56 protein-coding genes (2 of these 56 running past the window's edge) are annotated in these 56,503 nt (G+C 64.9%); 33 read left to right on the top strand and 23 right to left on the bottom strand.

The features are described from left to right. On the top strand, positions 1-819 hold the 3' portion of the coding sequence (locus BLU88_RS17525; RefSeq protein WP_231939491.1) for an ABC transporter ATP-binding protein. Its footprint begins 153 nt before the window's first position; the window shows 819 of its 972 coding nt (coding positions 154-972); the start codon falls outside the window, past its left edge; its stop codon occupies positions 817-819. 45 nt (positions 820-864) lie between these two features. Here BLU88_RS17525 and BLU88_RS17520 read toward each other — a convergent pair whose 3' ends face one another. After that, positions 865-1,785, bottom strand: coding sequence for a LysR family transcriptional regulator (locus tag BLU88_RS17520; protein WP_167356917.1), 921 nt, complete (start codon positions 1,783-1,785; stop codon positions 865-867). A 146-nt stretch (positions 1,786-1,931) separates the two neighbouring features. Between BLU88_RS17520 and BLU88_RS17515 the strand changes: the two genes are divergently transcribed. Continuing rightward, positions 1,932-2,996 (top strand): tartrate dehydrogenase, encoded by a 1,065-nt coding sequence (locus BLU88_RS17515; RefSeq protein ID WP_092016770.1) that lies wholly within the window; start codon positions 1,932-1,934, stop codon positions 2,994-2,996. A 19-nt stretch (positions 2,997-3,015) separates the two neighbouring features. Here the strand turns inward: BLU88_RS17515 and BLU88_RS17510 are convergent, their stop codons facing one another. From BLU88_RS17510 to BLU88_RS17490, 5 genes are all read right to left on the bottom strand, one after another. Beyond that, the gene (locus tag BLU88_RS17510) at positions 3,016-3,702 is read right to left on the bottom strand and encodes an N-acetylmannosamine-6-phosphate 2-epimerase (protein WP_092016768.1); all 687 of its coding nucleotides are present in this window, start codon (positions 3,700-3,702) and stop codon (positions 3,016-3,018) included. Further along, entirely contained in the window at positions 3,702-4,733 is a 1,032-nt protein-coding gene (locus BLU88_RS17505) for an ROK family protein (protein ID WP_092016766.1), read from the bottom strand. Before BLU88_RS17505 ends, BLU88_RS17510 begins: the two co-directional genes overlap by 1 nt. Beyond that, on the bottom strand, positions 4,730-5,647 hold the full coding sequence (locus tag BLU88_RS17500) for a dihydrodipicolinate synthase family protein (RefSeq protein WP_092016764.1): 918 nt from the start codon (positions 5,645-5,647) through the stop codon (positions 4,730-4,732). Before BLU88_RS17500 ends, BLU88_RS17505 begins: the two co-directional genes overlap by 4 nt. 13 nt (positions 5,648-5,660) lie before the next feature. Further along, positions 5,661-7,247, bottom strand: coding sequence for a sodium:solute symporter (locus BLU88_RS17495; protein WP_092016762.1), 1,587 nt, complete (start codon positions 7,245-7,247; stop codon positions 5,661-5,663). 205 nt (positions 7,248-7,452) lie between these two features. Next, on the bottom strand, positions 7,453-8,091 hold the full coding sequence (locus BLU88_RS17490; RefSeq protein ID WP_231939490.1) for a TetR/AcrR family transcriptional regulator: 639 nt from the start codon (positions 8,089-8,091) through the stop codon (positions 7,453-7,455). Positions 8,092-8,288: 197 nt separating this feature from the next. Here BLU88_RS17490 and BLU88_RS17485 point away from each other — a divergent pair, with 197 nt between their 5' ends. The 6 genes from BLU88_RS17485 to BLU88_RS17460 all read left to right on the top strand — a co-directional run bounded on the left by BLU88_RS17485 (position 8,289) and on the right by BLU88_RS17460 (position 14,538). After that, on the top strand, positions 8,289-9,161 hold the full coding sequence (locus tag BLU88_RS17485) for a CoA transferase (RefSeq protein ID WP_092016760.1): 873 nt from the start codon (positions 8,289-8,291) through the stop codon (positions 9,159-9,161). Between the two features lie 97 nt (positions 9,162-9,258). Beyond that, positions 9,259-10,413, top strand: coding sequence for an acyl-CoA dehydrogenase family protein (locus BLU88_RS17480; RefSeq protein ID WP_092016758.1), 1,155 nt, complete (start codon positions 9,259-9,261; stop codon positions 10,411-10,413). A 74-nt stretch (positions 10,414-10,487) separates the two neighbouring features. Beyond that, a complete protein-coding gene (locus tag BLU88_RS17475; protein ID WP_092016756.1) occupies positions 10,488-11,567 on the top strand; it encodes a glycosyltransferase family 2 protein in 1,080 nt (359 codons plus the stop codon). Further along, entirely contained in the window at positions 11,564-12,481 is a 918-nt protein-coding gene (locus BLU88_RS17470) for a hypothetical protein (protein WP_231939489.1), read from the top strand. Before BLU88_RS17475 ends, BLU88_RS17470 begins: the two co-directional genes overlap by 4 nt. Before the next feature lie 22 nt (positions 12,482-12,503). Continuing rightward, positions 12,504-12,965: a DUF3151 domain-containing protein gene (locus BLU88_RS17465; RefSeq protein ID WP_092016755.1), complete on the top strand. Its 462-nt coding sequence runs from the start codon at positions 12,504-12,506 to the stop codon at positions 12,963-12,965. Positions 12,966-13,092: 127 nt separating this feature from the next. Beyond that, the gene (locus BLU88_RS17460) at positions 13,093-14,538 is read left to right on the top strand and encodes an MFS transporter (RefSeq protein WP_231939488.1); all 1,446 of its coding nucleotides are present in this window, start codon (positions 13,093-13,095) and stop codon (positions 14,536-14,538) included. Here BLU88_RS17460 and BLU88_RS18220 read toward each other — a convergent pair. Then, positions 14,528-14,701: a hypothetical protein gene (locus BLU88_RS18220; RefSeq protein ID WP_157689190.1), complete on the bottom strand. Its 174-nt coding sequence runs from the start codon at positions 14,699-14,701 to the stop codon at positions 14,528-14,530. The genes BLU88_RS17460 and BLU88_RS18220 overlap by 11 nt on opposite strands. 32 nt (positions 14,702-14,733) lie before the next feature. Further along, positions 14,734-15,165, bottom strand: a complete 432-nt coding sequence (locus BLU88_RS17455; RefSeq protein ID WP_092016752.1) for an ArsR/SmtB family transcription factor — start codon at positions 15,163-15,165, stop codon at positions 14,734-14,736. Between the two features lie 199 nt (positions 15,166-15,364). Between BLU88_RS17455 and BLU88_RS17450 the strand changes: the two genes are divergently transcribed. Next, positions 15,365-16,441 carry an NADH:flavin oxidoreductase/NADH oxidase gene (locus BLU88_RS17450; RefSeq protein WP_092016750.1) on the top strand — a complete coding sequence of 359 codons (1,077 nt, stop codon included), beginning with the start codon at positions 15,365-15,367 and terminating at the stop codon, positions 16,439-16,441. Between the two features lie 58 nt (positions 16,442-16,499). Here BLU88_RS17450 and crcB read toward each other — a convergent pair whose 3' ends face one another. From crcB to BLU88_RS17425, 5 genes are all read right to left on the bottom strand, one after another. After that, entirely contained in the window at positions 16,500-16,877 is a 378-nt protein-coding gene (crcB, locus tag BLU88_RS17445; protein ID WP_092016748.1) for a fluoride efflux transporter CrcB, read from the bottom strand. Continuing rightward, positions 16,874-17,416, bottom strand: coding sequence for a fluoride efflux transporter FluC (locus BLU88_RS17440; protein WP_167356916.1), 543 nt, complete (start codon positions 17,414-17,416; stop codon positions 16,874-16,876). Before BLU88_RS17440 ends, crcB begins: the two co-directional genes overlap by 4 nt. Next, positions 17,413-17,670, bottom strand: a complete 258-nt coding sequence (locus BLU88_RS17435; protein WP_157689188.1) for a hypothetical protein — start codon at positions 17,668-17,670, stop codon at positions 17,413-17,415. Before BLU88_RS17435 ends, BLU88_RS17440 begins: the two co-directional genes overlap by 4 nt. Positions 17,671-17,887: 217 nt before the next feature. Continuing rightward, positions 17,888-18,217: a nuclear transport factor 2 family protein gene (locus BLU88_RS17430; protein ID WP_092016744.1), complete on the bottom strand. Its 330-nt coding sequence runs from the start codon at positions 18,215-18,217 to the stop codon at positions 17,888-17,890. A 70-nt stretch (positions 18,218-18,287) separates the two neighbouring features. Continuing rightward, on the bottom strand, positions 18,288-19,043 hold the full coding sequence (locus BLU88_RS17425) for an SDR family oxidoreductase (protein WP_092016742.1): 756 nt from the start codon (positions 19,041-19,043) through the stop codon (positions 18,288-18,290). 63 nt (positions 19,044-19,106) lie between these two features. Here BLU88_RS17425 and BLU88_RS17420 point away from each other — a divergent pair, with 63 nt between their 5' ends. Then, a complete protein-coding gene (locus BLU88_RS17420) occupies positions 19,107-19,793 on the top strand; it encodes a TetR/AcrR family transcriptional regulator (RefSeq protein WP_092016740.1) in 687 nt (228 codons plus the stop codon). Between the two features lie 43 nt (positions 19,794-19,836). On the opposite strand, the gene BLU88_RS17415 is transcribed toward BLU88_RS17420, so the two are convergent. After that, entirely contained in the window at positions 19,837-21,117 is a 1,281-nt protein-coding gene (locus BLU88_RS17415) for an aminotransferase-like domain-containing protein (RefSeq protein ID WP_231939487.1), read from the bottom strand. Between the two features lie 204 nt (positions 21,118-21,321). Between BLU88_RS17415 and BLU88_RS17410 the strand changes: the two genes are divergently transcribed. The 5 genes from BLU88_RS17410 (at position 21,322) to BLU88_RS17390 (ending at position 28,195) form a co-directional block, all read left to right on the top strand. Continuing rightward, on the top strand, positions 21,322-21,861 hold the full coding sequence (locus tag BLU88_RS17410; RefSeq protein ID WP_407922837.1) for a DinB family protein: 540 nt from the start codon (positions 21,322-21,324) through the stop codon (positions 21,859-21,861). A gap of 135 nt (positions 21,862-21,996) precedes the next feature. Then, positions 21,997-23,643: a sensor histidine kinase gene (locus BLU88_RS17405; protein WP_157689186.1), complete on the top strand. Its 1,647-nt coding sequence runs from the start codon at positions 21,997-21,999 to the stop codon at positions 23,641-23,643. Continuing rightward, on the top strand, positions 23,640-24,560 hold the full coding sequence (locus tag BLU88_RS17400) for a response regulator transcription factor (RefSeq protein ID WP_092016736.1): 921 nt from the start codon (positions 23,640-23,642) through the stop codon (positions 24,558-24,560). Before BLU88_RS17405 ends, BLU88_RS17400 begins: the two co-directional genes overlap by 4 nt. Positions 24,561-24,752: 192 nt before the next feature. After that, entirely contained in the window at positions 24,753-25,661 is a 909-nt protein-coding gene (locus tag BLU88_RS17395) for an ABC transporter ATP-binding protein (RefSeq protein ID WP_092016734.1), read from the top strand. Beyond that, positions 25,658-28,195: an ABC transporter permease gene (locus tag BLU88_RS17390; RefSeq protein ID WP_092016732.1), complete on the top strand. Its 2,538-nt coding sequence runs from the start codon at positions 25,658-25,660 to the stop codon at positions 28,193-28,195. Before BLU88_RS17395 ends, BLU88_RS17390 begins: the two co-directional genes overlap by 4 nt. Positions 28,196-28,273: 78 nt before the next feature. On the opposite strand, the gene BLU88_RS17385 is transcribed toward BLU88_RS17390, so the two are convergent. After that, positions 28,274-28,801 (bottom strand): hypothetical protein, encoded by a 528-nt coding sequence (locus BLU88_RS17385; protein WP_092016730.1) that lies wholly within the window; start codon positions 28,799-28,801, stop codon positions 28,274-28,276. A 216-nt stretch (positions 28,802-29,017) separates the two neighbouring features. Here BLU88_RS17385 and BLU88_RS17380 point away from each other — a divergent pair, with 216 nt between their 5' ends. Continuing rightward, on the top strand, positions 29,018-30,304 hold the full coding sequence (locus BLU88_RS17380; RefSeq protein WP_092016728.1) for an adenylosuccinate synthase: 1,287 nt from the start codon (positions 29,018-29,020) through the stop codon (positions 30,302-30,304). Between the two features lie 86 nt (positions 30,305-30,390). Here BLU88_RS17380 and BLU88_RS17375 read toward each other — a convergent pair whose 3' ends face one another. Next, positions 30,391-30,669 carry a hypothetical protein gene (locus BLU88_RS17375; protein WP_092016726.1) on the bottom strand — a complete coding sequence of 93 codons (279 nt, stop codon included), beginning with the start codon at positions 30,667-30,669 and terminating at the stop codon, positions 30,391-30,393. 169 nt (positions 30,670-30,838) lie between these two features. Between BLU88_RS17375 and BLU88_RS17370 the strand changes: the two genes are divergently transcribed. Beyond that, positions 30,839-31,612: an urea carboxylase-associated family protein gene (locus BLU88_RS17370; protein ID WP_092016723.1), complete on the top strand. Its 774-nt coding sequence runs from the start codon at positions 30,839-30,841 to the stop codon at positions 31,610-31,612. Beyond that, complete coding sequence (locus BLU88_RS17365; protein WP_092016721.1) at positions 31,591-32,505, top strand: arylamine N-acetyltransferase family protein; 915 nt, start codon at positions 31,591-31,593, stop codon at positions 32,503-32,505. The genes BLU88_RS17370 and BLU88_RS17365 overlap by 22 nt, the downstream gene beginning before the upstream one ends. Positions 32,506-32,549: 44 nt before the next feature. Here the strand turns inward: BLU88_RS17365 and BLU88_RS17360 are convergent, their stop codons facing one another. Then, a complete protein-coding gene (locus tag BLU88_RS17360; protein ID WP_092016719.1) occupies positions 32,550-33,302 on the bottom strand; it encodes a helix-turn-helix transcriptional regulator in 753 nt (250 codons plus the stop codon). Between the two features lie 84 nt (positions 33,303-33,386). Between BLU88_RS17360 and BLU88_RS17355 the strand changes: the two genes are divergently transcribed. From BLU88_RS17355 to BLU88_RS17345, 3 genes are all read left to right on the top strand, one after another. Beyond that, positions 33,387-34,751 (top strand): CynX/NimT family MFS transporter, encoded by a 1,365-nt coding sequence (locus BLU88_RS17355; RefSeq protein WP_092016717.1) that lies wholly within the window; start codon positions 33,387-33,389, stop codon positions 34,749-34,751. 83 nt (positions 34,752-34,834) lie between these two features. Continuing rightward, positions 34,835-35,686, top strand: coding sequence for a helix-turn-helix domain-containing protein (locus tag BLU88_RS17350; protein ID WP_092016715.1), 852 nt, complete (start codon positions 34,835-34,837; stop codon positions 35,684-35,686). Positions 35,687-35,756: 70 nt separating this feature from the next. Beyond that, a complete protein-coding gene (locus BLU88_RS17345; RefSeq protein ID WP_092016713.1) occupies positions 35,757-36,179 on the top strand; it encodes a VOC family protein in 423 nt (140 codons plus the stop codon). Between the two features lie 57 nt (positions 36,180-36,236). Here BLU88_RS17345 and BLU88_RS17340 read toward each other — a convergent pair whose 3' ends face one another. Continuing rightward, positions 36,237-37,397 (bottom strand): GAF domain-containing protein, encoded by a 1,161-nt coding sequence (locus tag BLU88_RS17340; RefSeq protein ID WP_167356915.1) that lies wholly within the window; start codon positions 37,395-37,397, stop codon positions 36,237-36,239. A 154-nt stretch (positions 37,398-37,551) separates the two neighbouring features. Here BLU88_RS17340 and BLU88_RS17335 point away from each other — a divergent pair, with 154 nt between their 5' ends. Continuing rightward, positions 37,552-39,372, top strand: coding sequence for a flavin-containing monooxygenase (locus BLU88_RS17335; protein WP_092016709.1), 1,821 nt, complete (start codon positions 37,552-37,554; stop codon positions 39,370-39,372). 171 nt (positions 39,373-39,543) lie between these two features. Here the strand turns inward: BLU88_RS17335 and BLU88_RS18870 are convergent, their stop codons facing one another. Beyond that, complete coding sequence (locus BLU88_RS18870; RefSeq protein ID WP_231939486.1) at positions 39,544-40,506, bottom strand: endonuclease domain-containing protein; 963 nt, start codon at positions 40,504-40,506, stop codon at positions 39,544-39,546. Positions 40,507-40,706: 200 nt separating this feature from the next. Then, a complete protein-coding gene (locus BLU88_RS17325; RefSeq protein WP_092016707.1) occupies positions 40,707-41,228 on the bottom strand; it encodes a TetR/AcrR family transcriptional regulator in 522 nt (173 codons plus the stop codon). Between the two features lie 189 nt (positions 41,229-41,417). Here BLU88_RS17325 and BLU88_RS17320 point away from each other — a divergent pair, with 189 nt between their 5' ends. Next, positions 41,418-42,956 carry an MFS transporter gene (locus BLU88_RS17320; protein WP_092016705.1) on the top strand — a complete coding sequence of 513 codons (1,539 nt, stop codon included), beginning with the start codon at positions 41,418-41,420 and terminating at the stop codon, positions 42,954-42,956. 167 nt (positions 42,957-43,123) lie between these two features. On the opposite strand, the gene BLU88_RS17315 is transcribed toward BLU88_RS17320, so the two are convergent. From BLU88_RS17315 to BLU88_RS17305, 3 genes are read right to left on the bottom strand one after another with little or no spacing between them, the layout of a single operon-like run. Further along, positions 43,124-44,671: a tripartite tricarboxylate transporter permease gene (locus tag BLU88_RS17315; protein ID WP_092016702.1), complete on the bottom strand. Its 1,548-nt coding sequence runs from the start codon at positions 44,669-44,671 to the stop codon at positions 43,124-43,126. A gap of 1 nt (position 44,672) precedes the next feature. Further along, entirely contained in the window at positions 44,673-45,347 is a 675-nt protein-coding gene (locus BLU88_RS17310; protein WP_231939485.1) for a tripartite tricarboxylate transporter TctB family protein, read from the bottom strand. Next, entirely contained in the window at positions 45,344-46,381 is a 1,038-nt protein-coding gene (locus BLU88_RS17305) for a Bug family tripartite tricarboxylate transporter substrate binding protein (protein ID WP_231939484.1), read from the bottom strand. Before BLU88_RS17305 ends, BLU88_RS17310 begins: the two co-directional genes overlap by 4 nt. Positions 46,382-46,571: 190 nt before the next feature. Between BLU88_RS17305 and BLU88_RS17300 the strand changes: the two genes are divergently transcribed. The 10 genes from BLU88_RS17300 to betC all read left to right on the top strand — a co-directional run. Then, complete coding sequence (locus BLU88_RS17300) at positions 46,572-48,875, top strand: S9 family peptidase (protein ID WP_092016698.1); 2,304 nt, start codon at positions 46,572-46,574, stop codon at positions 48,873-48,875. A 264-nt stretch (positions 48,876-49,139) separates the two neighbouring features. Beyond that, entirely contained in the window at positions 49,140-50,117 is a 978-nt protein-coding gene (locus tag BLU88_RS17295) for an ABC transporter substrate-binding protein (RefSeq protein WP_092016695.1), read from the top strand. 146 nt (positions 50,118-50,263) lie between these two features. Continuing rightward, entirely contained in the window at positions 50,264-51,247 is a 984-nt protein-coding gene (locus BLU88_RS17290) for an ABC transporter permease (protein ID WP_092016693.1), read from the top strand. A gap of 5 nt (positions 51,248-51,252) precedes the next feature. Next, positions 51,253-52,044 carry an ABC transporter ATP-binding protein gene (locus BLU88_RS17285; protein ID WP_092016691.1) on the top strand — a complete coding sequence of 264 codons (792 nt, stop codon included), beginning with the start codon at positions 51,253-51,255 and terminating at the stop codon, positions 52,042-52,044. Between the two features lie 94 nt (positions 52,045-52,138). Further along, complete coding sequence (locus BLU88_RS17280) at positions 52,139-52,717, top strand: TetR/AcrR family transcriptional regulator (protein ID WP_092016689.1); 579 nt, start codon at positions 52,139-52,141, stop codon at positions 52,715-52,717. Continuing rightward, positions 52,714-53,073, top strand: coding sequence for an SMR family transporter (locus BLU88_RS17275; protein ID WP_092016686.1), 360 nt, complete (start codon positions 52,714-52,716; stop codon positions 53,071-53,073). Before BLU88_RS17280 ends, BLU88_RS17275 begins: the two co-directional genes overlap by 4 nt. Beyond that, complete coding sequence (locus BLU88_RS17270; RefSeq protein ID WP_092016684.1) at positions 53,070-53,384, top strand: DMT family transporter; 315 nt, start codon at positions 53,070-53,072, stop codon at positions 53,382-53,384. The genes BLU88_RS17275 and BLU88_RS17270 overlap by 4 nt, the downstream gene beginning before the upstream one ends. Positions 53,385-53,513: 129 nt before the next feature. Next, a complete protein-coding gene (locus tag BLU88_RS18985; RefSeq protein WP_269457649.1) occupies positions 53,514-53,645 on the top strand; it encodes a hypothetical protein in 132 nt (43 codons plus the stop codon). A gap of 180 nt (positions 53,646-53,825) precedes the next feature. Next, positions 53,826-56,000: a BCCT family transporter gene (locus tag BLU88_RS17265; RefSeq protein ID WP_231939483.1), complete on the top strand. Its 2,175-nt coding sequence runs from the start codon at positions 53,826-53,828 to the stop codon at positions 55,998-56,000. After that, a protein-coding gene (betC, locus tag BLU88_RS17260) for a choline-sulfatase (RefSeq protein ID WP_092016682.1) crosses the window boundary here: on the top strand, positions 55,997-56,503 show its 5' portion. It continues 1,083 nt past the right edge of the window; 507 of the gene's 1,590 nt are visible here — the first part of the coding sequence; the start codon lies at positions 55,997-55,999; its stop codon lies off the right edge, out of view. Before BLU88_RS17265 ends, betC begins: the two co-directional genes overlap by 4 nt.

The raw sequence follows: 56,503 nt of genomic DNA, 5'->3' as shown, positions 1-56,503 counted from the left end.
AGCGGAAAGAGCACCTTGGGGCGCTCGATCGTGCGCCTGCACGGCATCGACTCCGGCAGCATCCGCCTCGGCGGCAATCCGATCGAGGATGTTCGCGGGGATGAACTCAGAACCGTGCGCAGGAAGGTGCAGATGGTCTTCCAGGATCCTTTCGCCTCGCTCAATCCGCGGCTGACGATCGGCAGTGCGCTGACCGAGGCGATGGAGATCCACGGATTGGCGGCGGGCCGTCGGCCCGCGCGGGTGAGTGAGCTCCTCGACATGGTCGGCCTGCGACCTGAGTACGCCCAGCGATACCCGCATCAGTTCTCCGGTGGGCAGAGGCAGCGGATCGGCATCGCCCGCGCGCTCGCCGTGGAGCCGGAGGTGATCGTGCTCGACGAGCCGGTCAGTGCACTCGACGTCAGTGTGCAAGCGGGCGTGCTCAACCGGCTGGCAGACATCCAGCGTGAGTTGGGGCTGACCTATGTCTTCATCGCCCATGATCTCTCGGTCGTGCGTTACCTCTGCGATCAGGTGGTGGTGATGTACCTGGGCACGATCGTCGAATCGGGCCCGACTGAGCAGCTCTTCGAATCTCCCGCTCACCCCTACACGAAGGCGCTGCTCTCGGCGGTGCCGATCCCGGATCCGCGATTGGAGCGTGGTCGAGAGCGCATCACGCTCAGCGGGGACATCCCCAGCCCCCTTGACCCGCCATCGGGATGCCCATTCCGGACTCGCTGCTGGAAGGCCACCGAGGTATGCGCCGTCGAGGTGCCCATCGGTCAGCTGCGCAACAATGGAACGACGGCTGCCTGCCACCACCCAGAGGTGTGAGCATGTCCGAGTGTGAGTGCTCCGACGGATTCGATCGGAGGGTGATCAGGAGAATCCGAAGAAGTCGTCTGGAGATTTGACACGCTTCGGGATCTCACGCTGCAGGAATTCGGTGAAACGCTGCGCCCTGAGCGGATAGAGCTCGGTATTGGGAAAGGCGAGGTAGATGTCCGAACGGATGGTCGGGACGTCGGCGAGGACCGGGACCAACTGACCTGTCTCCAGGTAGGGGCGGACGTTCCACACTGAACGCATCGCGATCCCGTGCCCCTGTACCGCCCATCTGGTCACAGTGTCCCCATCATTGCAGCGGAGAGGACCGCGCACGCGGATCGGAGTGATAACGCCGTCGAGCTCGAACTTCCACAGGTTGAAGTCCGGTTCGTGTTCGCTGAGGATGAGGCAGTCGTGGTCACGCAGCTCGTGGATCGAGTGCGGTGCGCCTCTGCGCTCGAGATAGTCGGGGGAGGCGCACAGGACTCGACGATTGCGCAGCAGGCGGCGGTACACCAGCTGGGAATCCTTGGCCGCGCCGACACCGACGAGCATGTCGAAGCGGGAGTTCTCGAGGTCGAAGGGATCGGCTGACAGTTCGAGATGGACCTCGATGTTCGGATGCGCCCGGTGGAAGTCGGCAACGAGTTCCGACAGGTGAGTGCGACCGAAACCGAGAGTGCCGCAGATGACCAGAGTGCCGCGCTCACTGTCGACGCTGTTGGCGACATCGGCTCTCAGCACCTCCGCCTCGTGGACGATGCGCCGTGACCCCTCGAGGAAGAGCAGACCCTCAGCGGTCATGACCATCTGCCGGGATGTCCTGTGGATCAGTCGGACGCCGAGGCGGTTCTCGAGATCGGTGAGTCGTCGGCTCACCGCAGAGACGGACATTCCCATCGACCTGGCCGCTGCGGTCAGGTTCATCTCCTCACCGATCGTTGCGAAGAAGTGGAAATCGTCGATTCTCACGGTGTCCATTCTAGGACCGATGACGTCGGCACCGGTCATCGAACTTTGCGTTCTGGTCAAAGACGGGTTGACCAGAATGGAGGTCGCACGGATCGTCAGTGCTGTTAGATTTCATTTCGAAACCCACGAACTCCGGAGGAGAACAGATGCCGACTATTGCAGTCATCCCCGGCGACGGAATCGGCAAGGAAGTCATGCCCTTCGGCGTGCAGGCCGTCGACGTCGCTGCACGCCGACACGGACTCGACGTCGAATTCGACCATTTCGATTTCGCCAGCGCCGAGTACTACCAGGAACATGGGCGGATGCTGCCCGAAGACTGGAAGACCGTGCTCGGCTCTTATGATGCGATTCTCTTCGGGGCGGTGGGCTGTCCGGCTGTCGTCCCCGACCACGTCTCGCTCTGGGGCAGCCTCCTGCAGTTTCGGCGCCATTTCGACCAATACGTCAATCTGCGCCCCTGCAGAATTCTGCCCGGCATCACTTCGCCTCTGCGCGACAAAGGCCCCGGGGACGTCGACTTCCTCGTGGTGCGGGAGAACACCGAAGGGGAGTACTCGAATTCGGGCGGCATCATGTTCGAAGGCACGCAGCGTGAGTTCGCCATGCAGGAGACCGTCATGACCCGGGTCGGAGTGGATCGGGTCATGGAATACGCTTTCGACCAGGCGATGAAGCGCAGAAGGAAAGTGACGTCCGCGACCAAGAGCAACGGCATATCGATCACGATGCCCTATTGGGATAGGAGATTCAGTGCCGCGGCAGTTCGCCACCCCGAAGTCGAGACGGACCAATTCCACATTGACATCCTCACCGCGCACTTCGTCCAGCACCCCGAGTGGTTCGACGTGGTGGTGGCCTCGAACCTGTTCGGAGACATCCTCTCGGACCTGGGGCCTGCCTGCACCGGCACCATCGGCGTGGCGCCGAGCGCGAACATCAACCCGACTGGTGAGTTCCCCAGTCTCTTCGAACCCGTCCACGGTTCGGCCCCCGATATCGCCGGACAGGGAATCGCCAACCCCATCGGCCAGATCTGGTCTGGGGCGATGATGCTCGATCACCTCGGCGCCGAAGACTGTGGGAAGGAAATCGAGGCCGCAATCGAATCAGTCCTCCGCGCCGCCGATACAGCGGTCCTCACCCCGGACGTCGGCGGCACCGGAAACACAGAGACCCTCGGACGCGCAGTCATCGAGGCGCTGAACTGAGCGGACTCGTTCCGCTGCGCTAGCCCTCGACCGCCTCGGTGAACCATGAGGTGATCGTCGCGGGATGCGTGATCGCGGTGCCCACGACCACGGAGTCGGCGCCGGCTTCGCGGGCTGCGGCGGCGTGGGCGGGGGTGTGGATGCGGCCCTCGGCGACGAGCATCGCAGGCAGCTCGGCCGCGCGGATGGCACCGATGAGTTCGAGGTCGGGGCCGTCGGTCTTCTCCCGTTCGCCCGAGTATCCGGCCAGGGTCGTGCCGACGATGTCCGCCCCGGCATCTGCCGCGGCCTTCGCGTCGTCAAGGCTGCCGCAATCGGCCATGACCAGGGCGTTCGTCTGTTCGTGGAGGCGTTTGACCGTCTCGACCAGGCTCAATCCGTCGGGTCTATTCCGCCGTGTCCCGTCGAGGGCGACGATGTGAGATCCGGCCAGCGCCACGGCATAGGCATGCTGGAAGGTCGGCGTGATGACGACCCCGTCCCTGCCGTCCTTCCACAGCCCGATGACCGGGACCTCGACCGCCGATCGGGTCGCCTGGATATCGCCGAGACCCTGCACCCGCACGGCCGCCGCTCCTCCGATGACCGCCGAGGCCGCCACCTGAGCCATCGTGTTCGGATCGCGCATCGGCTCGCCCGGATAAGCCTGCGCCGAGACGATGAGCCGTCCGCGCAGCGTATCGAGGATCTCGGTCTTCGACAGCATCAGTGAGTCTCCTTCTTCTGGCTGTGCTCGCCGTTCCACAGGCTGGCGGCGCCGATGAGTGCGGCGTCCTGCCCCAATTCTGCCTTCACCAGAGGGGTTCCGGAGGCGGCGGGGATGAGTTCGGCCGCGAAGGCTGCACGCAGGGGCGTCCACCAGGTTTCGTCCATCTCGGCGAGACCGCCGCCGACGACGATGACCTCGGGGGAGAGGACGTTGACGATCCCGCCGAGTGCCGATCCGAGCGCGCGTGCCCCCGTTTCGAAGGCGCGAACCGCCAAAGCATCCCCCGCCGAGGCGGCTGCCGCCAATTCTCGCGTGTTCGCCGGGATCGGCGCTGTCCCATCGCGACCGGACCGTGAGTTCGGCGCCGAGGTGGGAGCCGAGGCGGGGGAGTCGTCTCCGTGGACCAGTCGTTGGTAGGTATTGAGGATGGCAGGGCCCGAGGCGATGGCCTCGACATGGCCGGTGCCGCCGCACGGGCAGTCGAGTCGGGCCGCGGCCGCCGAGGGCACGTGCCCGATGTGTCCAGCTGCTGAATTCCTGCCGGTCAGCAGGTGTCCGTTCGTGATGAACCCGCCGCCGATGCCGGTACCCGCGGCGACGAGCAAAGAGCTCCGAGCGCCGCGGGAGGCTCCGGTTACCGCCTCGCCGAGGGCATGCGCGTGCACATCATTGACCGCGCGCACGGGAAGGTCGGTGCGCGCCGAGAGCTCGGAGGCCAGTTCGGTTCCGGCCCACCCGGGCAGGGAATCCGTCGCCGAGACCACGGTGCACGTCTCGGGATCGATGACCCCGGCCGCTCCGATGCCGATCCGCCACTCGGACTCGGCAAGGGACTCCGCGCCACGCGAACCCGACGACTCCGCGATGACGGCGGCGGCCACCTCGGCGATGGTGTCGAGAACCGCCCGGGCACCTGCGGTCGCGGGCGTCGGAGCGCTGCGCACATGCGCAAGGACACCGTCGATGACGGAACCGGCACGGATCTTCGTGCCTCCGACATCGACGGCGACGGTGGCGGGCTGGGTCACAGCAGTCCTGCGGCGGCGACGATTTCGCGGACGCGCTCGGCCTCTGCGGCATTGAGCGCCTCCATCGGCTCGGCCATCCGGTTCGAGCCGATGACGCCCATGAGCTGCAGGGCGGTCTTGAATCCGCCGAGCCCGGCCGCACCCGCGGATACGCGGCCCGAGGTCGCGGCTCCCGTGATGTCGAACAGGGCTGCCACGCGGTCCTGCTCGGCAGCTGCGGCCCGCCAGTCGCCGGCCTTCGCCGCATCATAGATGCGCACATATCCGGCGGGGTCGACGTTGCCGAGGCCAGGGACGATGCCCGCCGCTCCGCCGAGCATCGCACCGTCGGTGACCACCTCGTGGCCGGTGAATACGGCGAAGTCCGGCAGATGCTTCGTCGCGAGCAGCAGACGGCGGAAGCCCACGTCATCGCCCGAGGAATCCTTGACTCCGGCGATGACGCCCTCCTCGGCGAGGCGGACGAGGACGTCGAAAGGCATCTTCATATGCGTGCGCACGGGCACGTCGTAGGCGAACACGGGCACGCTGACATGTGCGGCGATCGCACGGAAGTGGCGCTCCACCTCGGCGGAGTCGGAGAGCGCATAGAACGGCGTGGTGACCACGACTGCGTCACCGCCGATGGCCAGCAGGCGGTCGGCCTCCTCGAGGACCCGCGCCGTCGTCTGTTCGCTGACGCCCACGAGCACGGGCACTCGCCCGGCGGCCGCCTCGATCGCGGTGGAGAGGACGAGGTCACGCTCGGCGTTCGTCAGGTACGGGACCTCGCCGGAGGACCCGAGCACGAAGATTCCGTGCACCCCGCCGGCGACGAGGTGGTCGACGAGGGCGGCGAGCCCGGCCCGGTCGATCTCACCGTCCGCGGTGCGCGGGGTCAGCAGCGGGGGAATGATGCCGTGGAAATCAGTCATGGTCGTGTCCTTCTTATTTGTCGTTCTTGTTGTTGCTGGCCGAGGCGGCGACCGCTTGGGCCGGTTCGGTGGGGACTCGGCGCGTGTAGGCCGAGCGCTTTCCGAAGATCGTCAGCGGCAGCACATCGTGGTCGCTGCGCCCGCGCTGCATCGTTCCCGTGATCAGGGAGATGAGATAGCCGAAGACCATGGCGCCGATGAATGCGACGGTCGAGACAGCGAAGGGCGTGAGCCCGGCCTTCTCCTGGACGGCCCAAGCGAGGGCGGCGCCGAGCAGGAGGCCTGCGAGCACTCCGGAAGTGTTCGCCCGCTTCGTGAAGATGCCCAGGGCGAAGACGCCGGCCAGCGGAACTCCGAAGAGGCCGGTGATCGCGAGGAACAGATCCCAGGTCTGAGCCTGATCGGTCGCCGAGAGGTAGAGCGCGACGCCGACGGACAGGGCGCCGACGATGACGATGACGGCGCGGGAGAACCCGACCCCGGTGCGCGGCACCCCGTCCTTGGGCGGGAAGAAGCGGTCGCGGATGTCGACGGTGACGCAGGCCGAGATCGAGTTGAGGCTCGAGGAGATCGTCGACTGTGCGGCGGCGAAGATCGCGGCGATGAGCAGTCCCGAGACGCCGGCAGGCAGCGCGGTGACCGCGAAGTAGGGAACGAGTGCGGAGGTGTTGAAGCCTTCCGGCAGCGCCTCCGAATGCTGGTAGAAGCTGTAGAGGACGGTGCCGATTCCGTAGAACAGGGGGATCGTCAGCAGGGCGAGGAAGCCGTTGACGATGAGCGACCGGGCCGTCGACTTCGGCGAGTCCGTGGTCTGGTAGCGCTGGACGACGTCCTGGCTGGCCGTGTACTGGTGCAGGTTGTTGAACACCGAACCGAGGAAGACGATCGGGATGGCCGCTGCCGCTCCGCCGAACTTCCAGTTGTCGGCGGAGATGAACTTGTCATCGGCCGCGGCGTCGGAGACGACAGTGGCCAGGCCTCCGTCGAGGGCTGCGATGCCGAAGACGAGGATGACCGCAGCGCCGACGAGGAGGATGATGCCCTGAACGACATCGGACCAGATGACCCCCTCGATGCCGCCGAGGAAGGTGTAGACGACCGAGAGTACGCCGACGGCTCCGGCGACGAGCGCCGGGTTGATGTCGGTGACAGAGCTGATGGCAAGCGTCGGCAGGTAGATGACGATGGCGACGCGGCCGATGTGGAAGAGGACGAAGAGGACGGAGCCGAGCACGCGGATGCTCGGGCCGAAGCGCTCTTCGAGGTACTCATACGCCGTTGTGACGTCGAGCTTGCGGAAGAACGGGATGTAGAAGATCACCAGCAGCGGGACGATCGCGAAGATCGCGATATTGCCGGCCGCATACGACCAGTCGGTGAGGAACGCCTGCTCGGGCGTGGACATATAGGTGATCGCCGACAGCGTCGTCGCATAGATGGAGAAGCCGGCCGCCCAGGCCGGGATTCGTCCGCTGGCTTTGAAGAACTCCTCTGTTCCACCGCTGGCTCGTCTGGTGAACCAGACGCCGATGCCGAGGGTGGCCAAGAGATAGATGATGATCACGGCCCAGTTGAGGCCGCCGAGTCCCGGAGCGTCCATGCTCCCTCCTCACGTGGATAACGTAGGGGACCGGCGCGGGCGTGAGTGCGAGCGGAAGTCCCATCTGACATCGAGGACCAACACGTAAGACGTATGATGTCCTATGTCATGAATCTACGGGAATGTGCGGCACGGCACAACCCGTGGATGGCCGGAAGCAAGGTTCGCCGAGGTGAGGGTCGGTGGAGATCGCCGAAGGGGCGGGTCAGTCCTGTGGCGTGCGCACGGAGATCGTCAGCTCCGGCTTCGCGACCGGCCGCTCCTCGTCGGGGAATGAGTCGACGACTTGATCGACGAGCGGCTGGAGGAACAGCCTGCCCAACTGCCGGACCATGACGGTGACGACCTGATCGACGCGACTCCTGTCCGTAGAGGCGACGCCTCCCGAGCGCATGGAATCCACGCTCTGCAGTGAGAGCCGAGCTAGGCGTGTGATGAGAGTGCGATCAGAGGAGTCCTCGAGGAGTTCGCGACGCAGGTAGCCGACGATGAGCGGGTTCGCCTTGAGCATCTGAGCCACCGCGGCATCGCGCCCGGCGGTATCCGCGACGGAGTCCGGAGCTGCGGCATCGGCTTCGGTGATCGCTGCGCCGAATTGGTCGACGATCCAACTCTCGACAGCCGCCCGCAGTCCGTCCTTCGAGCCGAAGTGGTGCGAGATCAGGCCGATGGCCACTCCCGCCTCGGAGGCGATCGCGCGCAGGGGAGTGCCGGCGAATCCAGTCGTGGCGAACTGGTGGAGACCGGCATTGCGAATCCGGGCACGGCTCGTGAGATCTACCGCCGAGGACACACCGGCGTCGGCGTTCCTGCTTCTGCGCTCCGCATTCATCGGCACATCCATGTCCTCACCTCTGTCGTCCGCGGCCATTCTCTCAGCCCGTTGCCGTTCCCCGGGCTGTCGCTCGCGCTTGTTCGTGCGTTCGTAACTGAGCTCGAGTGCCGGAACGGGAAGATTTCTCTTCATAGTATTGAACGTTCTTTCAGTATCCTATACATTCATTCAAAAATGATGATTCGATTCGACCGGAGGATCCAAGAATGACCGACGCTCAACCGCTCGGCGGAATCACGGTGGTCTCCCTCGCCATCAATCTGCCGGGACCGCTCGCCGCAGCGCGCCTGTGCGCTCTCGGTGCTCGGGTCATCAAGGTCGAACCGCCCACCGGCGATCCCCTCAACCTGATGTTCCCCGACTACTACCAGGAGCTCACCGCCGGTCAGGAGATCCGCACCATCGACCTCAAAGATACTGAGGGAATCGAGCAGCTCAGGACACTCATGGCCGAAGCCGACCTCCTGCTCACCTCGATGCGTCCTCGCGCAGCCGCCGCCCTCGGTCTGCCGGAGCTCGTCGACGAACACGGACTCGTCCACGTCGAGATCGTCGGATTCGCCGGTGACCGCGCAGACGTCCCCGGCCACGACCTCACCTATCAGGCCGCGCACTCCACCCTCCTCCCCGGAACCATGCCCACAGTGCCCGTCGCCGATGTCCTCGGCGGCGAGCATGCAGCATTCCAGGCCCTGGCAGGGCTGCATGAACTCGAGACCCGACGCACTGCTGCCCAAGGTGCTGGCGATCAGGACCCGCATGGTCGGCACGACGGCGGAATCGTCCGTCGCGTCGTCCTCGACGAGGCGGCCGCTTGGGCGGCGGGACCGGCACGGCACGGAATGAGCACACCGGGAGGTCCCCTCGGCGGAGGAACGCCGTTCTACCGGACCTACTCGACCACTGACGGTCATGTTGCCATTGCCTGCCTCGAGCCTCATTTCGCAAAGGCGCTGGCCTCGCTCCTCGGATCCGAACACGAGGAGCTCGAGCGGGCTTTCGCGGCCGAGCCGACAGCGCACTGGATCGACTTCGCCGCCGAGTACGATCTGCCCATCGAGCGAGTCGCTCTCGGGTGATCATCCCCTCATCAGTACCCCGCAACCCCACTCACCTCTCTGGGACCGTCACGGCCCTTCGGAACTACTACGACGATCAGATTCAGGAGACAGCACAATGATTCTCGACGGATACCGCGGCATCTGGGAGACCCAGGAGACCGATGACCTGCGCGATCTGGCGCGCGGATTCTTTGCCAAGGAGCTCGTGCCGAACGAAGCTCGCTTCGCCGAACAGAAGCAGGTTGATCGCGAACTGTGGACCCGGGCCGGCGAAGCCGGTCTGCTGTGCATCTCGATCCCGGAAGAATACGGAGGCGGTGGCGGCTCCTTCGCTCACGAGGCGGTGCTGCTTCAGGAGCAGGGATTCGTCGGCGATTCAGCGTGGGGCAACAGCGTCCATTCGACGATCAACGCCCACTACATCAACGCTTTCGGCACCGAAGAGCAGAAGCAGAAGTGGCTGCCCCGCATGGCTTCAGGCGAGCTCGTATCGTCGATCGCCATGACCGAACCGGGCACCGGTTCTGACCTGCAGAGCGTGAAGACCCGGGCATTGCGCGACGGTGACGAATACGTCATCAACGGCGCCAAGACCTTCATCACCAACGGTTCCCACGCCGACCTCGTCATCATCGTGGCCCGCACCAGCGACGAACCCGGCGCGAAGGGCATTTCGCTCATCGTGGCCGAAGTGAATGATCTGCCGGGCTTCTCCCGCGGACGCGTGTTGGAGAAGGTCGGCCTGCACGGACAGGACACTCGGGAGCTGTTCTTCGAGGACATGCGCGTCCCCGCCGAGAATGTCCTCGGCGGAGTCGAGGGCCGCGGATTCATCCAGCTGATGCAGCAGTTGCCTCAGGAGCGCCTGGCCATCGCCGTCGGCGGTGCCGCGACCGCAGAATTCGCCGTCCGCGAGACCGTCACCTACGCCAAGGAACGGGAAGCCTTCGGTCGCCCCATCCTCGGCTTCCAGAACACGAAGTTCGTCCTCGCCGAATGTGCCACGGAGGCGCTGTCGGTGCGCACCTTCGTCGACCATCTCATCAGTGAACACATCAAGGGCGCGCTGACGACGGAACAGGCTTCGGCCGGAAAGTACTGGGCCACGGACGCTCAGAACCGAGTCGTCGACCGTTGCCTGCAGGTCTTCGGCGGCTACGGATACATGGTCGAGTATCCGATCGCCCGCCTCTATGCCGATGCCCGAGTGCAGAAGATCTACGGCGGCACGAACGAAATCATGAAGGAGCTCATCGCACGCGGACTGTGAGGTCGCCTCGGCGAGGCCACCCACCTGTATGCCCCTCAAGACCGGGTCCACGCGGGTGTGGGAAGATTGAGGGCGTGTCGAAAGTACTTGAGATCCTGACCCCGGAGGGCCTTCCGTCGCTTAACGAGAAGCCCGGTGTCTCCTTCATCATGCCGGTCCTCAATGAGGCCGAACACATCGAGCAGGCGATCACCACGATCCTCGCTCAGGAGTATGACGGGGACAAGGAGATCGTCCTCGCCCTCGGCCCCTCGACCGATGAGACGAACGTCATCATCGAATCGATGGCCGCCCGCGACCCGCGGATCCAGACTGTCGACAATCCGCAGGCCGCGACCCCGATCGGGCTCAACCTCGCCATCGCTGCGACCCGGCATCCGGTGATCATCCGCGTCGACGCGCACTCCGGCCTCGGCGCCGACTACACGATGCAGGCCATCGACACGCTGCGTGAGACCAAGGCCGCGAACTGCGGTGGACTCATGCTCGCTCGCGGCAAGACCTCCTTCCAGAAGGCCGTCGCCCGCGCCTACATGTCCCCGGTCGGGCTCGGTGGTCCCGCCTACCACTCCGGCGATGAGGCGCAGGAGGCCGAATCGGCCTACCTCGGTGTCTACCGTCGGGAAGTCTTCGACCACCTCGGCGGGTTCGACGAAGGGATCAAACGCGGCCAGGACTGGGAACTCAACCTGCGCATCCGCGCCGCCGGCGGCCGCATCTGGTTCAACCCGAACATGGAAGTCACCTACTGGCCGCGCGGAACCTGGTCGAAGATCGCCCAGCAGTTCTGGGCCACCGGAATCTGGCGGGCCGAACTCATCCGCCGCTACGGATCGCAGAACTCCATCCGCTACTTCGCTCCGCCGCTGCTCGTGCTCGGCATGAGCGCAGCCGTGATCGAGACCCTGCTCCAGCTGTCCGGGTCGACGAAGAAGTGGCCGAAGTTCCTCCGCCGCTTCACCTCGCTCATCCACGTCCCCAGCTTCGGCTACATCGCCGGGATCCTGGCCACCGCCTCGGCGGCGAAGGACTGCGGACGACGCGAGCGATTCTGGTTCGGCATCGTCCTGCCGACCATGCACCTGTGCTGGGGTGCCGGGTTCCTCCGTGGACTCGTCATCGGAGCCGGAACGACGAAGGACAGCAGCCGATGAGCAGGAAGAAGCCGACCCAGGCTCACCGGGACCGCTACGGTCGCGGCACCAATGATCCGCTGCCGAGCGTCGATCCCGAATCCCGCGAGCGAATTCCCGTGCCCGACCGTCCCGAGCCGAAGAAATTCAACGCACCCCTGTGGGCCGGCGCCATCGTCGTCCTCCTCGTCGCGGGTGTGTTCGCGATGAACATCTTCGGATCCGACGACCAGCTGACCGTCGATTCGCTCAACCCGCCGGCCGTGGGCGCCCTCGACGGCGGATCCTCGGTGTATCCGGCGAACTCGAAGCTCGCCTTCACCGAGAACGTGAAGTTCGGCTACCTGCCGGCACCCACGCTCACCGCGCTCGGCGACGGCACGGTCGTCGCCGCGAACCCGGAGACCGCGGCGAAGGACATGGGCCTGAAGAAGAACCTCGATGAGCTCGACTCCGCAGAGTTCCTCGACCAGACCATCAAACCGGCCCGCAAGAACACGACCCCCGGTGAGCCCATCACCTGGGATCAGATCGTCGACGAGTTCGGCGGGGACACCGTTTTCATGCCCGCCATCGACTCTGCCGAGGTGGCTACACCGGCATTGAAGACCATCACCGAGGCGGGGCTTGAGGACTCGACGCTCGTGCGCACCGATGACGCCGAGGTAGCCCGTGCCGCCGCCGATGCCGGAGTCGGCGCCATGTTCACCGGGGACTACACCAAGACTTCGCCCGATGACCTCAGCGGTGCCGGCTATACCGCAGTCGCCGTCGCTTCGGACGCCGTGTCGACCTGGGCCGAGTCCGACCTCAATGCCTGGGCCGCCGACGTCGAGAACAAGAAGCAGCTGGAGAAGCTCGCCGACGCCGGGGTCACGGGCGCGCTGAGTGAGAACCCGTATAAGGTCCTGCCGTCCGAAGTGAAGACCGACTGACCCCGACAACCAAGGAGACGCAATGACTCAGCCAATCGGCAACCCATCGCACATCGGCAACCTCGATGCCAGCCAGCTCGGCCCGCAGCCGACCTACCTGCCCGACGATCACCCGGACGTCGACGCTCGCAAGCGCATCGACGCAGGTGAAGAGCCCATCGACGTCGCCGCGGCACTGCCGGCGTCCTCCCTGGCATGGGCGGAACTCGCCGATGAAGCGCACCAGGAGGGCCGCCTCGTCGACGCCTATGCCTACGCTCGCGTCGGCTACCACCGCGGACTCGACGCCCTGCGTGCCGCCGGTTGGCGCGGAGCCGGACCGATCCCGTACTCCCACGAGGTCAACCGCGGATTCCTCCGCGCGCTCTACGCGCTCGGCCGTGCCGCCGGAGCGATCGGCGAAGGCGAAGAGGCCGCACGCATCGAGGAGTTCCTGCACTCCTCCGACCCGACGGCAGTGGCGGCCATCGGCAAGGGAGAGTAAGCCCGCCGCACCTTCGTCGGACAGATCGGCCTCCGCAGCGCGTGAGTAATCGCACCACGGAGGCCGATTGTGCATGTCGACGAGGCGGCGTAGAACTATATGAATGGGTAATGCTTCCGATACGGTCATGACGGCAGAGCAGCGCAAGATCCTTGCGGTGATGCTCGTCCCGATGTTCATGTCGCTGCTGAGTGTGTCGATCGTCAACGTCATCCTCCCCGACATGCAGCGCTCGATCGGCGCTTCGAACTCGGCGATCCAGTGGGTGCTCTCGGGCTATACGCTCGCCTTCGGCGTGCTCCTCGTGGCCGCCGGTCGAGCCGGGGACCTCTTCGGCCGTGGTCGGCTCTTCGTCATCGGCGTCAGTGTCTTCGCCCTCGGGTCCCTCATCTCGGGGTTGTCCCCGGACCCGCTCGTGCTCAACATCGCCCGTGTCGTCATGGGGCTGGGGTCCGGCCTGCTCAGCCCTCAGGGTGTGGGAATGCTCCAGCAGTATTTCCACGGCAAGGTGCGCGGCCGCGCATTCGGGATGTTCGGCACGATCGTCGGCGTCTCCGTGGGCATCGGCCCCGTCCTCGGCGGTGGACTCATCGCTGTGCTCGGCGACGAGTGGGGATGGCGTTCAGCGTTCCTCATCAACGTGCCGATCGCCCTGGCCGCAATCATCCTCGGCCGGTTCTGGCTTCCGAAGAGCGCCTGGGTCGGCACTGGTACCGAGTCCGATTCGCACGGCCGACGCCGCGCCGACTTCGACCCGGTCGGGCTCGTCCTGCTCGGCGTGGGCACGCTGTTGGTCATGCTGCCCTTCCTCGAACGCAGCGCAGGTGCTTGGATCTATGCCCTCGTCCCGGTCGGGGTCGCCGTCGTCTGGCTGTGGGTGCGATGGGAGAACCGATACTCTCGCAGAGGCGGATCACCGATGGTCGACATGCAGCTGTTCCGGACGCGCAGCTTCGCCTACGGGGCATCGCTGACGTCCATGTATTTCGTCGGAATGCCCGGCATCTGGGTCATCGTCGCGCTCTACCTGCAGAACGGCCTCGGATTCCCCGCCCTCCACGCGGGTCTCGTCGGTCTGCCCTCGGCGCTGCTCTCGGCCATCGCAGCACAGGCGGCCGGCCGTGTCGTGCTCACCTTCGGAAGGAAGATGGTCGTCCTCGGGGTTGCATTCGGTCTGACCGGGGTCGTCGCCTCGGCGCTCCTCGTGCTGGCGCATGAGGCCTGGGGGATCAGCATCTGGTGGCTGCTCCTCACCCTCGGGATCACCGGCCTCGGGCAGGGCATGGCGATCAGCCCGAATCAGACTCTCACTTTGGCCGAAGTTCCCGTAGAGTACGCAGGCAGCTCCGGCGGTGTGATGCAGACCGGGCAGCGGGTGGGCACGGCCATCGGCATTGCGATCGTCACCGCGGTGTTCTTCGTCGTCCAGCCTCTGGCCGGCTACGGCGCAGCCATCGTTGCGGGCTTCGGGTTCATTGCGATCGTCATCGTCTTCGCGGGAATCATCGGACTGGTCGATCTTGCCCGCGGTCGAGCCAGGGCCCGGCAGGAAGGCCAGCCGGTCAGGAGCTGAGACTCCGTCCGATCACCGCGTTCCTCGGCGTCAGGGACTGGCGGTTCAGTGCTCCCGTCTTCTTCGGCGAGACGATCCACATGCGGTAGGAGATCGCGGAGCGGCGCCTGTCGAAATCCGACCCGTCGGCAGGCATCGTCGACTTCCGCGTCGAGGTGCTCAACCAGGACGATCAGGTTGTTCAGGCCGGCACGCTCACGATGCTGGTGTCGGTGCGCCCCGGCTGAGTTTCAGGTTCCGACCGCTGCCGCGGTCACGTCTGCGCAGGGGCGACGCGGCCGGGTCAGTCGCGAGATTCGGGGCGGTCGCCTCGGCGCGTTCGATGTTCTGAGCGGCGAACACGGCGTCGAGGAGGCCGGGGAAGCGGGCGTCGAGATCGTCCTTGCGCAGGGTATTCATGATCTTCGTGCCCTCATATTCCTGTCGGATCACGCCAGCTTCGCGCAGAGTGCGGAAGTGGTAGGTCGCTGTCGACTTCGACACCGGCAGCTCGAAGGTCGCGCACGCATGATCGCCGAAAGCGTCGTTGAGCTTGCAGGCGACGGTGCGGCGGACCGGGTCGGCGAGGGCGGCCAGGACGGTGTCGAGTCTCATCTCGTCCCTGCTGGGGTGGTCGAGTGTGCGCATCTGGGTCCTCCCATCTCGCCATCGTGTCGGTCGGCGTAGGTGGATGTCGTCTGAACAGCCACCGATCACAGGTAGCGCCGTATCTCTCCATTGTACGAAACATTTGGTAGTACGAATTTCATCGTAGTAAAGTGCGAACTCGAAGTACGAAGAATCTCATACTTCCAATCGACTATTTTCGACGAGATCACGAGGTGTCATGTCTCATCTGCTGTTCGAACCGCTCACACTGCGCGGCCTGACCTTCCGCAACCGGATCTGGGTTCCGCCCATGTGCCAGTACTCCGTCGAGACTCTAGACGGGGTCCCCGCTCCTTGGCACACCGTCCACTACGGCGCCATGGCCCGGGGAGGCGCGGGAGCCGTCATCGTCGAAGCCACCGGAGTCACTCCGGAGGCGCGGATCTCGGCCAAGGACCTCGGACTGTGGAGCGACACACAGCGCGACGCCTTCGTCCCCATCGTCGACTTCCTCCACACCCAGGGCGCGGCCGCCGGCATCCAACTCGCCCACGCCGGCCGCAAGGCCTCGACCTATCCGGAATGGGGAACCGACCACGACGGCAGCCTGCCCGTCGACGAAGGCGGTTGGCAGACCGTGGCTCCATCCGCACTGGCCTTCGACGGGCTTGCCGAACCGCGTGCCCTGTCGGAGGCAGAGATCGCCGAGGTGGTCGCGGCCTTCCGGTCCTCGGCCCGCCGGGCGATCGAGGCCGGGTTCGACTTCGTCGAGATCCACGCCGCACACGGATACCTCCTCCACGAGTTCCTGTCCCCGCTGAGCAACAACCGCACCGACTCCTACGGCGGAACCTTGGAGAACCGGGCCCGACTGCTGCTCGACATCGTCGATGCCACCCGTACCGAGGTGGGCGAAGACGTTCCCGTGTTCGTGCGCCTGTCCGCGACGGACTGGACCGACGGTGGGCTCACACTCGACGACACCGTCCACGTCGCCGGATGGCTCAAGGAACACGGCGTCGACCTCATCGACGTCTCCTCCGGCGGCAATGTGATGGCGAAGATTCCCGTCGGTCCCGGCTACCAGACGAACCTGGCCGCCGGCGTGCGTCAGGGATCGGGACTGCCGACCGCGGCCGTCGGCCTCATCAGCGAACCGTTCCAGGGCGAGCACATTCTGGCCACTGGCCAAGCCGATGCGATCCTCGTAGGCCGTGAGTACCTGCGCGACCCGAACTTCGCGCTGCGCGCCGCCGACGCCCTGCGCTTCGACATCGACTACCGCCCGGCTCAGTACCACCGCGCCTATAAGTGAGCTGGCGCCGGGGAAGGGCGTACGGAGATGTGGCTGAGCCCAGAGCGGTAGGTTGCAGCTAAGCCAGGCCGCCGAGCCACATTCCGATCGCCGCGGCCGTCGTTGCGAAAGCCAGCGTGCCGAAACCGCTGACCAGACCGGCGACCCAGCGACGTTCCTGGAGAAGCTGAACAGTCTCGAAGCTCGCCGTCGAAAACGTCGTATAGCCGCCGAGGAAACCGGTGCCGAGTACAAGATGCCAGGCATTCGGCAGCAGGTTCGCCCCGGCCAAACCGGTCAGCAGCCCGAGCACGAGTGATCCCGAGACATTGATGATGATCGTTCCCCACGGCAGGGCCGTGCTCACGCGGGACTTGATGAGTCCGTCGATCAGCATCCGTGATGAGGCGCCGAGCCCGCCGGCGGCGGCAAGTGCGATGAAAACCAGCGCGGTCATCGGGCACTTCCCGGGTGACGGTCGGCAGAGGCATCGGGGCCGGCATCCGCGGCGTCCTCGTCCCGGACATCGGGTTCGTTCGGCAGTCCGTCGGTCGCCTCGTCGACCTCACCGCCACCTCGACGCAGCGTCGTCGCCGTGGCGATGCCGGCGAAAGTGGCGAGACCGCCGATGAGTACCGTGCCCACCCCGTAGGCAAGACCGAGGCCGGGATTGCTCGCACCGCCCGGATCCGCGCCGAGGAGGCCTGCCGTATCCGCGGCCAGCGCGCTGTACGTGGTGAATCCGCCCATGAACCCTGTGCCGACCAGGATCCGCGTTCTCCGACGCCACCCTTCATCTGGACCGCTGCGCGCCAGGGAATCCAACAGCAGGCCGAGCAGGAACGCCCCGAGGATGTTCACCGTGAGGATTGCCCACGGCACACCGCCGAGGGGCGGCAGGCTCAGGCTGATCGCCTCGCGTGCCGCGGTTCCGAGCGCGCCGCCGAGGAATGCGAGCCCCAGATGGGACAGGCGCAGGTGGACCGGCCGGGTCACTGCTCGCCCTCGCCGGTTTGAGACTCAGCAGTGGGGGAATCGCCGGGGATCGGCGACGTCGCCAGCGCGCGGGTCGACCAGGCGACATTCGTGTCTTCCAAGGCGGCCGCGATACGGTCTCCGAGTTCGGGGTCGAAATGGGCGGCGTAGTCCGCGGCGGCGGTGATCACCTCGGAGGGCTGATCGGGGACGACGCCGAGGACGATGCGTGCGCGCGGCGACCCGTCATATTTCGGATCGGGGCTGGCGGACATGGTCTCTCCTACCTTTCGGGCATGCTGAAGCCGGTCGAGGTAGGGACTGTTGTCGAAGTCGAACACCGAAGTTCCGCTTCCGAGGTTGGGTACGGCGAGCCCCACCGCCGTGTCGCGCAGGCGCGACACCAAATATTGTGCCACAAGACCGCAGCGAAAGGGCCGTCGGATGCCCGGCGTCCGACGGCCCCTGCAAGGTTTCAGCTGTCTCTGTGCGTCAGCCTTCGCGGATGGTCATCCTGTTCAGTTTGTCGCCGTCGATGACGAAAGCGAATGATGAACGGCCGTTGGCATGCGTGGAGCGCCAGTCGCCGATGACGGTCACGCTATTTCCGTCGACGGTGACCTCTTCAGGTGTGAGCACACCGGTTGCGCCGATGAACTCCTTATCGCTCCACGCCCTGATGGACTCTCGGCCCTGGAACTCGCGGCCCCAGTCATCCACGACACCGTCGGTGGTGAAGGCGTCTAGGAACCCCAGGTCATCATGGGCGTTGACGGTGTCGATGAATCCGGCGACGGGTTCGGGAATCTGCAGATCTGACATGCGTTCTCCTGTGGTTTCGGGAGGTGGCTCTTGGGTGGGTGCTGAGGGGGACGTGAGTATCGTGTCCGCCTCAGCGAGTGGTGTAACCGCCGTTGGCGAAGATCGTCTGCCCGGTGATCCAGTTGCCCTCCGTGGCGAGGAATCGCACGATCGGCGCAATGTCTTCGATCTGAGTCAGACGATTGCCCATACCCTGCGACTTATGGAACTCCACCCGTTCCGGGGTCTCCTGACCATAGAAGAACGGTGTGTCCATGGGCCCGGGGGCGATGGCGGTGACGGAGATCCCGCGGTCGGCATATTCCTTCGCCGCAGCCCGGGTGAAATGCTCGACCGGACTCTTGCCGCCGGCATAGGTCGAATAGCCGTCGGTGAACGCGGCGAGCAGAGCGGTGACGATGGTGACGATCTTGCCGTTGTCGGCCAGGTGTTTGCCTGCTTCCTTGATGAAGAAGTAGGCGGCCTTCGCGTTGATGTCGAACATCGAGTCGTACTCGTCCTCGGTGGTCTCCGCAATGGGTTTGCGCAGTACCTTGCCAGTCGTGTTCACCGCGATATCGATGGACCCCAATGCTGAGACGGCATCGTCGAAGAGCCTCTCGACGTTGGCGGGCTTGGTGAGATCTCCGGTGAGCAGGACGCTCTTCGAGCCGCTGGATTCGACGGCCGCGAGTGTCTCTTCCGCCTCCGGGCGCGTTGATTCCGAGTTGTAGTGGATGGCGATATCGGCTCCGGCTGCGGCGGCCTGTCGAGCGATGAGCCCGCCGAGGTTCTTCCCGCCTCCTGCGATGAGGATGTTCTTGCCTTGCAGAGTCTGTTCGGTCATGGTCTCAACCTCCGTATCGTTGTTACATCGGACTATATCGACGGTACACTATAATATAGCGATATGACAGAAGCTGAGGGAACGGATACGCGGACCCGCCTGCTCGAAGCGGCCGCCGACCTCATTGCCGCGGCGCCCGGGGAGGACTTCTCTCTGCGCGCGGTCTGCGACGCGGCGGGGGTCAAGATGCCCACTCTGTATCACTTCTTCGGCAACAAGCAGGGACTGGTCGAGGCCGTCGTGGAGCGTGGCTTCGACATGTATCTCTCGGCCAAATCCTCAACCGAATCCAGTGGCGACCCGATTCAGGATCTGCGTCTGGGCTGGGATGCTCACGTAGCCTTCGGCCTGGAGAATCCGGGTTTCTACGCCCTCATGTACGGCAAGGTGAGGCCCGGCTATTCACCTGAGGCGCAGTTGAAGCCGAGCGAGATTCTGCGCGGACTGACGCGCAAAGCGGAACAGGACGGACGGCTCGTCGTCGGCCACGAGCAGGCGGCCGCTCATGTGCTCGCCACGAATATCGGCGTCACCCTGCGACTGATCATTCAAGGCAAGTACGATCCCGGACTTTCAGCAGGCGTCCGTGAAGGCGTCCTCGCCGCCATCACCGGAACCGGACAAAACGAACCGGGTGACGGTCGTCTGGGTCATGCTGTCATCGAACGTGCTGCGGCGAATCCGGACATCCTGGGCGAAACGGAGACTCAGCTCCTCATCCAATGGATCGGCCGCCTCGGCGAGGGCTGAAACCGAGCGCCGAGGCGGCCGAACCGTCCGTCGTGAACTGAACTCAGCGTTCCGCGAGGTACCGATCGACGGCGCGGCGGAGGCGTTCGAGACCGTCGTCGATGCGATCGGGAGCCGCCGAAGCGAAGCACAGGCGCAGCGCATTCGAGAAGTTCCCGGCCGGCGAGAACGCGGGACCGGGGATGTAGGCCACGCCCTCCTCGAGCGCGGTGGTCATGAGGTCTTCGGTATTGATGGATTCGTCCTCGAAGGTCAGCCACAGGAAGAATCCGCCGTCGGGATCCGTGGCTCGGATCTCGCCGGGGAAGAGCCTCTCAAGGCCCTCCGACATCGCGATCTTCCGCTCGCGGTACGCTTTGCGCAGGACCTCGACGTGCGAGTCGGCTCCGCCTTCCTCCAGCCAGCGGGCGATGAGGTGCTGGTTGGGAACGGGTGCGCAGGTGTCCATCGTCTGTTTGGCGTTGACGGCGAGCTCGCGGACCTCGGGATCGACGTCGATCCACCCGACCCGCAGACCCGGGGCGACGAATTTCGAGAACGTGCGCACCCCGAAGATGAGGGGATCGTTCGGGCTGAGGTCGCTCAGCGCGGGCAGGGACTGACCTTCGAAGCGCAGCATTCCGTACGGGTTGTCCTCGATGATCACCGACCGGTGGCTGTGGGCGAATTCGAGTAGGCGCTCGCGACGCGGCAGTGACATCGTCACGCCGGCGGGGTTCTGGAAGGTCGGGACGGTGTAGATGACCTTCGGGGCGCGTCCGGTGCGCTGCGTGTGCTCCTCGAGAGCCTCGACCTGCATACCTTCGTCGTCGACGGGAACCTCGAGGATCTCCGCCTCATAGCTCATGGCCGTCGCCGAACCGTTCGTGTAGGTCGGCGACTCACAGGCGACGAGATCACCTGGAGTGACGAAGAGTTTGAACCCGAGATCGAGGCCCTGCATGCCCCCGGAGGTGATGAGGAGACGGTCGCGGTTCCCCTGCTGTTCGGGCGGGATCTGTTCGGTCGCGGCGAGGTAGTCGTGGAGGGCATCGATGAGGACCGGCTCGCCCTTCGTCTCCCCGTACGTGAAGTTCTCCGGGGAGAAGACTTGCACGGCGATGCGGGCGAAGTCCGCGGCCGGCAACATGTCCGGCGCCGGTGCCCCCATACCGAACTTGACGATGTCATGGTGGTATTGGGCAAGCACCGTGGTGGAGGCGTCGATGACGGATCCGACGAGCTGATCGCGGCGGCGGGCGTAGGGCAGCGCGGGAGGCTGCGACCGGTTCTCGGGCTGGTTCTGCGAAGCACTCGTGGCCGGATGCATTGACGTGGTGGACATGAGCGACCTCCTCTGAGCGGTGATGCCCTGAAGTCGACGGCTCCGGCGACAATGCCAAGGCTCCTGCCCGAACGACGGTGTACGTGGGTCACTTCAGCATAGGGGCGGGGGACGTGGCGGACAAGGATGCTGATCGCCTGAGAATTCGGGCGAGCCGTCGATCGGATCGGTCGTCCCTCGCAGAAGCGGCTCTAAGCTGGGTTCATGACGGACAACGGAGTCGACGCCAACAGCACTTTCGCCATGCGAGGGGCCGACCTGGCTACACAGTTCACAGCGTTCATCGACGAACACCGACAGCATCTGCTCGGAAGTCTCGATGACCTGAGCGAAGACGAAGCGAGGCGGTCCCTGGTGCCGAGCAGAACCCGCCTGCTGTCTCTGCTCAAGCACGCCGTGTTCGTCGAGACCGTCTGGTTCGGTGAGGCGGTCACCGGCCGGAGCCGGGTCGACTACGGGCTGCCGCACGACTCCAAGGACTCATTCCTCCTCGACTCCTCGGACACGATCGCCAGCGTTTCGGCTGACTATCGGGCGGCCGTGGAGCGCTCGCACTCCGCGATCGACGGGATGGACCTCGACACCGTGCTCACCGGTCATCGGGCCGGACCGATGCCGCTGCGGTGGGTCCTCCTCCACGTCCTGCGGGAGCTCGCCCAGCACTGCGGGCACGCGGACATCCTGCGCGAGCAGATCCTCGCCGAGCGGGGGAGACGCGGCGGATGGTCTGGTGTCGCGCGCTAGGGAAGGACCACCTCGGTGATCTGACGCTCCCGAGAAAGTACGGTCCTGCGGGTGGGCGCCGCGGCGGGCATCGTCTGCTCGGATCAGCCCTGAGTATGATGTGAGTCCCGGCGGCGCGGAACTAACATGGCTGGCATGAGCAATCGATCGACCCGGACCGAGGATCACCGCCCGGAGCCGCAGCCGCGCACCCCCGACCGCGTCGACCGCATCCGTCGCACCCTCACCACTCACCCCTGGATCGTCGACTCGCTGCTCTGGGCTCTGCCGCTCACCTATCTGACCGTCGTCTTCACCTCCTCCCAGGCCGAGCGGAGCGAGATCGCTCTGGTGCCCGTGGCTGTGCAGGTCGGCATCGTACTGCTTCAGACGCTGCCGCTGGGACTGCGGCGCACCGCCCCGCTGCTGAGCTCCTCGCTCATCGCCGCAGGCTGCCTGCTGACCGTGCTCACGATGATGGGACCGACGTTCGGAATCGTCGCCGTACCGCTCACCGTGTATTCGACGACGGCGTGGGGAACCCGGAACCACGGTCGCACCGTGCTCGTCCTGGGCCTCCTCGGCGCGCTCTTCCTGGGCGGGTGGCTCTACCTCGTGTCCCTGCAGGCGACGATCGGCGCGAATCCGCGCCCCTTGGCCTTCGGCGAATACGTGCTTCTGGTCGTCGTCGTGGCGCTGAGTGCTTCGATCGTGCTCATCGCCTGGCTCCTGGGCGGAGTCGGATTCCGTCGCCGCCGCGAAATCGAGGGCATCCGGGAGCGCAATCGGCTGCTGGAGCGCGAACGCGAATCCGAGACCCGGCTGGCCGCCGATGCCGAACGCATGCGCATCGCCCGCGAGATGCACGATGTCATCGCCCATTCCCTGTCCGTCGTCATCGCCCAAGCCGACGGAGGTCGCTACGCGGCGAAGACCGATCCGGCTGTCGCGGCCGGAGCCCTCGAGACCATCGCACAGACCGGACGAGAAGCCTTGGCACAGACGCGGTCGCTGCTCGGCTTCCTCCGCGCCGAGGAGGACGATGAGCGATCCTCGGCGCCGCTGCCCGGCGTCGCCGACATCGGCTCCCTCATCGCCGATGTGCGATCGGCGGGGCTTCCGGTCTCGGTGACCGAACTGGATGACGTCGACCGCGGCCGCTTGGCCGAAGGAGCGTCGCTCGCCGTCTACCGCATCGTGCAAGAAGCGCTGACGAATGTGCTCAAACATGCCGGGGACGGTGCTCGGGCACATGTCGAGCTGCTGGCCGAGGACGCGGAGCTCGTCGCCCGGATCAGCGACAACGGAACCGGGAACACGACAGGGCGAGGGAGCGGAGAGACGGACAGCCACGGAGCCGACGACCCGACTCGGGCTGCTGCCCGCGGCCGGGGGTATGGCATCGTCGGCATGCAGGAACGCGCTGCGCTCTACGGCGGCACGCTCATGGCCCGGCCGATCCGTTCGACCGGAGTGAAGGATCGATCCGAAGGGCACACCGATGCGAAGCCCGGGTTCTCCTCGGGTGCGGTCATGGGAAGCGCTTTCGGAACGACGACGGGATTCCTCGTCGAAGCTCGACTGCCGCTGTCTGCTCCCGCGCCCACTACCGAACCCGGGCCCGGGCCCGAATCCGGACTCAGCTCGGGCGCCGGCACTTATGATTCGTCCGATCATGGAGAGAATGGGTCTGCCGGAACCGGGCATGCCTCCGAGGCGGGAGAGAACCAGGCCGCCGCAACACGCCAGGATGCCGAGGCCGAACGGAGTCAGCCCGCCGAAGTCGAAGAGAGCAGCCGATGAACGTCGAAGAGGCGACCGTGCACGGTCAGACCGAAGATCGGGGGAACGGGCCGCTTCGCATCGTCCTCGTCGATGATCAGGCCCTCGTGAGGGCGGGCTTCGCCATGGTCATCGACTCTCAGCCGGATCTCACCGTTGTCGGGCAGGCCGGCGACGGTGCGGCAGGTCTCGACATCGTCAGTCAGGGCGAACCCGATGTCGTGCTCATGGACGTCCGGATGCCGCGTATCGACGGTATCGAAGCGACCCAGCGGATCCTTGCTCTCGCCGACGAGGGGACGATCCGCCCCCCGAAGATCATCGTGCTGACCACCTTCGACGATGACGATTACGCCCTGCGCGCGCTGCGTGCCGGTGCGTCAGGCTTCCTTCTCAAAGACACCCTGCCAGAGGTGCTCCTCGAGTCGATCCGCACGGTCGTCGACGGTGGCGCCGTCATCGCCCCCACCACCACCAAACGGCTGCTTGAGACACGACTCCTGCCCCACCTCGACGCGGGAGATCCACCCCGTTCGGATCTGAAATCGACGGCCACGGGAACAGATGCGACATCGGCCGAGGGCGTTGCGCCCACCCAACCCGGGTACGGTGAGCCTGCATCATCCGAGGTCGGCACTTCTGCGCCGAGCGGTCGGGGGATGCTGAGCACCGCTGGCGCGGATGCGTCCCTGGCTGATGCGAGCCGTCTCGATGCGGCCGATATGCGCCGATTGGAGTCACTGACCCAGCGCGAGACCGAGGTCCTGGTGCTCATTGCCACCGGTCTGAGCAACACCGAGATCGGCGAGCGGCTCTTTCTCGCGCAGCCGACCGTGAAGACCCACGTCGGTCGGATCCTCATGAAGCTCGCGGCTCGCGACCGTGTGCAGGCCGTGGTGTTCGCCTACGAAGCCGGTCTCGTCGGGCCCGGTGGCTGAGTCGGAAGCACCTCGCACGCGTCCGGGCCCGACAGTTCTAGACCGGTTCATCGTCGGCGAGCAAATTCGCTCAAGGGAATCCGAGATCATCCTCAGGTATGACGGTCGGGCCACGGCCGCCTCGGCGCTCTGCGGCGAAGACCATCCTCAGGTCCGATGCGGGCGGGTGGGGTCGGCGACGAAGCTGGAGGCATGAACACATCAGCGACACACACCGATGCCCATCCGTCCCAGACTCCGCCCCCGACCTCCGCGCCGAGTTCGACCCGGGCCCAGGGTTCGAATCCCGCAGCGAGGCTGGCGATCCAAGCCACCGGACTGCGCAAGACCTATGGAAAAGGGGACGCGCAGGTCAGGCCCCTCGATGACCTCAGCCTCGACATCGAAGCCGAACGCTTCACTGCCATCATGGGGCCCTCCGGCTCGGGCAAATCGACGCTGCTCAACATGCTCGCCGGTCTCGACACCCCGGATTCGGGCGAGGTCTTCATCGGGCCCACGGCGATCTCACGGCTCAGTGACCGCAAGCTCACGGCGCTGCGCCGCGACCGCATCGGCTTCGTCTTCCAGTCCTTCAACCTCGTGCCCGCGATGAGTGCCGAAGAGAACATCCTGTTGCCCTCTCAGCTGTCGGGACAGAAGACCGATCGCCGTATCTTCGATCGCATGGTCGACCTGCTCGGTCTGCGCGAGCGCCTGGGACACCGGCCGCACGAACTCTCCGGCGGACAGCAGCAGAGAGTCGCCGTCGCTCGTGCGCTCGTCACCCAGCCCGATGTACTCGTCGCCGACGAGCCCACCGGCAACCTCGACTCGAGCTCCGGTGAAGAGGTCCTGAACATCCTGCGGTCCTCAGTCGATGAACTCGGTCAGACCGTCGTCATGGTCACCCACGATCCCAGGGCCGCCGCTCGTGCCGACCGCGTCGTTCTCCTCGCCGACGGTCGGCTGGCCGGTGAGCTCTCCCACCCGGATCCGGAGTCCGTGGCCGCAGCGCTGATGAATGTCACGGCAGGCTCGGCAGCTTCGGGAGCTGCACCTGCTGGCCAGTCGGCCGGGCCCGCAGCCGGAGCCGCGCCGGCAGACGGAGGTGCCCGATGATCCGCATCGCCTGGTCCAACCTCCGCAGCGCCTACGGCCGTCTGAGTGCGGCGATGATCGCGATCGCCGTGTCCGTGGCCTTCATCGTCGCGGCACTCCTGTTCTCCCAGGCCTTCGGCGACACCCTGCGCAATCAGGTCCGCGCCGAATGGGCAGGTGCCGACGTTGCCGTCACCGCGGCCGCATCCGAGGACCCGAACGCTGCAGCCGATGAGGACTCCCCGCTCACCGATTCCATGCGTCAGACGGTGGCCGACGTCGATGGAGTCGAGTCCGCCCAGCTCACCGAGTCCGCCTTCGTCGCAGTCTCGGCGGGGTCCACTTCGGTGACGGGATCGGCGACGAATCTCCCGCAAGGACAGACAGAGACGATCGATGGCACCGCCCCGGACTCCGATGATGAACTCATGCTCCGCGAAGCCGATGCGAAGACCCTTGGGGTCGGCGTCGGTGACAGCATCACACTCGCCGAGTTCGACGGTGCGCGGCGGTCCGCCGACGGCCCGAGTTTCACTGTCTCGGGCATCATGCCCGGCTCCTCGTCGGCGGGAATGAATCTCTACCTCACCGACGACGGGCTGGCCACCGCTCCGGGTGAGCTCGTGCCCGACTCCATCCGAATCGTCGCCGACGATGGGAGTGATCGCACGGCCCTCGCGGAGGCGGTCAAGTCCGCGCTCGACGATGCGGGTGCAGGAAAGGGCGTCTCGGTCCGGACCGTCGACCAGGTCGTCGAGGAGCAGATCAAGTCGCTGTCGAACACCTCCGACATGCTCTCGACTGTCGGCATCGCCTTCGGACTGCTGGCCGCAGGAGTCGCGGCACTCGTCATCTCGAACACCTTCAATGTGCTCGTCGCCTCCCGCACCCGCGTGCTCGCACTCTTCCGCGCCATCGGAGCCTCGCGCAGCCAGGTGCGCGGAGCAGCGGTGGTGGAGAGTTTCAGCCTCGGAATCATGGGATCCGTGTTGGGTGTCGGCCTCGGTCTCCTCATCGGATGGGGACTGTCAACCGTGGTCCGTGCGTTCTGGATGCCGGAATTCGCTCAGATGTCACCGTCGGTCTCGGCGTTCGTCGTCGGGCCGGTCGTCGGCATCCTCGTCACCCTCGCAGCGGGGCTCATCCCCGCGATCCGGGCCTCTCGGGTGTCCCCGATCGAGGCACTCCGCCCGGTCGATGTGCCTGACGCCTCACCGCGCATCCGCTGGGTGCGACTGACGCTGTCGCTTGTGCTCGGCATCGGCGGAATCGGTCTGTGCCTGCTCGGGACCATGAGCCAGTCCGTGCTGTTCGGCATCGTCGGCTGCTTCGCGCTCTTCGTCGCACTGCTCGTCGGTGCGAAAGTCTTCGTTCCGCCGCTGGTGGCACTGTTCGCCACCGCTGTCGGTCTCATGACTCGGCGTTCGCCGGCGGTGAAGCTGGCCGGGCGGTCGGCGAGCACCGCGGGTGGACGCACCGCCTCGACGACGGGCGCTCTGCTCATCGGAATCACCCTTGTCACGGCTGTGGTCGTCGGATCGTCGAGCCTGCAGCGGACCCTCGAACTGGCCACTGCCGAGGACACCCCGGTCGACCTGGTGGTCTCGACTGCGGGTCACAGCGATGTCGATGGTGAGAAGATCGCCTCCGTGCTCGATGATTCGCCGATCGTCGAGGAGCGTGAGAACGTTCCGGCACCCAACGCCTCGGTGAGCGTCGGTGGGACCGATGGGGCCGGTGATGTGGCGATCACCAGCGCCGAGGCGGCCGCCGACTCCCCGGTTCTGCGCAGCGACGGTTACGAAGTCGATGAGGGCACGCTCGTCATCGACCCGAGATCGGTGGGACTCGACGAGGCGGAAACTGATATCGACGGACGGACCGCGACCGTCCGCCTCGGCGATCAGGACCTCGATCTGACGATCGAGACTTCCTACGACGTCCCCGCGGGGACGGCCCTGGTCAGCGGAGCTGATGCGAAGACTCTCGAGGCGGCGGCCGGCGACGATGTGGCCGAACAGACCTGGGCGAAGATCGCCGATGACGCTTCGAGTCCGCAGATCGAGGCACTGACCTCAGAACTCGATGCCGTGGGTGCCTCAGGCGATGCGGCCGCGGCACAGTATCGGGCGGAGTTCGCCTCGCTGTTCCAAGTCGCGCTGAGCGTGGTGCTCGGGCTTCTGGCGGCCGCGGTGGTCATCGCCGTGATCGGAGTGAGCAACACACTCACGCTCTCGGTCATCGAACGACGTCGGGAAGGAGCGCTGCTGCGGGCGTTGGGATTCACCCGAGCGGCGATGTCGCGGATGATCACGATCGAATCGCTGCTCATGACGCTCATCGCACTGATCGTCGGAGCCGGGGTCGGCACATTCTTCGGGTGGGTCGGAACGGCATCGATGATGCCTGCTTCAGCGAATCCGGTGCTGTCCGTGCCGTGGACGCAGATCGGGCTGATCGGCGTCGCCGCAGTGCTCGCCGCCGTGCTCGCCTCGGCGATACCGGCCCGGTCCATGTCGCGGATCGCTCCGGCCAAAGGCATGAGCATGGAATGAGCACCGGATGCACTGCGCGCCGCGGCCCCGACTTCTTCGGGAACGCGGCGCGCAGTGTGTATGTGTGTGGGCGCTGACTCAGTCCTCCCAGTCGGTGCAGGTCATGGTTCCGTCGAGCGTGGCCGAGCCGAGCTCGGTCCCGTCGAAGGTCACGCTCTCATCGCCGATGGCGACGCCTTTGGGATTGTTCACCTTATAGGGGCGTCCCTGTCCGACCTTGACCATGACGAAGTCGGTGCCTTCGGCCTTGACCAGCGGCAGCTCATTGTCCGTCTTGCCGATGATGTGGTGGAGCTTGCCCGGTTGGCCAGAGCAGTAGACATCGGTGGGTTCGATCGTGACGGTCTTCTCGCCGGTGTCGAGAGTCAGGGTCGAGTCTGCCGAATCGTCTGCTGTCGTGGAGCCCTCTTCGGACGAATCGTCTGAGTCCTCGGCCGACTCATCGGCGTCGCCTGTCGTTGCGGAGGCCGACTCGTTCGGAGCCGAATCGGCGCTCTGTGATGCCGAGTCATCGGACCGGGGCTCATCAGTTTCATTTGTGCCGGAACATCCGCTGAGAGCGAGCATGCCGGCGATGGCAATGGTGGTGATCGATCTGGTGCGCATGGGTCCATTGTCCCCGACGTCTGTAGTTGCATCCAGCGGAAATCGCGCCTCACGGACGTGCGATTGCGCACTTTGGGACTCGGAGCGGCCGGTGAGGTGTGAGCACTTCTCATCTGCGGTGACGGTCGACGCTCGCCCGCTGACGGTTGCGTCAGTGTGACCCAGTAGACTTGGGGAGTAATGACATCCCTTTTCACTTCGAGGTGAAGCACTCTCATGCCAGCAATCGTTGTCGTCGGCGCTCAGTGGGGCGACGAAGGTAAAGGTAAGACCACCGACATCCTCGGCACCAGCGTCGACTACGTGGTCAAGCCCAATGGTGGGAACAACGCCGGCCACACGGTTGTCGTCGGAGGCGAGAAGTATGAACTCAAGCTTCTCCCGGCGGGCATCCTCTCACCGAACGTCACCCCGGTCATCGGCAACGGCGTCGTCGTCAACCTCGAAGCGCTCTTCGAAGAGATCGACGCACTCGAATCCCGCGGCGCGGACACGTCGAAGCTGCGCATCTCCGCGAACGCCCACCTCGTGGCTCCGTACCATCAGACCCTCGACAAGGTGACCGAGCGTTTCCTCGGCAAGCGGGCAATCGGCACCACCGGCCGCGGCATCGGACCGGCCTATATGGACAAGATCGGGCGCCTGGGCATCCGCGTCCAAGACGTCTTCGACGAGTCCATCCTGCGCCAGAAGATCGAAGGATCGCTGCGACAGAAGAACGAACTGCTCGTCAAGGTCTACAACCGTCGGGCGGTGTCGGTCGACGAGATCGTCGAATACTTCGAGCCCTTCATCGAACGCCTGCGCCCCTACGTCGCCGAGACCGAACTCATGCTCAATGAGGCACTCGACCGCGGTGAGGTCGTCGTCATGGAAGGTGGCCAGGCGACCATGCTCGACGTCGACCACGGCACCTACCCGTTCGTCACCTCGTCGAACCCGACCGCCGGTGGATCCTGCGTTGGCACGGGTATCGGCCCGACCCGCATCAACCGCGTCGTCGGCATCGTCAAGGCCTACACGACCCGTGTGGGTGCCGGTCCGTTCCCGACCGAGCTCTTCGACGAGATGGGCGAATACCTGCAGAAGGCCGGCGGAGAATTCGGTGTCAACACCGGTCGTCCGCGCCGCTGCGGCTGGTACGACGCGGTCATCGCCCGCTACGCCGCCCGCACCAACGGCTTCACCGACTATGTGCTGACCAAGCTCGACGTGCTCACCGGCATCGACCGGATCCCGGTCTGTGTGGCCTACGACGTCGACGGAGTGCGCCAGGACGAGATGCCGGTGTCGCAGACCGAGTTCCACCACGCGAAGCCGATCTTCGAGTACTTCGACGGTTGGACCGAGGACATCACGAAAGCTCGCACCTTCGAGGACCTGCCGGAGAACGCACAGAAGTACGTGCTCGCCCTCGAAGAGCTCTCGGGCTGCCGTATGTCCGTCATCGGCGTCGGCCCCGACCGCGAACAGTCGATCGTGCGTCACGACCTGCTGGACTGAAGTCTCAACAGAACTGAATAGCTGAGGGCGGGGCCGACAGATCATGTCGGCCCCGCCCTTCACTGTCTGCAAAGTGCCGCGGGATGCTATCCGCGCAGCTTGCGGATTGACTCGATGGCGCCGTCGTAGGCGGCGGCGATGTCGACGAGGTCGATCCGGTCCGGCAGGTCGCCTGCGGGCTGATGGCTGAGGAGGAATTCCACGGTCGCGCGGGCAGTTGCTTCGTCATTGCCCAGGACTCCGTCCGTGACTTCTTCGGCATCCTCGAACATCAGGACGATCTCGTCGGTCCCCGTCGTCGAGTGGATGCTGGCCAGGAATTCTCCCGTGTCCTGCATCTCCACGTCGATCTTCTCTTCAGCCATTCCGACCTCCCAATGCTCGCTACACGCGGTTCGGCACATGCGACGGCGCGGCCAATTCGGCTGCGTCGAATCTCTCTTTTCAGCATAGACCCGACGAACAACCCCTTGGGAAGCCGGGCAGAAACTGGCATCGTTGCAGGCAAGACTGCCACGGAGGAGGACGCACCAGATGACTCAGAGCAGTCTGCAGGAAGCTGCATATCAGGGTCCCGCGCTCGAGATCGACAGAGACTTCTACTCTCGGATCGGTGACGACACCCAGTCGCGGGAGATCATCGACGAGTTCACCATCCCCATCCGCTCAGGACAGGCGTGGGAAGTTCCCGCCGGACATGTCTGCCGCATCTCCACCATTGACGGCCCGCAGGTCGGCGACCTCAATCTGTGGAATCGCCACGACCCCAGGGAACGATTCTGGGCGGCACGGACCCGACAGCTCCAAGCGGCGCATGTCTCCACCTTCGATCGTCTGTGGTCGACGCTGCCATTTCTGCGGCCGATGGCCACAATCGTCGGAGACACCCTGGCCGACTACGGAACTGATCCGGAAGGCGGCCGAGTACATGACACCCTGGGCACCCGCTGCGACCCTTACGTGTCGCGGATGCTGAGCGGGGTCGACTTCGACTTTCACTGCCATTCCAACCTCGTCCGCGCGATCCTGCCGTACGGCCTCACCGAATTCGACGTCCACGATGTGCTCAACGTCTTCCAATGCACAGGACTGAACGACAACGACGAATACTTCATGAAGACCTGCCCGGCACAACCAGGAGACCACTTCGAGTTCTTCGCCGAACAGGACCTTCTCGCGGGCCTGTCCACCTGCCCCGGCGGTGACCTCTCCGAACTATCGGGGAGCCCACGGGCTCCGCGCCCAACCGTGGGCGTGACCACGCACCCAGAGTGGAAGGATCCACAATGTCACTGTCATCGCTCGTAAGCCGGTACGCCGAACGGCTCGGACTCGACAGCCCCGAGGATGTGCTGCGAGCTCGGGCGCGCGGGACGGTCGACGACGTCGTCGACCTCATCGATGAGCTGCTGACCGCCCACGTCCGGTCGATCTGCTTCGAGAACCTCGACGTCATCGCCGCACGCGCGGCAGGGGAGGTACGGGGCATCCGCACCGACCTCGACTCGCTGACGGCGAAGCTGTTGGATGCCGGCCGTGGCGGCTACTGCCACGAACACGCGACACTGATTCGCGCCTTGCTCCGTGAGCTCGGGCTGAGCGCACATGCGATTCTCGCTCGCGTCCACCTCGGTGGCGGGAGGACTGCACCGGGAGGGCTGACGCACCAGGCGACGATCGTCGATCTCGGCGGACGACGGTTCCTCGTCGATCCTGGGTTCGGCGGTGGGACGCCGCAGGTCGCGCTTGCGCTCGATGAGGAGTCGCAACCGCGGATGACAGAACATGGAGAGCACAGACTGGTCCCGGCACGCATCGTGCTGGAGTCGGAAATGCGGGCGGAAGCCGAATGGGCGCTGCAGTCACGGACCAGCGCTGAACAGGAATTCCGCACCGTCTATGCCTTCGCGGATATCCCGCGAGAACAAGCCGACCTCGAGGTATCGAACTGGTTCACCGCGACGAAGCCGGGTACCCGCTTCACTGGGGCGCCGGTGGTGGCGAGGACGCTCGGCAACGGCGGGAAGGCGTCGATCGAAGGCCGCCAACTGCGCGTCGTTCGCCCCGGTGAGCAGCTCGATCGATTCGAGCGGGCGGTGGCCGATGCCGCCGACTTCGCTGCCGTTCTCCGCGAGGAGTTCGGGCTCGACCTCCACCGATCGTTCACGGACCCGATCTGGGAAATCGCCTTGGAGCGCTGACAGTGACACGACTGAGCTGGATGCGCCCGTGAGGAGGCGAATGATCAGCCGTGCAGGGATTGTCGGTATTGGCCCGGGCTTGTGCCGACCAGGGCGGTGAACACGGTGATGAATGAGCTGGGATTCGCCCATCCGCATTCGGCCGCGGTGTCGTAGACGCTCCACCCGTCGGTCAAGAGCAGCAGCGCCCGGTGGATGCGCAACTCGGCACGCCATTGACGGAACGTCATCCCGGTCTCCTGCTGAAACAGCCGAGTCAGAGTCCGCTCGCCGGCCCCCACCCGACGGCCGAGCTCAGCCAGAGACACCGGATTCGCCAGATCCTCCTCGACGAGTTTTGTCACGGTCAGCAGCCGAGGGTCGACCGGCTCGGGGAGGTGGAGCGGCTGTTCGCCGGTGACCGTCAGCTCGTCGATGATGACGAGGCGGAGCCGGTCGGCGCTTTCCTTCGTCCGGTGTCGTGTACCGGTCAGCCCCAACATCGCCTCTCTGGCCAGCGGGGTCGTCGCCAGAACAGCAGGCCGGTCGACGAGCGACGCAGCCATGTGCTTGGGGAGGAAGACGACGCGCATGTCAGCGGCACCATGCGCGCGGTGCTGATGCTCGAATTCCGCGGGCACCCAGACGACACGATTCGATGGCGCAATCCATGAGCCCTCGCGGGTGACCAAGGACAGCACCCCCGTCGCCGGATACACCAGATGACCGAGGTCGTGAGTGTGCGCTGGGGTCAACTCATCGTGCCCGAGCAGGTGGACGAGTTCCGGGCTCAACGAGGTGTGGCTGAAAACGGTCATATCGAGTCAGTTTAATGGTTCTCCGCCGACGCAGATGGCGCTTGAATGAGAATTGTCAGCACCCGAGCGAAACGACAGGACGCAATGAAAAGACTCGACCAGAACTTCGATCAAGAACTCGCATTCACTGACGAGGTGCATGCTCTTCGCGAATTTCCAAGCCGATCTCCGGCGCACGGCAGCCGGAGTTGGAGGACCCTGCTCCTCCTCGGTGCAGGTCTCATCCTCATCGGCCTCAACCTGCGCATCGGCGTCGCCTCGGTCGGTCCGGTGCTCGGGGATATCCTCGGCGATCTGCGTCTCACTGCCACAGAGGGCAGCCTCCTGACGACGATCCCAGTCTTCTCCTTCGGGGCGTTCGCGTTCCTCACGCCCGCGCTCACACGACGGTTCGGCATGCATAGGGTGCTCGGGGTCCTCATGATCATCCTCGCTGCCGGGATCGCGTTGCGGTTGCAGCCGAGCCTGCTCGCCCTCCTCGGAGGAACCGTACTCGTCGGAGCAGCCATCGCGGTCGGTAACGTCCTGCTGCCGACCGCAATCAAAAGCGACTTCTCTCACCGGGTCGGCCTGATGATGGGCTTGTACTCGACGTCGCTGTTCCTCGGCGCCGCGCTCGCGTCAGGTCTGACAGTGCCGATCATGTCCGCCTTTGACGGATCGTGGCGGTGGGCCCTCGGAATCTGGGCGGTCCCGGCAGTTCTGGCGGTGATGCTGTGGCTCCCGAACATGCTGCACCGCTCGGCTGACCTCCCGGAGTCCCGGCGGGCCACTGTCGAGGACTCCGCCGACGGTGCTTCCGCAGATGCTTTGAGCGAAACCGGGGAGCCGCCCTTCCGCTCGATCCTCACTGATCCCATCGCTTGGGCGGTCACCGGATTCATGGGACTGCAGTCGCTGAGCTACTACGCTGCGCTGACCTGGGTGCCGGTGATTCTGCAGGACGGCGGCATGGCTGCGGGCAAAGCCGGCTGGATGCTGTCGTACTCCGCCTTCCCTGCGATCCTCACCTGCCTCTTCACGCCAACTCTGGCGCAGAGAATCCGGCCGCGCTGGATCGGTGCTGCCGCGGCCTCGATCCTCATCGGTTCCGGAATCGCAGGGCTCCTCATCGCTCCCGCGGCCGGAGCGCCTGTATGGATGACGTTGATGGGTCTCGGACAGGGCGCGGCAATCAGTCTGTCGCTGTCCTATATCGTGTGGCGGTCTCCGGACGCACATCACACCGGTCACGTCTCGACGATGGCGCAGGGTCTGGGATATCTCTTCGCCGGACTCGGTCCCTTCGGCCTCGGTTGGCTGCACACGGTGACCAGTTCGTGGACGGTGCCACTCGTCACCCTCCTCGTGCTGCTCGTGGCTCAGCTTCTCATCGGCGGAATCGCAGCCCAGGACAAATATGTGCGCGCCGGTGGGGTCGGCTGCCGTAAGGTGCTGCTGCGCGGTTGAATCGTCAGTACTGCCGGGCTCATTGCAGGACGGCACCTCAAGTATCCGACTGTCGGCCGAGGGCACGGGTCTACACTGGCGGCATGTCCGCGTCGCGCAATGACGAGCTGATCCGTCGGCCTCACCCGAGACTGCGACCGTTCGTGGGCGATTACGCCGGCTACGACATCTCCGGCGTCCGCGCAGGGACGCACCTCGGGCTGCCCTCGGGAACATTGACCTTCATCGTCTCGATCGACGAACCGCTGTGTCAGGTCGAAGCGGTCACCGGCAGTTGCGAGCATTTCGACGTGCTGCTCGCCGGCCTCCACCTGCGCTCGACGCTCATCGCTCACCCCGGCGCGATGTCCGGAATCCAGATCAACTTCAGTCCGTCGGCCCCGCGGGCGTTCTTCGGGATCCCCGCCGCTGAGTTCGCTCACCACAGTGTTGACGTCGCTCGGATCTCCCGGCCGCTGGCCGCGGAACTCCATGAACGGGTCAACCTCGAGACAGAATGGTCCGCCCGCTTTGCCGCCATCGACGACGTGCTCATGCGCACGCTCGATGACACGAATAGACCCCGCACCGAGGTGGCCGACGCCTGGCAACGGATCGCCGACAGCCATGGCGGTCTGCCCGTCTCCCTCGTCGCCGATGACATCGGATGGAGCAGACGCCATCTGGGCAGCCAGTTCCGGTCCGAATACGGGATCGGCCCCAAAGACGCCGCACGCATCATCCGCTTCGATCGGGCACGGCGTCTGATCCCGGCGGGCCGGGGCAGCATGGCGGAGATCGCGACGAACTGCGGTTACGCCGATCAGGCGCACCTCAACCGGGACTTCCAGGATTTCGTCGGCCTCAGCCCGAGCCAGTGGTTGGCTGCTGATGACGTGGCCCGAACGCACACGGTGGGACCGGATTCGGTGGGGGCCGCCTCGGCGAGGGGATGAACTGTTCCCATTTGTCCAAGACCGGGAGGGGAATGCTCCTCTCAAGAACACCGAGAGAGAAGGAGTCCTTATGTCCGCCGAACCCGCAGATGCTCGGGCCTGCAACGTCTGGCCCACGTTCCGCTATCGCGATGCCGAAGCCGCGATCGTATTTCTCCAGGAGGCGCTCGGCTTCGAAGTCGTCGCCGAATACACGAATGCCGACGACCCGAACCGCATCGAACACGCCGAACTCGCCTGGCCCGAGGGCGGGGGAGTGATGCTCGGGTCCGTGCGCGATGACGGCGGGGTCATGACGAAGACCGGAGTCGCCTCGGGGTCGGTGTATCTGGCCTCCGGAAACGTCCGTGAGCTACACGCGCGTGCGCTCGCCGCGGGCGCCACCGAGGTCATGGGACTGACGCAGCAGGACTACGGGTCGCTCGACTTCGCCGTCCAAGACCCCGAGGGTGTGCTGTGGTCGGTCGGGAGCTACCGCGGGGCAAATGGGTAGGACGATAGCGACCGGTTGCGGTTTCCAACTCTCGGAAACGCAATCTCGGACTGACCCTCAGTCCACTCGTGCGTCGACGCCTTCAGCCCATCGGTAGGGTCGGGTGGCGAGCAGGGCCCCGACCGAGCGGCGCAGACGCGAGACCTCTGCGCGGACGGTGACCACATGGTCGCCGTCCCCGTAGAGGCGCTGGCTGAGGTCGGCGGCACTGATCCCCGCAGACCCCGCCGAGGTGACCGCCGCCAAAATCTGCGCACGCCGTGGCGTGAGCGGAACGACCAAGGGGTCGGTGCCGGAGTGGATATCGAGAACGGGTGGATCCTGCCTCATCCGCAGAGTCACCGAGGCGCGACGGTCACCGGTGGGCCGCAGCAGCCACCCGCCGGTGATCTTCTCCGGCAGGCACAGGCCTGCGCCGGGGATGAGGATGGACCGGTCAGCAGCTGGAGCTTCGATGCGGTCACGGCTGCGCACCCCCTGCTGGTATGCCACCCACCCGGCATCGTCGACGACGAGGGCCGGTCCGGAAGTGCCGGCGAGCATCGCCGACATCCGGTCGCGCAGAGTGTTCAGCGCTTCCTGCTGAGCGATCATCAGCCTGGCCTCGGCCAGGCGCACCGCCGTCGTCACCAAGGACTGCACGGCCGGGTGAAGCGTCATCGCCGGGCCACTGATATCGACGACTCCCAAGAGAGTCCCATCGTGCGGGTCGTGCACGGGCACGGCGCTGCAGTACCAGGGGTGCTGAGACGCCTCGAAGTGTTCGGCGGAGAAGAGCTGGACGGGTGCCTCCTCGGTCAGCGCCGTGCCGATGGCGTTCGTGCCGACCTTGGCCTCAGACCAATGAGCTCCTTCGACGAATCCGAGTTCATCGGCTTGGCGTCTGGCGGACGCTGCACCATCTCGCCACAGAATGACGCCGTCGGCATCGGTGACTACGAGGATGAATGGAGCCGCATCAGGGGCCCGCAACAGCACTGACCGCATCTCCTCGACGACCAAGCGCAGCCGCGATTTCCTCCGTCGAGTCTCCAACTCGGCCTCATCGGCGACGATTCGCGCATTCGCACCATCCGGGTCCAGGCCCAAGCGCAGCATCCGATCCCACGAGCGCCTGACCAGCGCGCGCGGTTGCACCGGGGGTGACGCCCCGGTGATCACAGCATCGTGAATGCGTGTCAGATCCCTGGCGAGATGCGCCAGATCCGGCTGAAGCATGCCTTGAGTATAAAACGGGAACGAACCCCAGACCATGGGGTCGAAGCGTCCGTGAGAATCCCGCCTCGGTGAGAGGCATGCAATCCGATGCAACTCTTCCGAGCTGTTGGCGCCCGGCCTAGCTTGGAGTCACTGAACTCAATGAGGAGGAAAGATGACAACGACGCTCGACCGTCCCCAGCTGACTGCCGACGACATCGCAATGAGGTGGCTGCAGGACTTCGAATCGGCGCTGAGCCGCCGGGACATTCCGGCCGCCGCCGGACTGTTCGCCACCGACAGCTACTGGAGGGACCTCGTCTCCTTCACCTGGAACCTCAAAACGGTGGAGGATCCCGACGGGGTCACCGACCTGCTCACCCATAATCTCGACCGGGTCGCACCGGAGGAATTCGAACTCAGCGAGCCGGCGGCAACTGCCGACGGAGTGACCGAAGCCTGGTTCACTTTCGCCACCGCGGTGGGGCGCGGCAAAGGGCTCGTCCGCCTCATCGACGAAGACGGTATCAAGGCCTGGACCATGCTCACCTCGCTGCAGGAGATCGCCGGACACGAGGAGCCGCGCGGCACCCGCCGCATCAAAGGGGCAGAGCACGGTGTCGATCCCGAGCGGAAGAGCTGGTCGGAGAAGCTCGCCGAGGAGGACGAAGCCTGGGGCAAGACCACCGATCCCTACATCCTCGTCGTCGGCGGCGGGCAGGGCGGGATCGCCCTCGGTGCTCGCCTCCGCCAACTCGGGGTGCCCTCGTTGGTCATCGACCGGTGGGAACGTCCGGGTGACCAGTGGCGGTCGCGGTACAAATCGCTGTGCCTGCACGATCCGGTCTGGTACGACCACCTGCCGTATCTGAAGTTCCCCGACAACTGGCCGGTGTTCGCACCGAAGGACAAGATCGCGGACTGGTTGGAGTTCTACACGAAGGTGATGGAGATCCCGTACTGGTCATCGACCACAGCCGCCTCGGCGAAATATGACGAAGCGGCAGGCCGGTGGACGGTCGAGGTTGATCGGAACGGGGAGAATATCACTCTGCATCCGACCCATCTGGTGATGGCCACGGGCATGTCGGGCAAGCCGAACATCCCCACCTTCCCGGGCTCCGACATCTTCAAGGGCGAGCAGCAGCACTCCTCGCAGCACCCGGGCCCCGATGCCTACGCCGGCAAGAAGGTCGTCGTCATCGGCAGTAACAACTCGGCCTTCGACATCTGCGGCGCCTTGTACGAGAACGGCGCCGACGTCACGATGGTGCAGCGCTCGAGCACACACATCGTCAAGAGCGATTCGCTCGTGGAGATCGCGATGGGCGACCTGTACTCCGAACGTGCGCTGGAGGGCGGGGTGACGACGGAGAAAGCGGATCTCATCTTCGCGTCACTGCCGTACCGGATCATGCACGAATTCCAGATCCCGCTCTATAACCAGATCAAGGAAGAGGACAAGGACTTCTACCAACGGATGGAGAACGCCGGATTCGACCTCGACTTCGGTGACGATGAATCCGGCCTGTTCCTCAAATACCTGCGTCGTGGATCGGGCTACTACATCGACGTCGGATCCGCCGAGCTCGTCGCCGACGGAAAGGTGAAGCTGTCCAAGGGGCAGGTCGACCACCTGACTTCCGACTCGGTTGTATTGGCGGACGGGACTGCGCTGCCAGCTGACCTCGTCGTCTACGCCACCGGCTACGGTTCGATGAACGGCTGGGTCGCGGACCTCGTCGATCAGGAGACCGCGGACAAGGTCGGCAAATGCTGGGGCCTGGGGTCGGAGACGACGAAGGACCCGGGCCCGTGGGAGGGCGAGCAGCGTAACATGTGGAAACCCACTCAGCAGGAGAATCTGTGGTTCATGGGTGGCAACCTGCACCAGGCACGTCATTACTCGCTCTACCTTGCTCTGCAGCTCAAGGCCCGGCATGAAGGCATCGAGACTCCGGTGTACGGGCTGCAGGAGGTCCATCACCTGAGCTGAGGGTGAGAAGCCTGAGAAGTTCTCAGGTTTCGGGGTGGCCCGCTCTTGGTTGTTGCTTTCATCGCAGGAAGCTCTGGGAGTTTCGGACGACCCGTGCTGACTCAGACCTCGGTAATCAGCACGGATCGTCCGGAACTCACTGTCTCAAGCGGAGTCAGTCGCAGGCAATCGTCATCTTCGATAGCGGCTGTGATGTCCCGGGCGAGGTTCGAATCCCAAGTGATCACGAATCTGTGCCTCTAACAAGATGTAGTTGGTGTTGCTCGTCACGTGGAGGACCGTCCAGCCCTCAGCCCGAAGCGCTTCGTCGCGTCTGAGATCGCTTTCTCTCTGGCGTTTCGACTCGAAATGGTGATTGCCTTCGTACTCCAACGCGAGCCGCGCGTGGGGATAGCCGAGGTCAGGTTCGACTATGCGCCCAAGGATGCGGCTGAGGACCTGAGGGTGAACGACGGGTTCAGGGAGACCGACCTCGACGGCCCACAGCCGCAGGTCTGTCTCCGGTGGTGAGTCGACAGTTTGACGGGCAAGACCGACTGCCTCGGAGAGGTGTTTTCGTCCCCGGATAAAAGGACGTGTGCGAACGCAGTCACGCAGTTCGTCGAGGCCGATCTGCGGTGGTCCGTGCCAGTTGCCAACGGCCGCGTCGCAGAGTTTCACGAGGTCGCGTTGCAGCAGGTCGCCTGCGATGCCGATGATGACGTCTGCAGGAGCGAGAATGGGCAAATCGAACCATTGTGTGACCGTCATATTCGTCATTCGGCGCAGTGTGATTCCAGGGAGTCTGATCCGGGAATTGGGATTTTGGATTGAGACATGGAGCTGCGACGTCATCCAGTTGGACGGAAGGGGCCAGCCATAGAGGCGCGCGGCAAGGGCATGGCCAGCAGCAATGTCTGGGTAGTGAAGGAGTGCGGCTCGGAGCCTCTGCGCATCAAACAGCCAGCTAGTATCAGCCCACGCAGGTATCGGACGACGGTCGAACCGTTCGCGGTCCATCCGTACGCCGGGGAGCACCTGCTTATAGCGCTTCGAATGATAGAGGCTGTGCCTTGTGATGCCTCGTTCGATGTAGTCCCGGCTTCGGAAGACCTCAGGAAAATCGTGCATCACCCAGCGGGTGTCAATGGACATAGGTGCCAGCCTCGTCTGCTGGCCGCGGAAAGGGAATGGCGAGAATCCGGCGTGTGGATAAAGAATCGCTATCCACAGGCACCTAGGTGCGAGTGGTACTGCGGCGGCGCGCCGACTTCCGGACGATCTGTGCGGGAGACTGACGCACTATCCCGCACGAAATGTCCGGAACTTTATGTTCGGAGGCAGTTGCAGTTGCCTTAGAGCCCCAAACGAGTGAGCACTCGCTTCACGTGGTCAAGGGCCTCGTCCTGCGAGAGCCCGAAGTTCTGATTGAAGTACATTCCGTCGCCGATGAGCTGGATCGTCATCGCCAGATCAGCATCGCCGAGGTGGTCGTTGAGCACGTTGAACCAGGCTTCCCGGGTATTGCGCAGAGCTGCCTTGGCGTCCTCGTTCTCGAGCGCAAGGCAGCCGGCGGCGATGAGGCTGCGGTCCAGGGGAGTGCCGACCTCGGCGGAAGTCTCGAGATAGTAATAGTGAAGGCGCTCGCCGGCGGCCTTCATCTCTTCGATGTCTTCGTCGACCAGCTGGTCGAGGCGTTCCAGGCTGCCCTTGATGAGTTCGGCCTTCGACCCGAAATGATAGAGCAGACCGCCTTTGGAGACTCCGGCCTTCGCGGCTACTGCGTCCAAAGTCGCTCCGGCTGTGCCGTGTTCGTCGAGGAGCGTATCGAAGGCGTCGAGCAGCTTCTCCTTGGTTGCGGTCGGATTGCGTGCCATAGCCACGAGCCTAGTCCATGGCTGTACTCATGAGACGGACGTCTGCCCGATGTTCTGCCAGCTGGGCATGCACGAGACCGCTCGGAAGCTTCGCACGGTCGGGCCCGTTCCTGCGCAATACCTGAGCATCACGGTCGGAGCGCGCCAATCGCTTTTCAACTGTACCGTCCAGACGGTACAGTTGTAGGCATGGCAACGACACTGACTCCACAGCTGCGTGCCGGCCGGCGCGAATGGGCCGGTCTCGCGGTGCTCATGATCCCCGTGCTGCTGATCTCGATCGACAACACGGTCCTCGGCTTCGCGATCCCGGCCATCAGCACGGGCCTGCACCCGACAGGCACGCAGCTGCTGTGGATCGTCGACATCTACGCGCTCATGCTCGCCGGTTTGCTGGTGGCCATGGGCAGCCTCGGCGATCGGGTCGGGCGTCGCAAGCTGCTCATCATCGGGTCCACCGGCTTCGGTGCGGCCTCACTGCTAGCGGCGTTCTCCACCTCCGCCGAGATGCTCATCCTCGCCCGCGCTCTGCTCGGCATCTTCGGTGCCACCCTCATGCCCTCAACACTGTCGCTCATCCGCAACATCTTCGACCACGACAGGGACCGCCGCATCGCGATCGCCACCTGGGCCGCGATGTTCTCCGGCGGTGCCGCTCTGGGGCCGATCGTCGGCGGTTTTCTGCTCGAGCACTTCCACTGGAGCTCGGTGTTCTTCATCAACCTGCCGCTCATCGCGCTCTTCATCCCCGCGGCCGCCATTCTTCTGCCCGAATCGCGTGATCCGAATCCGGGTCGCTTCGACCTGTTCTCCATCATCCTGTCGATGCTCGCCCTGGCACCGCTCGTCTTCGCCATCAAGCACAGCATGGCGTCTGGTGCCGACTTCCTCTTCTGGCTGAGCCTGTCGGTGGCCATCGTCGCCGGTGCCAGCTTCGTCCTCCGCCAGCTCGCCACACCGAACCCGATGCTCGACGTACGACTGTTCGCGAACTCCGTGTTCACCTCGGCGGTGGTGTCGAACCTGCTGAGCGTCATGGGTCTGGCCGGGTTCCTCTACTTCGGCACTCAGCTGCTCCAGCTCGTGCTCGGACTCTCTCCGATCGACGCCGCCCTTGTGCTCATCCCGGGACTGATCACCTCGGTCGCGGCCGGCTACCTCGCGGTGCCGCTCATCTCCCGGTTCGAACCGCGCGTCGTCGTGCCCTGCGCGCTGGCGCTCAACGCCGTCGGCATGGGCATCATCGCCTTCACCTCCGAACACTCCGTGACGGGAATGCTGCTGGCTTTCCTCATCCTCGGCATCGGACTCGGCACCGCCGAGGTCATCACGAACGACCTCATCCTCGCCGCGGTCCCCGCCCACAAGGCCGGAGCCGCCTCGGCGATCTCGGAGACCGCCTACGAATTCGGATCCGTCATGGGTACCACCGTCCTCGGCGGGCTCTCGACATTCATGTACGGATCCGCGCTGCAATCCGCGATCGGGGGCAAAGCGGGCAAAGCCGAGTTCGAGACGCTCGGTTCCGCTCTCGAATACGCGTCCGGACTGAGCGCCGCGGCCGGGGAGAAGATCACCGAGGCGGCCGTGAGCGCCTTCGACTTCGGTGTGCAGTGGGCGGCCGGAGCGGCCGTCGTCCTCGTCCTCATCGCCGCCGTGCTCACGAGCTTCGGCCTCAAAGGGGCCGGGAGACTCCTGCCGGGCGCTGCCGCCAACGCCGACCGCTGACCGGACGAGTTAGGGAGTCCTCGGGCGGCGGGTGGCTGGCCTGACGATCCTCGACCAAGCAGAAGCGCGGATATCGGGACGTAGACGTCTCGATATCCGCGCTTGGCCTTGAACGGCAGGTGGGCGTCGCGCTGGAGCCGGAACCGCAGCCGGGCGCCGCCGGTTTGTCAGAGGCTGATCGACTCCGTGGAAATCGATGAGTCCGACATCGCCTGCTTCTGCCGCTTGCGGGCCAGCACTCGGCCGATGCCGGTGTAGACGAGAGCCGCGATGAGCACGACGTAGATGATGATCGTGATCGGCGACGACACCAAAGTCGACGCATCACCGCCGGAAGCCAGCAGGGCATCGCGCAGGTTCGACTCGGCAAGGGGACCGAGCACCATGCCGATCATCAGCGGCGCCAGAGGCACACCGTAGCGCTTGAGCACGAAGCTCAACACTCCGATGCCCAGCAGGATGAGCAGCTCGAAGGTCGAGGCGGACGTCGCATAGATGCCCAGGCCGCAGAAGACCGCGATGCCGCCGTAGAGGTACGGGTCCGGGATCATCAGCAGCTTCGCCCACAGCGGAGCGAACGGCAGGTTGATGATGAGCAGCACGATCATCGCGACGAAGAAGCTCGCCAGCAGACCCCACACGAGCTCGGGGGAGCGGTCGAAGAGCAGCGGACCGGGCTGGATGCCGTACTGACGGAACGCCGCCAGCATGATCGCCGCCGTCGCCGAGATCGGCAGACCCAGAGCCAACAGGGCACCCATTGCAATGCCCGTCGTCGCCGATCCGGCCGCCTCGGGGGCGGCAAGACCACGAATCGCACCCTTGCCGAACCGCGGATCCTTCCGACGGGAATCGAGCTTGCGCTCCAGACCGTAGGCCATGAACGTCGGAACATCGGCACCGCCGACGGGGATGACACCGAAAGGCAGGCCGATCGCGGTTCCACGCAGCCACGCCGGCAGAGCTTCGCCGACCTCCTTGCGGGACAGGAACGGCCGACCGGAGGAGTTGATCGTGTTGTCCTTGGTCTGACGGCGGATGCGGGAAGCGATGAAGAACACCTCGCCCAGCGCCAGCACACCCACGGTCACCGTGACCAGAGAGACTCCGTCGAAGAGCTCGGGCACGCCGAGGGTGAACCGCTCCGTACCCGAAACCGAGTCGATGCCGATGACGGTGAAGCCGATGCCCAGCACCAGAGCCGTGAGGCCCTTGAGCACCGAATCGGCGACCACGGAGGAGGTGGCGACGAATGCGAAGAGTGCGAGGGCGAAGAACTCCGCCGGGCCGAAGCTCGTCGATAGGTCGGCCAGGGCCGGGGCGACGAAGACGACGAGGAAGCAGGAGATGAACCCGCCGATGAACGCGCCGATCGCGGCCGTTGCCAGGGCCTGCGGGGCCCGCCCGGCCTTGGCCATCTTGTGGCCTTCGAACGTCGAGGCGATCGCAGAGGCCTGACCCGGGGTGTTCATAAGGATGGCCATCGTCGAGTCGCCGAAGAGCCCACCGAAGTAGACGCCGGCGAACATGATGAACGCGCCCGTGGGGTCCAGCGCGAAGGTCATGGGCAGCAGCAGGGCCACGGCCATCGACGAGCCCAGACCCGGCAGCACACCGACGGCGGTGCCGAGGAAGCAGCCGACGAGGACCCACAGCAGGTTCATCGGCGTCAGAGCGTGTGTGAACCCTTCGAAGAGGGACATGAGGGCGTCCATATCAGAAGCCACCTCCCAGGATTCCCGAAGGAAGGTTGAGTCCCAGCATCACCGAGAAGGCGATGTAGACCAGGGACGAGAACGTCAGTGCCAGAGTGAGGTCGAACAGCGGCTTCTTCGAGCCCATCGACCGAGCCACGCACCAGAACAGGAGTGCTGCGGCGATGATCCATCCGGCGAATTCGAGGATGAGTGCGAACGCCGCAAAGCCGCCCGCGCCCCAGGCCAGGGACACGAAGTCACTGTGCGTGCGGTGCTTCGCATCGGCCTTGCGTGCAGCGGCGAGAGCCTGGCGGTCGCGTTCCGGCTCGTCTTCCTCATGAGGGGAGAGCCGCGAGGCCGCGACCGCCGAGGTGACCGGAGTCGAGAACGCCTTGTCCTCCTCGGCCGTGGCCGGCAGCTCGTTGTCGACGTCGACGGGTTCGGGATTGCGGATATAGGCGATGACCAGCAGGATCGTCAGCGCGTATCCGACGAGCATGATGATCGTCGGGAAGAACTGCGGGCCTGGTTTGTCCACGTCCGGGGCGACTTCCATGGTGAGGATGCCGACGAGCAGATAGGTCGAGAACGCCCCCATGATGAGAGGGACGATGAGGCCAGACCGTCCCTGCCACCAGGTGCCGGCGCCGAGATGGCCCGTCCTTTCCGTGTTCGTTGTCGTCTGTGCGCTCACAGTCCCAACTCCTTCAGCAGCTTCTCCACTCGGGAGCTGTCTTCTTTGACGAACTCGGCGAACTCCTCGCCGGTCTGCCATACGTCGGTCCACTTGTTCCGCTCGAGAGCGTCTTTCCACGCTGCACTGTCACGGGTCTTCTGCAGGATCTCGAGGAGCTGAGCGGAGTCGTCGCCGGTGATGTCCGGCGCTCCGAGCCAGCCGCGCCAGTTCGTCAGCGTGACCTCGTAGCCCTGTTCGGTCATGGTCGGCACGTCATCGAAGCCGTCGATGCGTTTGGGCGCGGCCACGCCGATGGCTTTGACGCGTCCGGCTTCGATCTGATCGGAGACCTCGTTGAAGCCGCAGGAGGCGAAGTCGGTGGTGCCCGAGAGCAGAGTCTGGATGGCTTCACCACCGCCGGACTTCGGGATGTAGGTGATGTCGGAGGCGGGGATCTTGCCGAGCAGTGCCAACTGAGCGATGGTCAAGTGGTCGACCGAGCCGGCCGAACCGCCCGTCCACACGAATCCCTTCGGGTCCTTCTTCCACGCGCCGATGACGTCGTCGATCGTATTGTGCGGAGAATCCGCAGCGGCGATGAGCACGTCATAGTCCTCGGCCACGCGAGCGAGCAGGGTCGTGTTGTCGAATCCGACCGGCGACTTGTTCAGCGCGATGCCGCCGACCATGGCGGTGCCGGTGGCGAGGATCGTGTCCGACTGGCCGTGCATGGTCGAGAATTTGCCGAGACCGATCGTGCCGCCGGCACCGGGGATGTTGACGACCTGGGCATTGTTGGCAAGCCGGTCGACGCGCATGGCCTGTTGGGTCTCGCGCGCGAATCCATCCCAGCCGCCGCCGGCGCCGGCCGGAGCGATGAGGGTGAGATTCGATGACAGGTCACCCTTCGCCGAGGCGGCCTTGACCGAGTAGGTCGTCGCCGTTCCGATCGCCGCCAAGGCGATCGCCCCGTAGGCGATGCGACCGAAGGTTCGTCTCGAGGGGTGGGAGGATTCGGACATGGAATCCTCGGGAGGTGGCGCCTTTGGCACGGACTTCTCCTTTGAAGGCAGGTGTGATGTGAGACTCACCTTAGAGGTTGCTGAGTGTCGACTGCGAGGTTGTGCTCACTCTGCGCGTTCTGCTCATTGAGAGCGTTGAGTGCATTCTGCTCAGTGCGGAGTCAGCGGGGATGCAGCGATCGAGTGCGGTCGATCCTGAGCCTGCTATTAGGCTGGCGTCATGAGCGAAACTTCCGGCAGCGACTCTGCAGACTCGACGACCGCGACCCCGAAATCTGCGCCGGTGGCGAAGAAGGTCCCGTTCGAGCGCACCCACCACGGCCACACCTTCATCGACGACTACGAGTGGATGCGAGAGAAGGAGTCGCCCGAGGTCATCGCGCACCTCGAAGCAGAGAACGCCTGGACGAGCGCACAGACCGCTCACCTCGAAGGCCTGCAGAACTCGATCTTCACCGAGATCAAGACACGCATCAAAGAGACCGATATGTCCGTGCCCAACCGGCGTGGGAACTATTGGTACTTCTCCCGCACGAAGGCCGGACTCGACTACGGCATCAGCGTCCGGGCCCCTATCTCCGGACCCGATGGCTGGACCCCGCCGGAAGTCGGCGAGGAGCCTCTGCCCTGTGAGGAAGTCGTCTTCGACTCGAACGTCGCCGTCGAGGGCCAGAAGTTCTTCTCCCTCGGCTCCTTCTCACTCTCCGACGACGGCAGCCGGCTCCTCTACGGCGTCGACACTACCGGCGACGAACGCTATACCCTCCGCGTCCGCGACCTGGCCACGGGAGACGACCTCTCCGACACGATCGACGGCACCTTCGCCGGAGCCTCCCTCGACCCGAGCGGACGCTTCGTCTTCTACACCACCGTCGACGACGCCTGGCGACCGGAGAAAGTCTGGCGCCACGTCGTCGGCACCGACAGCAGCGACGACGTGTGCATCTTCCATGAACCCGATGAGCGTTTCTTCGTTGGATCGGGTTTCTCGCGTTCGGGCAGGATGATGTTCGTCGTCACCGGATCGAAGACGACCACAGGGTACTGGAGCATCAGCGCCGACGACCTCGAAGCCGAGCCACAGGAGATCTGGCCCCGAGCCGACGGAGTCGAATACAACGTCGAGCATGCCGTCATCGGCGGTGAGGACCGATTCCTCATCACCCACAACCGCAACCGCGCCGACTTCGAACTCGTGGATGTCCCGGCCGCCGATCCCACCGCGCCCGGCCGCGACGTCATCGCCATCGGTGCGGACTCCGCGGTGATCGCCGAGTCCGGTGCCGATTCGGAGTCCGTGGGCGTCGATGACCTGCGCATCGAAGACGTCGACGCCTTCGCCGACTTCATCGTGCTCGGCTACCGTCGCGGCGGCTTCGCACGCGTCGGCATCATCCGCTTGGGGGATTCCTCCTCCCCGTTCGGTCCGCTGCGGGAGCTGCCCTTCGGCCAAGAGACCGGGTCACTCTACTTGGGCAGCAACCCCGAGTTCGCGCAGACGAGCATCCGGCTGCATTTCACCTCCATGTCCACACCCGCTGTGATCTATTCCCACAGCGTCCCAGACGGCACTGACACGGTTCTCAAGCGTCAACCCGTTCTCGGATCGGTCGACCTCGACGACTACACCGAAACACTGCTGTGGGCGAAGGCTGAAGACGGCACCGACATCCCGATCTCGGTCGTCTTCCACAAGGATCTTCACCGCTTCGACGATCACGGCGGTCCCGCCTCGGCGAAGGCGGGGGCAGGCGACGGCGGGGACGCGACGAACGGCGGCGCCGCCTCGGCGAAGGGGGAGCCGGCGCCGCTGCTTCTCTACGGGTACGGTTCCTATGAAGCGAGCATGGACCCGTACTTCTCGGTCTCCCGACTGTCGCTGCTCGACCGCGGCGTCGTCTTCGCCATCGCCCACGTGCGCGGCGGCGGCGAAATGGGCCGACACTGGTACGACCAGGGCAAGACCACGGCGAAGAAGAACACGTTCACCGACTTCATCGACGTCGCCCGGCACCTCATCGACACTGGGTGGACTAGCCCTGACCGGCTCGTGGCCAGCGGCGGATCGGCCGGCGGGCTGCTCATGGGCGCGATTTCGAACATGGCTCCCGAACTCTTCGCCGGAATCAGCGCTGAGGTGCCCTTCGTCGACGCGCTGACCTCGATCCTCATGCCCGAGCTGCCGCTGACCGTCATCGAATGGGAGGAGTGGGGCGACCCGCTGCACGATCCTGAGGTCTATGAGTACATGCGCTCGTACTCTCCGTACGAAAACGTCACCGAGGCGGCCTACCCGAAGATCCTGGCCGTGACCTCGCTCAACGACACCCGAGTCCTCTACGTCGAGCCCGCGAAATGGGTCGCCCGACTCCGGGAAGTCGGAGCGGACGCCCTGCTCAAGACCGAAATGGTCGCCGGTCACGGAGGAGCGTCCGGCCGGTATGACGCGTGGAGGGAGATCGCCTTCGAGTACGCATGGATCCTCGACGTGCTGGGACGATCGGGTGTCGAAATAGAGGCCTGAGGGGACGACTGTCGCCGCAGATAACGATACTGGGACGATTGTCTCCAAAACCCGGATTCGGCCCCCGGCGTCAGTGCCGGGCCATAAGGTGGATATCATCACATTCGACGTGATGCGCGTCATGCTCTCAGGACGGTCTGAGTGACGGCGGCGCATCATTCTTCTGCATTGCCGTCGCTTCCTTGCGCGCGAGGAGCGGCGGGGTCGAATGCAGAAATCGTGACGGATCCGCACCGGCGGACCGAAATTCCGAAAGGGAGAAGAATGCGTCTCAGGAAAGTGGCCACAGCGATGGTGGCAGTCGGTTCGATTCTTGCGGTTTCGGCCTGCAGTGGCGGCCAGGGCGGAGGCGGAGAGGGCGATTCGTTCTCCATCGGCGTCTCGCAGCTCGTGCAGCACCCGGCCCTCGACGCCGCCACCGAAGGCTTCAAGAAGTCCTTCGAGGATGCGGGCGTCGACGTCGAATGGGATGTGCAGAACGCCCAGGGGGAACAGGCCAATGCAACCTCGATCGCCCAGCAGTTCGCCAACGACGACCTCGACCTCGTGCTCGCCGTTGCCACCCCGGCCGCCCAGGCCGCAGCCCAGGCGATCACCGACAAGCCTGTGCTCTTCACCGCCGTCACCGACGCCGAAGAAGCCGGACTCGTCGACGCCAACGACGAGCCCGGCGGCAACGTCACCGGGACCTCCGACCTCAACCCGGTCGAAGAACAGCTGAAGCTGGTCAAGGACGTCAAGCCCGATGCGAAGACCGTCGGCATCGTCTACAGCTCCGGTGAGGTCAACTCGCAGGTGCAGGTCGACCTTGCGAAGAAGGCCGCCAAAGGCCTCGGCGTGAAGATCAAGGAAGCGACGATCGCGAACTCGGGAGAGCTCGCACAGGCTGTGGACTCGCTCGGCAAGGTCGACGCCTACTACGTGCCCACCGACAACAACGTCGTCTCGGCAGTGTCGACGATGGTCCAGGCAGCAGAGAAGAACAAGGCTCTGCTCGTCGGGTCGGAAGCCGGCCAGGTCGAATCCGGTGCGGCGATCACCCGCGGCATCGACTACACGAAGCTCGGCGAACAGACCGGCGAAATGGCTCTGAAGATCCTCCAGGACGGAAAGAAGCCCGCCGAGATGCCCGTCGAGACCAGCTCGAACCTCGAACTCGTCGTCAATCCGAAGGCCGCCAAGGCGCAGGGCGTCGAGATTCCGAAGAAACTCGTCGATGAGGCCGACAAGGTCATCGAGTGATCGACACCTGCACCACCCTGTGACCCGGTGCGCGGAGTGCGCAACTCCTCGACTGCACCGTCGTCACCGGGCCCCGAGGCTGCAGGCGCTCAAGCCGAGAGCCTCGGGGCCACCACGAACCACACACCAGAAATGAACGGAAACCCATGTTCGGAGCATTGGAGCTCGGGCTCATCTACGGCGCGATGGCGCTCGGGGTCTATCTGACCTTCAAGGTCCTCAACTTCCCCGACCTCACTGTCGACGGAAGCTTCACCACGGGCGGCGCCACCGCAGCCTCCCTCATCATCGCCGGGGTCAACCCCTTCCTGGCCACGCTTGCGGCGATCGGCGCCGGACTCATCGCCGGCTACATCACAGGTCTGCTCCACACGAAGGGCGGCATCGACGGACTGCTCGCCGGAATCCTCACCATGATCGGACTGTGGTCGATCAACCTGCGGATCATGGGGAAGGCGAATCTGCCGCTCCTGCGAGAGGACACGGTGTTCACCCCGCTGCGGGAGAACATGCTCATGGGCACTTGGGTGTCGATTGCGATCCTGCTCGCCTTCGCCCTCATCCTCAAATTCGCCATCGACTGGTTCCTCACCACCGATCTCGGACTGGCCATCCAGGCCACCGGCAACAACAAGGAGATGATCCGCAGCCTCGGCGTCAACACCGACAACTCGACGATGCTCACCCTGGCGCTGTCGAACGGATTCGTTGCTCTCTGCGGTGCCCTCGTCGCCCAGTACCAGGGATTCTCCGATATCAGCATGGGCATCGGTCTCATCCTCGTCGGACTCGCCTCGGTGATCCTCGGCCAAGCCGTGTTCGGCAGCCGCAACATCTTCATGGCCAGCCTCGGCGCGCTCCTCGGATCGGTCGTCTACCGGCTCATCATCTTCCTCGCGCTGCGTGCGGGCCTGGATACGAATGATATGAAGCTGACGACCGCGCTGCTCGTCGTCATCGCACTGCTGCTGCCCAGGTGGGGATTCCTCAAGCGGATCCCCTCGCTGCGCGGACGCGGGAACCGGGCACCCACCTCGGTGCCGGCAGGAACGACCGATATGAAGGACTCCGCCGAGATCGCTGACATCCCCGCCGGTGCGACCGGCGCCCGAACCGGGAAGGAGATCTGACAGCCATGCTCAAGATCGACACCATCTCCAAGACGTTCTTCCCGGGAACCGTCAACGAACGCAAGGCGCTCCAGGGGCTCTCGCTCGACCTCGACGAATCCGACTTCGTCACCGTCATCGGCTCCAACGGGGCCGGAAAATCGACGCTGCTCAACACCATCTCCGGCCGCCTGTCCATCGACTCCGGCTCGATCACCATCGACGGTGCCGAGGTGTCGCGGATGCCCGAGTACAAACGAGCGAGATACCTCGGCCGTGTCTTCCAAGATCCGATGGCCGGCACCGCTCCGGACCTCACGATCGAGCAGAACCTCTCGCTCGCGCTCAAACGCGGAAAGCCACGAGGGTTGGGGCGGGGGACCACCTCGGAGCGACGCGAACACTTCAAGGACGAATTGGCCACTCTCGAGCTCGGCCTCGAGAACCGGCTGAAGACGAAGGTCGGACTGCTCTCCGGCGGACAGCGACAGGCACTGAGTCTGCTTATGGCCGGATTCACCCAGCCGCGGATCCTGCTGCTCGACGAGCACACCGCCGCCCTTGACCCGCAGCGTGCGGCCCTGGTGTCGGCCCTGACGAAGAAGATCGTCGAAGCCGACGGGCTGACCACTCTGATGGTCACTCACAACATGGAGCAGGCGATTGCATTGGGCAATCGGCTGATCATGATGCACGAGGGGCGGATCATCTACCAGGCTTCGGCTGAGGAGAAGAAGGACCTGACCGTCGAGACACTGCTCGGCGAATTCTCGAAACTCAAGGGAGCGACACTGGGCGACCGGGCGCTGCTCAATTGAGCAGCGCATGAGAGGGCGGTTCGCGCCGGCAGGGTGCGGACCGCCCTTCCTCTCGCGCTGGCTTACTTTACCAACCGGTTGGTAAACTTGAGGCATGGCAAACGATGGACGGTCGCGGATTCTCAAAGCTGCCAAGTCGCTGGCGGAATCGCACGATTCGGTGCACGGTGTGACGATCTCGCTCGAGTCGGTCGCGAAGAAGGCGGGCCTGACGAAACCGGGCCTGATGTATCACTTCCCGACCAAGGAAGCGCTCATGCTCGGACTCGTCGACCATGCCGCCGAGAACTGGGCACAGCGACTGCGCAACCATACCGGGCACTCGAGTCAGGACCTGACGAGCTTCGAACGACACCGCGCGTACGTCACCGTGGCCACCACCGCCGAGGTCTCCCGTGCCGACTATTGGATCTTCTCCGATGCGCTCTATCACCCGACGCTGTCGCGGGCGTGGAGCGAGCACCTGGGGCCGTGGTTCGACACCACTGGACTCGACGGTCGCGTGGTATCTCTGCTGACGGCGGCCCGGTTCTGCGCCGACGGCGCGTGGATGTCAGAAGCCACGGGAGTGTTTCCCTCCGACGACCTCGCAGCCGTGTGCCGGCACGCCCTCGCGCTCATCGATGCGGCCGAGGGAATGTCCGATGACATCGAAACGGAAGGGATCGGATGAACGCGAACCGTCTGCTGCTGCTCGTCGCAGCCATCCTCGCCGAGGTGGCCGCCACCCTGATGCTGCGCGCCTCGGTCGCCGATCCCGTGTGGATCCCCGGAGTCGTCGTCCTCTACGCCACAGCCTTCTTCATCCTCGGCCTCACACAGCGACTGGGCATGCCTCTCGGTGCCGTCTACGCCACCTGGTCGGCCAGCGGAGTCGCACTGGTTGCCGTGCTCGGAGTCGTGTTCTTCGGCGAGTTCCTGAGCATCGGCGCGATCATCGGCATCGCCCTCATCATCATCGGCGTCATCCTCGTCGAATCCGGCACTCCCGAGGAATCCGCGAACGTGGACGCGGAGGTGACCGAATGAGTTGGATGTGGTTGGCACTGTCGATCCTCAGCGAAGTCGCCGGTACCCTGTGCCTGCGTGCGAGCGCCGGATTGCAGCGCAGGATCTGGTTCGTTCCCGTAGCGATCAGCTACACCGCGGCCTTCTTCTTCCTGAGCCGTACGCTGGCCGCAGGCATGCCGCTCGGCGTCGCCTACGGTCTGTGGGCGGCCTGCGGAGTCGCCATGGTCTGCCTGCTCTCCCGCGTGATCTGGAAGGACCCGCTCACGCGGAAGGCGCTCCTCGGCATCGGCTTCATCACCGTCGGCGTCATCCTCGTCGAAATCGGCTGACCCAGCCGTTCCCGGCTGACCTGTCCCGGGTGGAGCCGGAAGGAGGGGCCTCGCCGCAGAAGTTGGTGAGGACGTCGCTTGCTGAGAATTTATTGTGAAGCCGCATTGAAGCTGTTATCGTCCGAAGGCATGACTCCTCTCCGATTCGACGACCACTACGGCTGGGGATGGTCGACCCCGAATCGAGAGCGCCCGAGCTGCGGCTTCGCCAACGATTCCTGGGAACCCGTAGCCATCGGCTGGTGGGGCGGCGAGCCCTAGTCACCGATCGCCGATCCGCATTCCTCCTGCCCGATCGACGACCGCCGGCCGGTCGCATCACCTCATTTCAGACTTCCACCCGATGTGTGTTCACGCCATCGGGCCATGATGCGTTCGTCTCCGTGCGCACCGATCGATTTCGGCAGTGTCCGCAACAATCGAAAGAGTGTGAACCGACACATGACAGATGACTCCACCCGTACCGACGAACTCGATCCGGGGCCGGACCAGCAGTTCGCTGCCACCACCGAGGCGGCTCGCCGTGCACCGCGCGAACGGATCATGGCCGATGCTCGCAGGGTGCGGGACGACGCCAAACGCGTGGGTCGCGAGACCGGGCGCAACCTCGGTCAGTTCGACTACCGCCGCCCGCGCGGCCCCGTGAAGGCTGATCTCGAAGACACGCACGGCCACTATCCGCACGACACTCACCCGATCCTCGTGCCCGGAATCGCCATCGACGAACAACGGCGCACCTATTCGCTGGACAAGATCATCTTCGCCATCGCCGGCGGCCTCACCGTCGCCTTCGTCATCTGGGGAATCTCGAGTCCCTCCAGCGTCGCCAGCGTTGCACAGACTGCTTATGACTGGGCGACGCTCAACGTCGGCTGGCTGTTCAACCTCGTCGCGATCATCATTCTCGTCTCCCTGCTCATCCTCGCGTTCTCCTCCTACGGCAAGATCCCCTTGGGCAAGGATGGGGAGAAGGCAGAATTCAGCACCTTCTCCTGGGTCGCCATGCTCTTTGCGGCGGGCATCGGCATCGGCGTCCTCTTCTTCGGACCCTCCGAACCCCTGACCTACTTCATCTCGCCGCCTCCGCTGACGAATGATCCGGAGACGACCGAGGCGCTCCACGGTGCGATGGCCCAGACCTACTTCCACTGGGGATTCCATGCTTGGGCGATGTACGCACTCGTCGGCGGTGCCATCGCCTATGCCGCCTACCGCCGCGGCCGTTCGCTGCTGCTGTCATCGATCTTCCAGACGCTGTTCGGCAAACGGCAGACCGAAGGCTTCGCCGGAAAGCTCGTCGACATCTTCGCGATCGTCGCTACTCTCTTCGGCACGGCTGCGGCCCTGGGCATCGCAGCCATGCAGATCGGCACCGGTGTCAGCATCGTCACCGACGCGGGACCGATGACGAACAACTCCCTCGTCATCATCATCCTCGTCCTCACAGTCGGCTTCATCATCTCCGCGGTCTCCGGCGTCTCGCGCGGAATCCGCTACCTGTCGTCGATCAACATCGTGCTGACCGTCGGCATCGTCGCGCTCGTGCTGTTCCTCGGGCCCACGCTCTACCTGTTCAACCTCCTGCCCTCGGCGCTCATGGAATACCTCGGTTCGATATTCGACATGATGGGCCGATCCCTGTCCTGGGGCGCCGAGACTCAGGAATTCCAGTCCCTGTGGACCGTCTATTACTGGGCCTGGTGGATCTCATGGTCGCCGTTCGTCGGCACCTTCATCGCCCGCATCTCCCGCGGACGGTCGATCCGCCAGTTCATCCTCGGCACGATCTTCATTCCCTCGACGCTGCTCTTCGTAGCCTATGGAATCATGGGCGGAACCTCCATCTGGATGTACCGTTCCGGAGCATCGGGTTTCACCGACAGCATGGAGGCCCCCGAGGTGTTCTTCACCCTCATCGACAATCTGCCCTATGTCGAATGGCTGCCGTTCGTCGTCATCATCGTCCTCGCGATCTTCTTCATCACCTCGGCCGATTCCGCCTCGGTAGTCATGGGCATGCTCACCAGCCGTGGTGATCAGGAACCGAAGAAATGGGTCGTCGTGTTCTGGGGACTGGTGATGTCCGGCATCGCCGTGGTCATGCTCCTCCTCGGAGACGCGAGCGCACTCGAAGGACTCCAACAGCTCGTCATCGTCACCGCGGTGCCGTTCGCGTTCGTCATGCTCTTCATCATCGTCGCCTGGTTCAAGGAGCTGCGGACGGATCCGCTTGCACTGCGCCGGCAGTATGCGCTCAACGCGGTGGACAACGCAGTGGTCGCCGGTGCCGATGCCTACGGTGACGACTTCGCCCTGCAGGTCGTGCCCACCGAGCCCGGTGACGGCGCGAACGGCGGAATCGACTCCGAGCACGAGGACTACACCGACTGGTACCAGCGCACCGACGAGAACGGCGACCCCGTCGGCTTCGATTACGAAACCGGAGAATGGGCCGACGGTTGGACACCGGACGACGATTCCACCGACGCCGAGGCGACTGCCGCCTCAACGACCGACGCGGACCCCGGGGCCGCCTCGGCGAGCGAATCCGATTCGGATTCAGTGACCGATTCCGACGCAGACGCCGGCTCCGACCGCAGAGAGGACCACTCATGACCACCCCGAACATCGTCGTCATCCAGGCCGATCAGATGGCTGCCCAAGCGCTGGGCGCCTACGGCGATGCGGCCGCGCTGACGCCGAACATGGATGCCCTGGCAGCCGACGGAGCCGTCTTCGACCGTGCGTACTGCAACACTCCGCTGTGCTCACCGTCGCGGGCATCGATGATGACCGGGCGTATGCCCTCGGAGATCGACTGCCTGGACAACGGCGATGACTTCGCGGCCTCCGTGCCGACATTCGCCCACCGGCTGCGCAAGCTCGGATACCACACGGCGCTGATCGGACGGATGCACTTCATCGGCCCTGATCAGCACCACGGCTTCGAAGAGCGCCTGACCACCGACGTGTACCCGGCCGACCTCGATATGGTGCCTGATTGGAATCGTCCCCTGGAGCAGAAGCTGCAGTGGTACCACGAGGCCGACCCGGTGTTCACCGCCGGTGCGGCGACCGCGAACGTTCAGCAGGACTTCGACGACGAGGTGATCTTCAGG

Origin of the sequence: Brevibacterium siliguriense, from assembly GCF_900105315.1 — a bacterium.
Lineage (GTDB): Bacteria > Actinomycetota > Actinomycetes > Actinomycetales > Brevibacteriaceae > Brevibacterium > Brevibacterium siliguriense.
This window is presented reverse-complemented; position numbering and strand designations above follow the sequence as displayed.

Bases quoted from the DNA above. Each gene is read 5' to 3' on its own strand.
- BLU88_RS17515 (WP_092016770.1), top strand. From the start codon at position 1,932: ATGCCGACTATTGCAGTCATCCCCGGCGACGGAATCGGCAAGGAAGTC.
- BLU88_RS17510 (WP_092016768.1), bottom strand. From the start codon at position 3,702: ATGCTGTCGAAGACCGAGATCCTCGATACGCTGCGCGGACGGCTCATC.
- BLU88_RS17500 (WP_092016764.1), bottom strand. From the start codon at position 5,647: ATGACTGATTTCCACGGCATCATTCCCCCGCTGCTGACCCCGCGCACC.
- BLU88_RS17495 (WP_092016762.1), bottom strand. From the start codon at position 7,247: ATGGACGCTCCGGGACTCGGCGGCCTCAACTGGGCCGTGATCATCATC.
- BLU88_RS17490 (WP_231939490.1), bottom strand. From the start codon at position 8,091: ATGGATGTGCCGATGAATGCGGAGCGCAGAAGCAGGAACGCCGACGCC.
- BLU88_RS17485 (WP_092016760.1), top strand. From the start codon at position 8,289: ATGACCGACGCTCAACCGCTCGGCGGAATCACGGTGGTCTCCCTCGCC.
- BLU88_RS17480 (WP_092016758.1), top strand. From the start codon at position 9,259: ATGATTCTCGACGGATACCGCGGCATCTGGGAGACCCAGGAGACCGAT.
- BLU88_RS17470 (WP_231939489.1), top strand. From the start codon at position 11,564: ATGAGCAGGAAGAAGCCGACCCAGGCTCACCGGGACCGCTACGGTCGC.
- BLU88_RS17465 (WP_092016755.1), top strand. From the start codon at position 12,504: ATGACTCAGCCAATCGGCAACCCATCGCACATCGGCAACCTCGATGCC.
- BLU88_RS17460 (WP_231939488.1), top strand. From the start codon at position 13,093: ATGACGGCAGAGCAGCGCAAGATCCTTGCGGTGATGCTCGTCCCGATG.
- BLU88_RS17455 (WP_092016752.1), bottom strand. From the start codon at position 15,165: ATGCGCACACTCGACCACCCCAGCAGGGACGAGATGAGACTCGACACC.
- BLU88_RS17450 (WP_092016750.1), top strand. From the start codon at position 15,365: ATGTCTCATCTGCTGTTCGAACCGCTCACACTGCGCGGCCTGACCTTC.
- crcB (WP_092016748.1), bottom strand. From the start codon at position 16,877: ATGACCGCGCTGGTTTTCATCGCACTTGCCGCCGCCGGCGGGCTCGGC.
- BLU88_RS17435 (WP_157689188.1), bottom strand. From the start codon at position 17,670: ATGTCCGCCAGCCCCGATCCGAAATATGACGGGTCGCCGCGCGCACGC.
- BLU88_RS17430 (WP_092016744.1), bottom strand. From the start codon at position 18,217: ATGTCAGATCTGCAGATTCCCGAACCCGTCGCCGGATTCATCGACACC.
- BLU88_RS17425 (WP_092016742.1), bottom strand. From the start codon at position 19,043: ATGACCGAACAGACTCTGCAAGGCAAGAACATCCTCATCGCAGGAGGC.
- BLU88_RS17420 (WP_092016740.1), top strand. From the start codon at position 19,107: ATGACAGAAGCTGAGGGAACGGATACGCGGACCCGCCTGCTCGAAGCG.
- BLU88_RS17415 (WP_231939487.1), bottom strand. From the start codon at position 21,117: ATGTCCACCACGTCAATGCATCCGGCCACGAGTGCTTCGCAGAACCAG.
- BLU88_RS17410 (WP_407922837.1), top strand. From the start codon at position 21,322: ATGACGGACAACGGAGTCGACGCCAACAGCACTTTCGCCATGCGAGGG.
- BLU88_RS17405 (WP_157689186.1), top strand. From the start codon at position 21,997: ATGAGCAATCGATCGACCCGGACCGAGGATCACCGCCCGGAGCCGCAG.
- BLU88_RS17400 (WP_092016736.1), top strand. From the start codon at position 23,640: ATGAACGTCGAAGAGGCGACCGTGCACGGTCAGACCGAAGATCGGGGG.
- BLU88_RS17395 (WP_092016734.1), top strand. From the start codon at position 24,753: ATGAACACATCAGCGACACACACCGATGCCCATCCGTCCCAGACTCCG.
- BLU88_RS17390 (WP_092016732.1), top strand. From the start codon at position 25,658: ATGATCCGCATCGCCTGGTCCAACCTCCGCAGCGCCTACGGCCGTCTG.
- BLU88_RS17385 (WP_092016730.1), bottom strand. From the start codon at position 28,801: ATGCGCACCAGATCGATCACCACCATTGCCATCGCCGGCATGCTCGCT.
- BLU88_RS17380 (WP_092016728.1), top strand. From the start codon at position 29,018: ATGCCAGCAATCGTTGTCGTCGGCGCTCAGTGGGGCGACGAAGGTAAA.
- BLU88_RS17375 (WP_092016726.1), bottom strand. From the start codon at position 30,669: ATGGCTGAAGAGAAGATCGACGTGGAGATGCAGGACACGGGAGAATTC.
- BLU88_RS17370 (WP_092016723.1), top strand. From the start codon at position 30,839: ATGACTCAGAGCAGTCTGCAGGAAGCTGCATATCAGGGTCCCGCGCTC.
- BLU88_RS17365 (WP_092016721.1), top strand. From the start codon at position 31,591: ATGTCACTGTCATCGCTCGTAAGCCGGTACGCCGAACGGCTCGGACTC.
- BLU88_RS17360 (WP_092016719.1), bottom strand. From the start codon at position 33,302: ATGACCGTTTTCAGCCACACCTCGTTGAGCCCGGAACTCGTCCACCTG.
- BLU88_RS17355 (WP_092016717.1), top strand. From the start codon at position 33,387: ATGAAAAGACTCGACCAGAACTTCGATCAAGAACTCGCATTCACTGAC.
- BLU88_RS17350 (WP_092016715.1), top strand. From the start codon at position 34,835: ATGTCCGCGTCGCGCAATGACGAGCTGATCCGTCGGCCTCACCCGAGA.
- BLU88_RS17345 (WP_092016713.1), top strand. From the start codon at position 35,757: ATGTCCGCCGAACCCGCAGATGCTCGGGCCTGCAACGTCTGGCCCACG.
- BLU88_RS17340 (WP_167356915.1), bottom strand. From the start codon at position 37,397: ATGCTTCAGCCGGATCTGGCGCATCTCGCCAGGGATCTGACACGCATT.
- BLU88_RS17335 (WP_092016709.1), top strand. From the start codon at position 37,552: ATGACAACGACGCTCGACCGTCCCCAGCTGACTGCCGACGACATCGCA.
- BLU88_RS18870 (WP_231939486.1), bottom strand. From the start codon at position 40,506: ATGTCCATTGACACCCGCTGGGTGATGCACGATTTTCCTGAGGTCTTC.
- BLU88_RS17325 (WP_092016707.1), bottom strand. From the start codon at position 41,228: ATGGCACGCAATCCGACCGCAACCAAGGAGAAGCTGCTCGACGCCTTC.
- BLU88_RS17320 (WP_092016705.1), top strand. From the start codon at position 41,418: ATGGCAACGACACTGACTCCACAGCTGCGTGCCGGCCGGCGCGAATGG.
- BLU88_RS17315 (WP_092016702.1), bottom strand. From the start codon at position 44,671: ATGGACGCCCTCATGTCCCTCTTCGAAGGGTTCACACACGCTCTGACG.
- BLU88_RS17300 (WP_092016698.1), top strand. From the start codon at position 46,572: ATGAGCGAAACTTCCGGCAGCGACTCTGCAGACTCGACGACCGCGACC.
- BLU88_RS17295 (WP_092016695.1), top strand. From the start codon at position 49,140: ATGCGTCTCAGGAAAGTGGCCACAGCGATGGTGGCAGTCGGTTCGATT.
- BLU88_RS17290 (WP_092016693.1), top strand. From the start codon at position 50,264: ATGTTCGGAGCATTGGAGCTCGGGCTCATCTACGGCGCGATGGCGCTC.
- BLU88_RS17285 (WP_092016691.1), top strand. From the start codon at position 51,253: ATGCTCAAGATCGACACCATCTCCAAGACGTTCTTCCCGGGAACCGTC.
- BLU88_RS17280 (WP_092016689.1), top strand. From the start codon at position 52,139: ATGGCAAACGATGGACGGTCGCGGATTCTCAAAGCTGCCAAGTCGCTG.
- BLU88_RS17275 (WP_092016686.1), top strand. From the start codon at position 52,714: ATGAACGCGAACCGTCTGCTGCTGCTCGTCGCAGCCATCCTCGCCGAG.
- BLU88_RS17270 (WP_092016684.1), top strand. From the start codon at position 53,070: ATGAGTTGGATGTGGTTGGCACTGTCGATCCTCAGCGAAGTCGCCGGT.
- BLU88_RS18985 (WP_269457649.1), top strand. From the start codon at position 53,514: ATGACTCCTCTCCGATTCGACGACCACTACGGCTGGGGATGGTCGACC.
- BLU88_RS17265 (WP_231939483.1), top strand. From the start codon at position 53,826: ATGACAGATGACTCCACCCGTACCGACGAACTCGATCCGGGGCCGGAC.